Below are 52,499 nucleotides of genomic sequence, written 5' to 3'. Positions count from 1 at the left end.
GGCCGGGGATCTCCCGGCCCGCGGCCTCACGCTTGACCTCAAGCGCGCTTGAGGTTGCAGGCTCTGTCGTATGACGCCTCTGACGACACACTCCGTGGCGGGCACCCCGGCGGGGCCCGCTCCGCACGGCGACCGCATCGGTTTCACCGAACTGCCGGACCTGATGAGCCTGATGACGGGCGATGAGAAGCACGGCCCGGCCGCCACCTCCACGCTCGACGCCCTCTGGGTCCTCTACGACCGGGTGCTGCGGGTCTCCCCCGGCACCGTCACGGACCCGGGCCGGGACCGTTTTCTGCTCTCCAAGGGCCATGGCCCGATGGCCTACTACGCGGTGCTGGCCGCCAAGGGCTTCTTCCCCACCGAGTGGCTGCCGGGCTTCGGCTCGTACGACTCGCCGCTCGGCCACCACCCCGACCGGCTGCTGGTCCCCGGCGCCGAGATCGGCAGCGGTTCGCTGGGCCACGGGCTGCCGCTGGCCGTCGGCACCGCCCTGGGCCTGCGGGCACAGGGCAGGCCCGGACCGGCCGTATGGGTGCTGATCGGCGATGCCGAACTGGACGAGGGCAGCAATCACGAGGCCCTGGCCTACGCGGCCGCCGCGGGCCTGGACCGGCTGCACACCCTGGTCATCGACAACGCCTCCGCCACTCATGGCTGGCACGGCGGGATCGCCTCCCGCTTCGAGGCCGCGGGGTGGTCCGCGGCCACCGTGGACGGCCGCGACCACGAGGCGCTGTACGCGGCCTTCAGCGCGCCGCACCCGGGCCGTCCGCATGCGGTGATCGCCCGTGTCGAGCCCAAGGACGCCTGAGCGGCCGCCCCGTCTTCCCGTATACGACCAAGACTTCGAGAGGGTTTCAGTGATGGACACCATGCGTGAGCGCTTCGCCTCGGTCACCTCGCGGATGCTGGCGGAGGACCCGCGGCTGGCACTCGTCCTCGCCGACATCGGGGCGGCCGGCTTCACCGAAGCGGAACAACGGCACCCGGACCGGGTGGTGAACGTCGGCATCCGTGAGCAGTTGCTGATCGGTGTGGGCGGCGGGATGGCGCTCACCGGGCTCCGCCCGATCATGCACACCTTCGCCAGCTTTCTGGTGGAGCGCCCCTTCGAGCAGCTGAAGCTGGACCTCGGCCACCAGGGCGTGGGCGGCGTGCTGGTGAGCGCCGGGGCCTCCTACGACTGGCCGAGCGGCGGCTTCACCCATATGGCGCCCGGCGATGTCGCACTGCTGGACACGCTCGACGGCTGGACCGTGCACGTTCCCGGACACCCGGACGAGGCCGAGACGCTGCTGCGGCACGCCGCGGCGGCGGGTGACGACAAGGTCTATGTCCGGCTGTCCATGCAGACCAACGCCGCGCCCCGGGCGGTGGACGGGGCGCGCTTCCGGACCGTGCGGGAGGGGCCCGGCGGGGTGGTGATCGCCGTCGGCCCGATGCTGGACAGCGTGCTCGCCGCGACCGAGGGGCTGCCGTTGACCGTGCTCTACGCGACGACCGTGCGGCCCTTCGACGCCGCCACGCTGCGCGCCGCGGCCGGGGCCGCCGGCACCTCGGAGGTGGTGATCGTGGAGCCTTATCTCGCGGGGACCTCGACGCGGCCGGCGGCCGAGGCGCTGGAGGACCGGCCGCACCGGCTGCTGGGGCTGGGCGTCGGCCGTCAGGAGCTGCGCCGCTACGGACAGCCCGACGAGCACCTGGCGGCACACGGCCTCGATCCGCGCGGCCTGCGCGAGCGGATCACCGGGTTCCTGACAGGACGTGCCTGACCGGCCCGGAGGGCTTGGGGCGCGGGCCTACCGGCTCAGATGTGCTTGTCGAGCCAGGCCAGCAGGTCGTCCTGGACCTCCTCGCGGTTGGTCTCGTTGAGGATCTCGTGGCGGGCGTCCGGATAGGCCGTCCACGTCAGATCGCGGGTGCCCACATAGCGGAAGTCCTCCAGGAGTTCATGGACCAGGGTCATCCCCTGGTGGCAGGGGTCCAGCTCCCCCACGGCGACATGGACGGGCAGGCCGCGCGGCATCCGGGCGAGGTTCGCCGGATCGTTGATCTTGCGGATGGCGCGTACCCAGTCGGCGGCGAGACCGGCGGAGAAGGGGAAGCCGCAGTCCTCGTCGGCCACATAGGCATCCACCTCGGCGGCGTCGCGGGAGAGCCATTCGCAGCCGGTGCGGCGGGTGAAGGCGTCATTGAAGGAGCTGAAGGTGCGCGGAATGAAGGCGGAGAGCGCACCGCGGCCGCGCTCGGCGATCTCCTCCTCCAGCCCGGCCACGGCACCGTCGATGTCCAGTCCGGGCAGGGTACGGAAGGCGCCGGTGAGGATCAGCCCGGCGAGGTCGGCGCCGTACTCCTGGGCGTAGTCGCGGGCCAGCATCGCGCCCATGCTGTGGCCGAGCAGCACCAGCGGGAGGCCGGGGTGGGCGGCGGCCGCGTGATCGCCGATGCCCTTGAGGTCGCTGACGATCGCCCGCCAGGCGTCCTCGCCGACCACCCCGCGGCCGCCGGTGGAGGCGGCGGTGGCTCCGTGACCGCGGTGGTCGGAGGCGATGACGCCATAACCGTGGCCGGTGAGAAAGCGCGCGAAGCGGTCGTAGCGCCGGCCGTGTTCCGCGGCGCCGTGGGCGATCTGGACGAGGGCACGCGGGTGGCCGGCCTCCGGGAGCCAGGTGTAGGTGGCGATCCGGGCGCCGTCCGGGGCCTGGTGGAAGTCCTGCTGCATGGCCTGCATGCGTCGTCTCCTGACTGCCGGGGCGGTGGCTGACGAGTCGTCGCCGCCCACTCTTCCGCGCCGGGCGGCGGTGCGCCATGGGGCGCGCGTGGCGGAGGTGGCCCGGTGTTCGCCCGGCGTGGCACGATCGGGCGGTTCTTGCCCGGCACCTGTGCGGCAACTCCCTTTCGCAGGAGGATCGTTGGACACCACGGACCGTCCCGAGAATGCTCCCCGTCGCCCCTCGCCGCTGTCCCGCCGGAGATTCCTCCAGGGCACCGCCTCGGCCGCCGCCGCGGCCGGACTGGCCGGTGTCACCGCTCCCCCCGCCGGGGCACAGGCATCCGGCGACGCCCTGTCCTTCACCGCCGCCACCAACGGCGCGGCCTCCCTCGCCCCGGCCGGTGACCGCCTGGTCGCCGAGGTGCAGAACGTCCTGTGGTCGCTGCCCCGCACCGGTGGCGAGGCGGTGCCGCTGACCCCGCCCGACCTGGAACCCACCCGCCCGGTGCACTCCCCCGACGGCCGCCGGATCGCCGTCTGCGCCTACCGCGGCGGCAGCTTCCACCTGTGGACGCTCGGTACCGACGGCTCCGGTCTCCAGCAGCTGACCGACGGCCCGTGGGACGACCGGGGCCCCGCGTGGTCCCCCGACGGCACCCGGATCGCCTTCGCCTCCGAACGGGGCGGCGATGCGGTGACCGGCAGCCCGTACCGGATCTGGGTACTGGAGGTGGCGTCCCGGCGGCTGACCCGGGTGACCGGGCTGCCCGGCCAGGACGGCCCCCATCAGGACGGCGCCTGGGAGGACTTCGACCCCTGCTGGTCGCCGGACGGCTCGCGGATCGTGTTCGTACGGGGCCGGGTGACGGACGGCGCGCTGCTCTCCCGTACGGTCGCGTCCGTACCGGCGGACGGGGACGGCGCGGTACGCACCGAGCACACCGAGACGGCGGCCGCGCAGGTGATGGCGCCGGCCCTGTCCCCCGACGGGCGGCTCACCTACCTGCGGACCACGGACCATCCGGGACCCACCTGCACTCTGGTGGTGGACGGCGCACCGGTCGCGGTCGACGGTGATGTGGAGCCGGTGCCGCCGCGCTGGGTCTCGCGGGACGAGCTGCTGCTCACCGTCGGCGGGCAGTTCCGGATCGTCCCGGCCGGCACCCCGGGGCGGGCCGAGCAGATCCCGTTCAGCGCGCGGCTGCCGCTGGACCGCCCCCGCTACCGCGTCAAGGACTACGGCTTCGAGCGGACGGCGGCGGCCCCCGTACGCGGGGTGCATCTGCCCGCGCTGTCACCCGACGGCCGCAAGGTCGCCTTCGCCGCCCTCAACTCCCTCTGGATCGGCCCCACTTCGGGCGGCGGCGCGCCCCGCCGCATCGTCCGGGCCGGCGCCACCCGGTACGTCCTGGCGCCGAGCTGGTCCTGCGACGGGCGGGCGCTGCTCTATGCGGACGACCGGGACGGGCTGTTCGCGGTCCGCCGCCGCGATCTCGCCTCCGGCGAGGAGACGGTGCTGGCCACCGGCGGCCGGGTGCACCCCGCGCTGTCGCCGGACGGCGGGCGGCTGGCCGCACTGGACATGTCGGGGAACCTCGTCGTACGGACGCTGTCCGACGGCCGGGAACGGGTGCTGGCCGCGCCGCTGGGCGCGGGCGGGCTGCCCGGCCGCCCCAGCTGGTCGCCGGACGGCCGGTATCTGGCCTACTGCGACCGCAACCGGCTCAACCGCCGCTTCCGCGAGGGCTATCACCTCATCCGGGTCCTCGACACCGAGACCGGCAAGCACCGGCTGTACCCGCTCGCCGAGCATGTCTCGATCGCCGACCGCTATGACTCCGGCCCCGTGTGGTCGCCCGACGGGCGCTGGATGGCGGTGATCGCCGAGTCCGCGCTGTGGGTGCTGCCGGTGCGGCCCGACGGTACGCCGGACGGTGCGCCCCGGCGGCTGACGGACGAGAGCGCGGACCATCCGTCGTGGTCCGGGGACTCCGGCACGCTGTTGTACCTCTCGGCCGGGAAGCTGCGTCTGATCGGCGTGTCCGGCGGCGCGGCACGCACCGTTCCGCTGTCGCTGGAGCACCGCCCCGCCCGCGCCCGGGACACCGTCGTCCACGCCGGCCGGTTCTGGGACGGCACCGGTGACGAGGTACGGGAGGAGGTCGATGTGGTGGTGCGGGACGGGCGGATCACCGCCGTGGAACCGCACCGCCCGGCCCGGACCGGCGCGGCCCGGCGGATCGACGCCTCCGCGCGGACCGTATTGCCCGGCCTCTGGGACGCGCACACGCACCCCTGGCAGACGACCTACGGCGGCCGGCAGACCGCCCTCCAGCTCGCCTACGGCATCACCACCGCCGTCTCCTGTGGCGGCTTCTCCTACGAACAGGCCCGCATCCGGGAGGCCGTGGCGGCCGGGGTGCTCGCCGGGCCGCGGCTGCTGACCTGCGGGGAGCTGCTGGACGGCGGCCGGGTCGCCTACAGCATGGGGCGGGCGCACCGCACCCGCGAGGGACTGCGCCGCTCCCTGGAGCGCGGCGCGGCCCTGGACTGGGACTTCGTCAAGACCTATGTACGGGCGCCGGGCTGGGTGATGACAGAGGCGACGCGGTTTGCGCACCAGCGGCTCGGGGTCCGGGCCGGGAGCCATCTCCTCAGCCCGGGGGTACAGCTCGGCCAGGACCTGACCACCCACCTCCAGGCCACCCAGCGCATGGAGTTCGGCCACGCCGTATCCGGCTCCGGTCACGCCTACCAGGACGTCGAGGAGATCTACACCGGCACCGACTTCCACCTCCTCGCCACCCCCTTCTCGGCGGCCGCGCTGCTGGGCGAGGATCCGGCGCTGGCCGACGAGGCGCGGGTGGAACGGCTGATGCCGCCCTGGGACACCGCGTTCATCAAGGACCACGCGCGGCTCCGGCCCACCCCGGCCCAGCTCTCCGACATCGCGACCGAAGTCGGCTTCTACCGGCGGGTGCTGGACGGCGGCGGCCTGGTCGCCCTGGGTACCGACCAGCCGCTGGTGCCGGTGGGACTGGGCCTGCACCTGTGTCTGCGGGCGCTGCACCGCGGCGGCCTCAGCGTGAGCCGGACGCTGCGCACCGCGACCGCCCTGCCCGCCCGGGTCTTCGGCGCGGAGCGGGATCTGGGAACACTGGAGGTCGGCAAGCTCGGCGATATGACCCTGGTGGACGGCGACCCGTTCACGGACTTCGACACCCTGGTCCGCACCCCGGCGGTACTCCGCGGCGGCCGCCGCCTCTTCGCACAACAGACCCTCGTCGACTCCTTCCCGGCCCCCGCCGGCCCCGCCCTGCGAGCGGCCGCCACCGACTGGCTGGAGGTGGGCCGGCAGCAGCGCCGCGAGTCGTGCTGCGGGGAGGCGGACTGACGGAGGAGGCCCCCGGTCACAGCAGACCGGGGAGGCGTGGGGTGGCGCGGTTCCGGGGGCCTCGGGACCGCGCCACAGTCGTTGTGTCACAGGGGGTGGTGCGCCGGTGCCGCACGCATCAACTCTGCGTCCGAACACACCCAGTTGATGTTTCATGCGCCCCGCAGTAGGTATGCCAACGGGTATTGCACGGGGTAAGCGAAAGATCACTTTCCGGAACGTTCGCTGGAGACGGCACCGCCGGTGCCGTCCCAAGGCGGGGTGCGACCAGCGCGGGGAAGATCGCGAAGGAGGGACTCGTCTTGCATCGCTATTTCACGGACCAGAGACATGAGGCGCTCCGGCACCGGGTGCGGGACTTCGCCGAGCGCGAGGTCCGCCCCCGGATTGCCGAGATGGAGGCGAACCGTTCCGTTTGCCATGAGCTGTCTCGTCTGATCGCCCGTCAGGGGTGGATAGGCGCGACCGTGCACCGCGCCTACGGGGGGATGGGTGCCGGGCATGTCGCCAAGACCCTGATCATCGAGGAGCTCTCCCGGGTGAGCGCCGCGATGGGCGCCATGGTGCAGGCGTCGCAGCTGGGCGTCGCGAAGATCGTCCACTTCGGCAGCGAGGAGCAGAAGAAGACCTGGCTGCCGGCCATAGCCTCCGGCGACTGCCTGCCGACCATCGCGGTCACCGAACCGCAGTCCGGCGGCCATGTGCTGGGCATGTCCTCCACCGCGGTCCGCGACGGCGACGACTACGTCCTCAACGGCCGGAAGATCTACGTCGGCAACAGCCATGTCGGCGATCTGCACGGCGTCGTGGTCCGCACCGGTGAGGGCTCCAAGGGCCTCTCGGCGTTCCTCGTGGAGTCCGACACCCCCGGCTTCCGGGTCGGGCCCCAGCAGCCCGCGATGGGCCTGCACGGCTTCAGCTTCGGTGAGCTGTTCTTCGACGACTGCCGGGTCCCGGCGGCGAATCTGCTGGGCCGGGAGGGCGACGGGCTGTCCGTCGCGTACTCCTCCAGCGTGCTGTACGGACGCCCCAATCTGACCGCCGTGTCGCTGGGCATCCATCAGGCGGTGCTGGACGAGACGACGAGGTTCTGCACGGAGCGGCAGCGCTACGGCAAACCGCTGGCCGACCTCGGCAACATCAAGCTGAAGCTCGGGCGCATCCAGTCGCGGCTGCTGCTGGGCCGGCTGTCCGCGTACCACGCGGTGCATCTGCTGGACCAGGGGCTGCCGTGCGACGCGGAGCTGATGAACGCCAAACTGGTCAACGTGGAATCGGCGCTGGAGTCGGCGCGCGACGCGATGGACATCCACGCCGCGTGCGGGCTGTTCACCGACCGGCCGGTGGAACGTTTCCTGCGCGACGCCCACCACATCTTCGCGCCGGCCGGCACCTCCGACATCCAGCTGCTGCGCCTGGGCGAACTCGCCCTGGGCCGGGCGCAGGGCGACTGGTCCAGCCGGCTCGCGGATCTGCTGCGGCTGGAGCCCTCGGAGTGGCCCGAGGACGACGAGGCCGCCGACCAGGCCCCCACGAACCCGCCGGTCACGGTGCGGCCCGAGGACCCCACGCCCACGGTGCCGGGCCAGCGCACCGGACCGACGGGCCGGCACTCCTGGTTCGCCCGGCCGAGGTGAGCGGCCGGCCCTGACCCGGCGCCGCGGTGGCCCCGGGCCAGGGCCGATGGCCCGGGCCAGGGCCGATGCGGCGGCCCCGGGCCGGCCGTCCGGCGCAGAGGCCGTCCGCCGGGCACCGGGGCCGGGGCTGGAGCTGAGGCTGGGAGTCGGGACCGCGTCAGGGCGCGTCGATCTGCTGCTTCTCCATGCGGTGGATCTGCTCGACGAGTTCGGCGGCCATCGACTTGATGGTCTCCAGCCCCTCCCGCCCCCAGGGGCGCGGTTCGAGGTCCACGACACAGACGGTGCCCAGCGCCGTCCCCGTACGGTCGATGAGCGGCGCGCCGAGGTAGGAGCGGATGCCGATCTCATCGACGACGGGGTTGCCGGCGAACCGTGGATAGTCGCAGACGTCCTCCAGCACCAGGGCCTTGCGGCGGACGATGACATGCGGGCAGTAGCCGTGGTCCCGGTCCATCACCCGGCCCGGCTGGGCACTGGCGGGCGCCGGTCCCAGCTCGACGGCCTGGTCCTGGGAGGGCGTGTAGAGACCCGCGAAGTACTGCCGCCGCTCGTCGATGAAGTTGACCATCGAGTACGGCGCCCGGGTGGTCCGGGCGAGCTTGCGCGCGAACTCGTCGAACGCGGGCAGCGGGGACTCACCGATCCCCAGGGCGCGCAGCCGGGCGACGCGCGCCGGGGCCTCGTCGTCCTGTGGGGTCAGCAGCAGGTGGCGCGTCGGGTCGTAGGAGATGTACGGGACGCGGGAGGCGGGGTGGTTCATGGCAGCTCCGGGGTGGCGGCGAGGGCGGGGGTGAGCAGATGCTGGACGAGCGAGACCAGGACGTGGGTGGCCGAGCCGCCTTGGCGGGCGTCGCAGAGCACGACGGGAATGTCCGGGGAGACATCCATGGCGCTGCGGACTTCGTCCGGGTCGTAGCGGTAGGAGCCCTCGAACTCGTTGACGGCGACGATGAACTGGATGCCGCGCCGCTCGAAGAAGTCGACGGCGGCGAAGCACTGGTCCAGGCGCCGGGTGTCGGCGAGGATGACCGCGCCGAGCGCGCCGTTGGACAGCTCGTCCCACATGAACCAGAAGCGCTGCTGCCCCGGCGTCCCGAAGAGGTAGAGGATATGCGCGGGACTGAGGGTGATCCGGCCGAAGTCCATGGCGACGGTGGTGGTGCTCTTCTCCTCGACGCCGGCCAGATCGTCCGTCCCCACGCTGATCTGCGTGAGGAGTTCCTCCGTGCTGAGCGGCTCGATCTCGCTCACCGCACCCACGAAGGTCGTCTTGCCGACCCCGAACCCGCCCGCGACCAGGATCTTGAGCGCGGTGGGGAAGAGGTCGGTCGTGGGGTCCCCCTGAGTGCGGGGGTCACAGTCGTTTGCGAAGTCCATTCAGCACCGCCTCCAGCAGGGCACGGTCGGTACGGGACGCGGGCCCTGCCGAAACGGCTGCGGGGGCCCGCGCGGTGATCGCCCCGCAGTCGACGAGGTCGGCGAGGAGCACCTTGGTGACCACGGCGGGCAACCGTATGTGGGCGGCGATCTCGGCGACCGAGACCGGCCCGCCGCACAGCCCCAGCACCTGGGCGTAGTCGGGGCCCTGGCAGGAGACGGGCCGCCGGCCGGTGGCCATCACCATGGTCAGCAGGTCGAAGTGCGCCGTCGGACGGGTCCGGCCGTTGCTGATGGTGTACGGACGGACCAGCCGGCCGGCCGCGTCGTCGTACCACGGCTCCCCGCCCTGCCGCCGTAGGCGACGCACGGTCATGGTCAACGACCGCCCGCGGGCGCCTGCTGGCGTGCGGGGGTGGACAGATACGGCCGGACGCTCTTGACCAGCATCGACATCTCGTAGCCCAGCACCGCCACATCGGCCTCACGGCCGGCGAGCACGGCCAGGCAGGCGCCCGAACCGGCGGTGGAGACGAACAGGAAGGTGGACTCCAGCTCGACGACGACCTGGAGGACGTCATCGCCGTCCCCGAAGCGCACACCGGCGCTGCGGGCCAGGGAGTAGAGGCCGGAGGACAGCGCGGCCATGTGGTCGGCGCTGTCCGGGTCGAACCCATGGGCGGCCTTGACCAGGCCGTCCGACGACAACAGGAGCGCGCTCCGGGCGTGCGGCACCCGCTGTACGAGCCCGGTCAGCAGCCAGGACAGGTCGGTGTGCTGGCCGCCCTGCGGCTGCAAATGCGCCTGCGCACGCACATCACTCACCATGGTTACGGTCGTCTCCTCGGGGGCGGGCCATCGGGGCGTCGTGGTCACGGTCGTAGAGCAGGTCGTTGCCGGCCGGGCTGCTGGGGTCGCCGCCCTGGGCCGGGATGGTGGCGTTGCCGCCTGCGGTGTTCTCGGCGTAGCTGTCGTCGCCGAGGCTGAATCCGCGTCGGAAGGCGGCCATCAGCCCGGGGTCGTGCTCGGGTTCCGGGCCCGTACGGGGTGTCGTGGACGGCAGGATCGGATCGCCGCGCAGCTCGGGAACGAGGTGTGTCTGCTTGAGCCGCCGGGGCAGCCGCGGGCGGGCGGCGTTGTCCACGGCGGGCGGCGCGGGCGGCAGCACGACCGGGCCGGGCCGGTCGGCGGGCGCGGCGGGGCCGGGGGTCTCATGGGTGTGCGCGTCAGGCAGCTGGACGTCGGGGGTGTGGACGCCGGACGCGCGGACCAGCCGGCGCCGGGTGGCGACGGATTCGGGATCGGGGTCCGCGGGGGCCGGGTCCGGGCGGCCGTCGTAGCCGCGCGGTGACAGGTCGAGCGCGTGGTCGGGAGCGGGCCCGGGGGCGGGAATGGCGAGGGTGCGCGGGACCGCGGGGCCGGGGTCATGGCGGTCGTGCCGCTCCTGCCCGGCGTCGGCGGCGGGGGCGGGGGGCTGGCCGACGGGGTATCCGCTCTCGTACGTCCCCTCGTCGAGGGCGTCGTGCGCGGGTGCCGGGCCGGTCTCCGGCGATCCGGCGTGCGGCGCTCCGGTCTGCGGCGCTCCGGTCTGCGGTGCCGACGCCGCGTTCGCGTCGCCCCCGGCCGACTCCGCGCCGAGCAGCCCCTGGGGCACGATCAGCACGGCCTGCACACCGCCGTAGATATTGCTCTGGAGCCGGACCACGATGCCGTGCCGCCGGGCGAGCGAGGAGACCACGAAGAGCCCGATCCGGCCGTCGCTCAACAGCTCGGCGACATCGATGTGTTCGGGGTCCGCCAGCAGGCCGTTCATCCGCGACTGTTCGTCCGCGGACATCCCCAGCCCGCGGTCCTCGACCTCGACCGCGAGTCCGGCGGTGACGAGTTGGGCGCGCAGCAGGACCGGGGTCTGCGGGGCGGAGTAGATCGTGGCGTTCTCGACGAGTTCGGCGAGCAGGTGGATCACGTCGGCGACGGCATGGCCGCGCAGGGTGCCCTCGATCGGCGGCACCAGCTTGATCCTCGGGTACTGCTCGACCTCGGCGATCGAGGAGCGCAGCACCTCGGTCAGGGACACCGGGCGGCTCCACTGGCGGCGCGAGATGGCGCCGCCGAGGACGGCGAGGTTCTCGGCGTGCCGGCGGATGCGGGTGGCCAGGTGGTCGACGTGGAACAGGCCCTTGAGCAGGTCCGGGTCCTCGACCTGGTTCTCCAGCTCGTCCAGCAGCTCGATCTCGCGGTGCACCAGGGATTGCAGCCGGCGGGCGAGGTTCACGAAGACCTCGACCTTCTGTTCGCTGCCGCTGGCGTTGCTGCGGGCGATGGCGACCGCGTCGATGACGGCGGACTCGGCGGCCCGGCCCGCGGCGGCCACCTCATGGGCGAGCAGGTCGAGGGTGTCGCCGGTGGGCACCGGTCCCGGGTCGGGCTCGCGGCGCTGGATCCACTCGCCCTGCCGTACGCGGTCCAGGAGGTCGTACAGGTCGGACTGGCTGCGGGCACAGACCTGGCGCAGCCGGGCGTAGCGGGCGACGGTGGCCCGGGCCTCGGAGTTGGCCGCGGCGCCCGCGGTCAGCACGATGACGCAGACCAGGGCGAGCCCGCCGCACAGCACCACCCACTCGCGTCCGGTGATCCGGGCGCCCCCGGCCTGAACGACGAAGGCGGCGACGGCCGTGCAGAGGACGGCGACGAGGAGGCAGGGGACAGCGGCGAGCCGGACCAGACGGGACCGTATCGCCGAGTCGGCGGCCGACTCGGGGAACGCGGCACGGCCGTGTCGTCCGCCCTCCCGCTCCCGCCGCCGGGCGGCGGCGGGTACGGGGGCGGCCCCCGGGGAACCCTGGGACCCTGGGGATCTCTGAGCCTCCTGGGACAGCTGGGTCCCCTGGGGGAATGCGGTAGGCATCGGCGCCCTCCGGATCGGCCGTGGCAGTTCGCGGAGCACGCACGCTAGTTGTTGCCGGGGTGGGGTCCGGAGCCACTTCGGGGTTTCGCTACCCCTCGCCACCTCCCTGAGTGGACGCCACCGGCACATCAGTGCGAGTCGATCCGAACTTCCGTTCCCTCGCGGCGAGTTGAGGTCTCCGGCGGTGCCCCTTTCGATGGCTCGCGAACGGCGCTCGTGGGCGCGCCGCGCGCCGGGGACATCGGTTCGGACCCGGGGACGTCCGGGCGCCGAGGGGGCCCTTCGGCTGCCGCCCGCGGGGCGCTCAGCGGAAGGTGCGCCGGTAGGTCTGGGGGCTGACGCCGGTGGTGCGTTTGAAGCGGTCGCGGAAGGCTGTCGGTGAGCCGAAACCGACTTGTGTGCCGATGCGTTCGACGGAGTGCGTGGTGGTTTCCAGCAGGTGCTGGGCCTGGCGCACCCGGGCGCGGTGCAGCCACTGGAGCGGAGTGGTACCGGTCTGTTCGCGGAAGCGGCGGATCAGGGTCCGGGTGCTCATACCGGCCCGGGCGGCGATTTCGGCCAGCGCGAGATCGCGGCCCAAGTTGTCCTGAAGCCAGCCGAGCAGCGGTTCGAGGGCGGAGCCGCGGGGGGTGGACGGATAGGGCTGGACGATGAACTGCGCCTGGCCGCCCTCCCGTTCGAGCGGCATGACGGACAGCCGGGCGGCGTCGGCGGCGACCGCGGAGCCGTAGTCGCGGCGGATCAGATGCAGACACAGGTCCAGTCCGGCGGCGGCTCCGGCGGAGGTGAGGAGCTGTCCGTTGTCGACGTAGAGGACGTCCGGGTCGACCTCGATGGCCGGGTGGGCGGCGGCCAGCGCGTCGGCCGCGATCCAGTGGGTGGTGGCGCGCAGCCCGTCGAGCAGGCCGGCCGCGGCCAGAGCGAAGGTGCCCGTGCAGATGGAGGCGATACGGGTGCCGTTGGCGGCGGCCGCGTTCAGTGCGTCGTGGACGGCGGGTGGGAGGGGCGCGGCCGGGTCGGCGGTCCCGGGGACGATGACGGTGTCCGCGTCCGCCAGCCCGTCCAGCCCCCATGGCGCCCGCAGCCGGAACGAGCCGGCGTCGACCTCTGGCCGCTCGGCGCATACGCGGACCTGGTAGCCGGGGCGGCCGTCCGGAAGGCGGGTGCGGGCGAATGCCTCGATCGGGGTGGCGAGATCGAAAGGGATCACCTGGTCGAGAGCGAGGACGGCGACGGTGTGCATGGCCATAAATTACCTGCCCCTCGGAATCCCGCCAGGGGGCCGGAGGTGGTCATCTGGGCCGGACTCCGGCCGAATTCACCTGGTCATCCGCCCCGATGAGCACCTGGCATTATTCCGTTGGGAGTTGTCGATCGTGCCACTGGGGCAGGAGGGCACGGCGGGCTAACTTCGCTGCTGATCCCGGCACCGGGCCGGGTCGCGCTCCCCGAAGGACTGCCCATGCACGCTCAGATCGTCCTGTTCGACGGCTTCGATTTGCTCGATGTCATCGCGCCTTACGAGGTGCTGTACGCCGGGGGTGCCGCCTCGGCCGGGGCGGTGGAGGTGGAGCTGGTGTCCGCCGAGGGGCGGCGCGAAGTGGCCAGCGGCACCGGCGGCGTGACGCTGTGGGCCACGGCCGCCCTCGACCCGGAACGGGCCGGCCTCGTCGTGGTGCCCGGTGCGGCCGGTCGCGTCGGCGCACCCGGTGACGCGCCGGACGAGGACGCCGGCGCCCGGACGCCGGACGAGTTCATCTCCGTCCTGCTGGGCCGCGCCGCGCAGACCGGTCTGCCGTCCCTGCTGAAGGCGGCCATGGACCGCCCCGGGCTGACGGTCGCCACGGTGTGCGGCGGCTCGCTCCTCCTCGGCCTCGCCGGTCTTCTGGAGGGACGCCGGGCCACGAGCCACCACCTGGCACTGGAGACACTGGCGGAGACCGGTGCGCAGGTGGTGCGGGCCCGGCTGGTCGACGACGGCGACCTGATCACCGGGGGCGGTGTCACCTCCGGCCTGGACCTGGGGCTCTATCTGCTGGAGCGGGAGGTGGGGCCCAAGATCGCCCGTGCCGTCGAGGAGTTGTTCGCCCACGAGCGGCGGGGCGTCGTCTGGCGCGACCAGGGGCCGGCACCGGCCGCTCCGTGAACCGGCTCACCGCACCCGCCGCCCGCACCGCACCGCACCGCACCGCACCGCACCGCACTCAAGGTTGAGGCCCCCTTCCGTGACAAAGCTCTTTCTCGCCCTGCACGTTCTGGCCGCCATCCTGGCCGTGGGACCGGTCACCGTCGCCGCCGGTATGTTCCCCAGGGCGCTGCGCCGCGCCCAGGCCGGTCCGCCGGACCTCGCCGCCCGCGCGTCCCTGCGCGCCCTGCACCGCATCTGCCGCGTCTACGCCGCCGTCGGGCTCGCCGTGCCCGTGCTGGGGTTCGCCACCGCCGGCAGCCTCGGTGTGCTGGGGAGCGGCTGGCTGATCACGTCCATCGTCCTCACGGCGGGCGCCGCCGCGATTCTGGCGCTGCTGGTGCTGCCTGGCCAGGAGGCCGCGGTCGGCGCGGTCGAGGCCGCGGCGGACGGTTCCCGGGCCCCGGTGCCCGATCAACGGACCGCCCGCCGGCTGACGATGCTCACCGGCCTGTTCAATCTGCTGTGGGCGACCGTCACCGTCCTGATGATCATCAGGCCCGGCTCCACCACGGGGGCCTGACCATGCGCCGGAGGTCCCTACGGGTGGCCGCGCGGGTGGAACTCGTTTCGCTGATCGTGATGCTGGCCAACCTCGCCACCGCCCACCTCAAGCCGCTCAGTTCCCTGTTGGGCCCGCTCCACGGCTGTGCCTACCTGTTCGTGGTGATCGCGGTGTGGCGTCTGGACCGTATCGACACCGCCGCCAGGGCGCTGGCCGTCCTTCCCGGTGTCGGCGGGCTCCTCGCCCTGCGCCGGATCGGCCGCCAGGACATGCCGGCCCGCCCGGCGCCTCAGGACCGTGGCGTCTGACCCACGCCCGGTCACCGGCTGCGATACGCGGCGGCGCCCCGCCGGTACTGGGCCTGCCCCTCGGGGCGGGACAGGGCGTGCAAGTCGTCGAGGAGTCCGGCTTCCCGGGCTCAACGATCCGCGGCGAGGCCCACGTCGGTGGGGGACACCGCCGACGGCCAGGCGGGCCAGCCATGGACGGGCGGTACCGCGATCGCCCGCCACCACGGATAGACGGCCGCCGGGGCGGCGGGCTCGAAGGGCTCGCCGGGTCTGGGGTGGGCCGTGTCGACCCCGGACTCACGGCCGGCGGCCAGGGTGCGTTCGGCGGGCTCCGCCCAGGGGTGCGGTGCGAGGTTGAACGTGCCCCAATGGATCGGCAGCAGCACCCCGCGCGGCTCGCCGCCGTGGAGATCGAGGTGGGACCGGATGCCCTCTTCGGGGGTCATGTGGATGTCCGGCCAGAAGTCGCTGTACGCGCCGATCTGGATCATCGTGGCGTCGAACGGGCCGTGTGCCGCGCCGATCTCCGCGAAGCCGGAGAAGTAGCCGGTGTCGCCGCTGTGGAAGATCCGGTGCTCGGGGCCCGCGACCACCCAGGACGCCCACAGGGTGTGCTGCGGTCCGCGCAGCCCGCGGCCGCAGAAGTGCTGGGCGGGGGTGGCCGTGAGGGTCAGGCCGCCGACGCGGGTGGACTCGTGCCAGTCGAGCTCGGTGATCCGCTCCGCGGGCACGCCCCAGAATTCCAGGTCGGCGCCGATGCCGAGCGGTACGACGAAGGCCGCGCCGGTGCCGGCCAGGCCCTGGACCGTCGTCATGTCGAGATGGTCGTAGTGGTCGTGCGAGATCACCACGGCGTCGACCGGGTCCAGCTCGTCCAGGGCGAGCGGCACCGGGTGCAGCCGCTGGGGGCCGGCCCAGGTGAACGGCGAACAGCGCTCGCCCCAGACCGGGTCGAAGAGCACCCGCTGCCCGTCCATCTCGGCCAGCACGCTCGAATGGCCCATCCAGGTGAGCCGCAGCCCGGACGCCGCCGGCCGGCCCCAGTCCGCGGCGGTCGGACGGTACACCGGAATCCGGCCGACCGGCGCCCGGCGCAGCCGGCCCTCCCGGCTCAGCTGGGTACGCGCCATCGGCAGCGCGGAGCCGTGCAGCAGCTGCCTGGTCGGCACGGGATTGCGGAACTGGCCGTCCACGAACTGGGGCGACCTGCGCATCCTGGCCAGCCGCTCCCCGGTGGGTGCGATTCCGAAGCTCGCGGGCCGCAGCGCGGAAAGTCGCGTGCGGCGGGGTCGGGAACCGGTCACGGCACCTCCATGGTCAGGGCGGTCGCGAAGTGAACGGGCCGCATGAGCGGTGGGTTCCGGCACACCGCGCCACTCGGCACCGTCGTACGGTTTCCGCACCACGACACCCGGACTCAACACCATCACCCGCAGACGCAAACCGCGCGACCGGCCGTCGCATTCCTGGCGGACGGTGTGACCTTTCCCGGGCCTGCCGGGGGTGTCTTTCGGCGCGGCCACCGGGAGGCGTCCATTGCGGTGACGGGGGTCGGCGGGACGGCGGCCGGGGCCACGGCGGCGGGACGAAAGGCCGGAGCGCCGGGGCCACGGGGGTCCCCGCGGCGGATCAGACCCCTTCGATGACCGCGGGCGGGCCGGGCAGCCCGGGGCGGCGGGGGAGGAAGACGGTGCGCAGGAAGATCTGCGGGGCGACGAGGCGGGTGGGGGGCGCGGTGAGGCAGAAGACGTCCCGGAAGGCCGCGCCGACGACCGGGTCGATGGCGGCGCGGGCGAACAGCCGGTCGATGTACCAGGTGGACAGCCGCTCCCCGACGCCCGCCTTGGCGTCGGCGGGGCTCGCGTACGGGCGGTCCGCGCCGACCGCGGCGACCCAGGCGGGCTCCACGGCGCGGGCCACCGCCCGCTGCGCCTCGGCGGTGCTGCCGGGGCGCGGACCGCCGCCGTTCGCGAGCGTCCTGCGCACGGCCAGCGCGCCGAGGGCGGCGACCGACATGCCCTGCCCGTACACGGGGTTGAAGGTGCAGGCGGCGCCCCCCAGGACGAGGAGCCCCTCGGGCAGCGCGCCGGGCCGTTCGAAGTGCCGGCGGCGGTTGCAGGTGTCGCGGAAGCCGTGCACCGGCGACAGCGGCTCGGCCTGCGCGAGCAGTTCATGGACGTACGGGTCGCCGATGGTGGCGCTGAAGGCGGTGAACTCCGCCGCGTCCGTGGGCGGGTGGTGCCCGCGCACACCGGACAGCGTCAGCAGCCACTTGCCGTCCTCCACGGGCACGTACGCCGCGCCCCGCGGGCACTCGGGCCAGCCCGGCACATTGACGCCCGCGTCCGGCGCCGTGGCCGGGTCCTTGGGGCGGTACATCCGGGTGGCGTAGGCGAGCCCCGCGTCCACGGTCTCCTCCTGCGGCGCGGACCGGCCCAGATCGGCGAGCCACCGCGGGGTACGGGAGCCGCGGCCCGAGGCGTCCACGACGAGCCCGGCCGGCAGCTCCCGCCCGGACCGCGGCGCACCGTCCCGGGACCGCACCCGGACCCCGGTCACCCGGCCGGCGTCCCCCGTCAGCCCGGTGGCCTCGGTCGCCTCCAGGACCTCGACCCGGGTGGCCGACTCGGCCGCCGCCCGCAGCACCCGCTCCCGTACTACCGAGTCCAGCACCGGCCGGGTGACGCTCAGGGTGCGATGCCGGCGCTCGTCGAAGCGGCGCTGCCAGCCGGTGGGGGTACGGGTGAGCAGATCGCGGGACAGATACAGGCTGCGGGCGCCCGCTTCGCCGAGCGCGTCGATGGTGCCGGGCAGCAGCTCCTCCAGCGCGCGGCTGCCGCCGCTGAGGAGGATGTGCAGATGGCGGGCCTGCGGGACGCCCTTACGGAAGCCGCGCCCCTCCGGATAGCGGTCCCGCTCGACGACCGTGACCGTCTCGACCTGTCCGAGCAGCGCGGTGACGGCCAGCATCCCGGCGAGCCCGCCGCCGATCACGATCGCGGTGCGCCCGCCATTGGAGTGCTCTGTCACCGTTTTCCTCGCTCCCCCGACGGCGTGGTCCGACCACCGTACGGCCCGTTCGTTCCTGTCCCCGGCCCACTCGCCCGACCGGCACCTGCGCACCGCCCGCGGAAACCGATCACCGTCGGCCCCACACTTCAATGTGCTCGGCAGGGGTGTCAACGGCCCTTGCCATCAACCGGTTCACGGTGTCCCGACCGCTCCCGCGGTCCTCCGCCGTCGCCCGTTCACCCTTGGCCACTGATCAGGGCCCGGCTACTTGTGCGTCCCTTCCTCCCCCGTGTCACCGGATTCTCTGACATCCCGTCACGGGGCGAGCCTGCGTCTAGACTCCCGGCAGCGGATGCACCTCGTCCGCAAACGGTCTCACCAGCAAGGGATTCGTCTCACCAGCAAGGGATTCAGGGACGCTTGTGACATTCCAGCAGGTTTCTGAGCCGTATGACGCCTATGACGTCCTCGTCGTCGGCGGGTCGGGCGTGGACACCGTCGTGTCGGTCGGCGCGCTGCCGGTGCCACTCGCCGATTCGTACGCGGTCCCGCCGCTGTACGAAGGGGCGGGGCACACCGGCACCGGCGTCGCGCTCGGCTGCGCGGCGCTCGGGCTCACCACCGGGTTCGTGGACTTCATCGGCGACGACCATCCGGGCACTCTGGTCCGCGAGCGGATGGCCGGCAGCGGCGTCGACTTCCGGCCGCTGATCTCTCCGCACGGCACCCGGCGTGCGGTCAACCTCGTCGCTCCCGACGGCCGCCGGATGTCGTTCTACGACGCCCGTGAGCCAGCCGAGCTGCGGATGCCGCCGGAGCACTATCTGCCGCCGCTGCGCCGCGCCCGCCACGTCCATCTGTCGATCATGAACTTCGCCCGTTTTCTGTACGACGACATCGAGGAGCTGGGCCTCCCCGTCTCCACGGATCTCCAGGACTGGGACGGGCTGACGGACCATCACCGGGAGTTCGCGCTCCGCTCCGACCTGGTGTTCCTCAGTACGGCCGGAGCGGGTGAACGGATCGCGTCGGTGATGCGGGAGATCCTGCACGAGGGGCGCGCCGAGGCGGTGATCGCCACGGCCGGTGCGGGCGGCGCCTACCTCCTCAGCGCCGACGACCGCACCCCACGCCCGGTGCCGGCCGCAGTCCCGCCCGGCCCCGTCGTGGACAGCAATGGCGCGGGCGACGCCTTCACCAGCGGCTTCCTCTACGGCAGGCTCGCGGGCCGGAGCCTGGAGGAGTGTGCGCGCCTGGGCGCCGTCGCGGGGGCGTACGCCTGTACCTCCCGGGGCACCCACACCGCCCTCGTCGGGCGGGAGGAGCTGCACGCGGCCCTCCGCGGCAAGCCGACGGCCCCGGTCACGGCGGCGCCGGGCGGTGACGGGCACCGGATCCCGGGCCCGCCGGATGCCCAGGTGTCGCCCACGGGGGCGTAGCGGCCGACGGAGCACGGACCGGCCGGGTCGCCCCGGCCGGTCAGCCCTTGCGGCCCACTCCGCCGTAGAAAATGGTGTCGTTGAGCTCCTTCGCGCCGGGCACCGGGCCGTCCGGCCGCCACAGCGGCACCCGTACGACGCCCGGCTCCAGCAGGGCGAACGGCCCGAAGAGCGGCTCGACCTCGGCCTTCGACCGCAGATTGAGGGTGGCGGTGGCGCTCTTGTAGACGTTCACCACGCCGTCCCGCGCCCGCTCGTCGGTGCGGCCCGCCGCGTAGTCCTCATAGGGCTCACCGGTCGCATGGGTCAGGACGAGATGGCTGCCCGCGGGGAGCGCCTCGGCAAGGGTGGCGATGAGCGCGGCGGGGTCCTCGTCGTCCCGGATGAAGTGCAGTACGGCCACCAGCAGCAGCGCCACCGGCCGGTCGAAGTCGATCAGCTCCCGGACGGTGGGGTGGTCCAGCAGCGCCTTGGGGTCGCGGACATCGCCGAGCACGAAGCCGGTGCCTTCGGTGTTGGTCAGCCGGGCCCCGGCGTGGGTGGCGACGATCGGGTCGTTGTCGACGTAGACCACGCGGGTGTCGGGAGCGGTCTCGCGGGCCACCTCATGGGTGTTGGGCGAGGTGGGGATGCCGGTGCCGATGTCGATGATCTGGCGGATGCCGCCGGCGACCAGCTCGCGCACCGCCCGTCGCAGGAACGCGCGGTTGGCGCGGGCGCTGAGCCGGACCTGGGGGTGGACCTCGATGACCCGCTCCGCGGCCACCCGGTCGACCTCGTAGTTGTCCCAGCCGCCGAGGTAGTAGTCGTACATCCGGGCGGGGTGCGGCCGGCTGGTGTCGATCTCCGCGGCCGAGAAGCCCGAGTGCTCCGGCCCCTGGACGTACGGCCCCATCTCCGGGAGCTCACCGTCCGGCTCCGCCTGGGGTATGCCCGGCTCGCTCATGCCGTCCTCCGTTCGGTGCGCCGGCCCGGCGCCGCCGCGAGCAGGAAGTCGGCGTGGCCGGCCTTCGCGCCCTCGATGAAACTCACCATTTCGTGGTGGGTGTAGATCAGGGCCGGGCCGTCCGGGTCGGTCGACTGCCGCAGCGCTATCCGGCCGTCCCCCAGCCGCATGGCCTCGACGCACTCGCCCCCGTTTCCGCCGCTCCACGGCTTGTGCCAGCCCTCGGTGCCCAGTTCTTTGGCGGGCATGCCGTTGTAGATGCGTATGCGATCCATGGTTCAGATCTCCTTGCGAAAGCCACCCAGAATGGCCTTGGTGGTGTGTGCCGGCGCGGCCTGCGCACACATCCGGTCCAGGGCCTCCAGGAACTGCGAGACGTCGTTGCGCTGGTCGAAGTACACGGCTCCGACGAGGCTTTCCGCGTATGCGATGTCCGGGAGTTCCGGGATCGGGAAGCGGAAGATGTGAAACGGGCCGTACATGGCGGGGTGCGGGCCCGCGGCGAAGGGCATGATCTGGAGCCGGACGTTCGGCAGCGCGGTGGCTTCCATGAGCCGGGTGACCTGGTCGCGCATCACCTTCGGCCCGCCGATCGGGCGCCGCAGCACGGTCTCGTCCATGACCACCCACAGCATCGGGGCGTGGTCACGGGTCAGCAGGGACTGGCGCTCCATGCGCAGCGCGACGATACGGTCGATATCCATCGCGGAGGCATGCGGCATCCCGGCCTTCAGGACGGCGGCGGCATAGTCCTCGGTCTGCAACAGCCCGGGGATGTAGTGCGGTTGGTAGGCCCGGATGAGGTTGGCTTCGCTCTCCAGGCTGACGAACGCACTGAACCACTCGGGCAGGACATCGCGGAACCGGTGCCACCAGCCGGGCTTGTTGGCCTCGCGGGCGAGGGTGACGAAGCCCTCGATCTCCTTCTCGTCGGTGACGCCGTAGGTCGCCAGCAGCTTCTCGACGTAGGGGAGCTTGAGTCCGACCTCGGCCTTTTCCATCCGCCGTATGGTGGCGTGGGTCACATCGAGGGCCGCGGCGGCCTGCTCGAAGGAGAGGCCCGCTTTCTCACGCAGGTCCTGTAGCCGCTTGCCGAGCACCACCCGCAGGACGGTGGGTGCCCCTGCCGACCGTGGGTCCGCCACGTTCGATCGCCTCCAACTGACTTCAACGGTCAGCAGTGTGTCATGCCGTCAGCATCAACGAACAGACTGCACTTCCGATTCTGCAAATTACAGACTGATCCTTGCCATTGGTGACCGACATCGCACATAGTTACGGCGTGGCTTCCTCCAACAACGCTCCTTCGTTAGGGCGCTGTGGCGGCTTTGTCGCCCAGTACCCGCAGGACGCGTTCCACTTGCCGGCGCGACGCACGTCCGTTCCCGAGGCGCGCAGACGCGTCAGTGCGCTGCTGTGCGAGTGGGGCGCGGATCAACAAGTCCGCGACGACGTGGAGTTGGTGGTCTCCGAGCTGTTCACCAACGCGGTACGGCACACCGACAGCGAGAAGGTCGGCTGCGAGCTCGCGCTCTTCGGCGCGCACATACGCATAGAGATCACGGACCAGGGCGGCCCCCAGGACTCGGCGCCGCACATCCAGCCCGGCAGCGTGGACCAGGAGTGCGGACGAGGGCTGTTCCTCGTCGGCGCACTGTCCGAGAGCTGGGGATCACGGCCCACCGACAGCGGTCAGGGCCGGGTCGTCTGGGCCGACCTGCCGTACTCCTCCCTCGCCCACTGAGGCCCCGCTCCGCATCCACGGAATCGGGGCCTCAGTCATGCCACGGGCCCTTCCCGGCCCGCGGCCGCCCTACAGCGGCAGCAGATCGGGCCGCTTGGGCTCGACATGATCACCGGAGGACTCCCCGCGCAGCCGGCGTCCGATCCACGGCACGAGATGCTCCCGCGCCCAGTGGATGTTGTCCCGCCGCGCGTCGGCGGCCGAGCGCTCCGCCTCCGGGGGCCAGGGCTGGTCCGGATCGGCCGGCACCCGCAGCCCGAGCACCTGCGCCGCGCGCAGCGCCACCCGGGTGTGCCCATCGGCGGACAGATGCAGCCGGTCATCGCTCCACGCCCGCCGGTCCTGCACCGACTTGAGCGACCACAGGTCCAGGACCGGGCAGTCGTGCCGGTCCGCGATGGCCCGGACATGCGCCGTATACGTCGCGATCTTGCCGCGCAGATGCTTGAGGACGGGGACTCCGCGGGTGTCGAAACCGGTGCAGAGCAGGACCGTGCCGACCGCCTCCCGCAGATCGGCGACCGCCGCCTCATAGCGCTCGGCGACCGCGTCCGGGTCCGAGCCCGGCCGCAGGATGTCATTGCCGCCGGCACAGAACGTCACCAGTGCGGGGGCGAGGGTTTTCGCCCGGGGCACCTGCTCCTCCACGATCTGGTCCAGGAGCCGGCCCCTGACCGCGAGATTCGCATAGCGGAAGTCGCCCTCCGCCTGTTGGTCCGAGAGCAGGACCGCGAGCCGGTCCGCCCAACCGATGTACGCCCCGTCAGGGCCGGGATCCCCGACCCCCTCTGTGAAGCTGTCCCCGACGGCTGCGTACGACCCGATGGCGCCGAGGGCGCCGTTGCTGAAGTACTTCGAATCGTCTGCCACGTCAGGACATACTTCACCTCAAGAAGTGACTTACGCCACCGTAACCAGGGGTTGACGAGGGGTGATTAATGCCACCAGGTCAAATTCTGCTCAAGTCGGAATAATGGTCGGTCGCACCTTGCTCTCCGGGCGCTCCATGGCGCGTCAGAACGTCACCGCAATGACCTGATTGCCTATTGCATCAATGTCGTATCGTCGGAGGTGCCCCGCCTCGTCGACGAGCAGCGTCGGCGGCCGAACCCGAGGAGCGCGCCCGTGACGCAGCAGACGCCGCAGGTCCCACAGGCCCAGCCCGAGCTCACGGAGGTCCGCAACTTCCGCGATGTGGGCGGTCTGCCGACCGTGGACGGGCGTCACGTACGGGAGGGCAGGCTGTTCCGCAGTGGCCACCTCGCCCATGCGACCGAGACCGACGCCGCTTTTCTGGCCGGTCTCGGGCTGCACACCATCTTCGATTTCCGCAATTCCTCGGACATCAAGCTGGAAGGCCCCGATGTCACGCTGCCCGGCGTGCGCAATGTGAACATTCCGCTCACCGACCCGGCCGACGGCGCGGAATTCTGGGCGATGGTGCGCGACGGCGAACTGGAGCAGCTGCGCTCCGCGCTCGGCGACGGCAAGGCCGCGGCCCGTATGGCCGCGACGTACCGCCACATCATCACCACCCGCACCGAAGACCACAGCCGGGTGCTGCATGCGCTCGCCGAGGACAGCGTTCCGGCGCTGATGCACTGCGCGGCCGGCAAGGACCGGGCGGGGCTGTCCGTCGCGGTGACCCTGCTCGCGGTGGGGGTGGAGCGGGACGCGATCGAGGCGGACTACCTCAAGTCCAACGACCCCCACCGCCGCTACAAGATCCGCCGCTCCGACAACTCCGCGGTCGGGATGTCGCAGGAGGTCATGGAGCTGCTCTCGCCGCTGTTCGGCGCGCACACCGACTACCTCACGGCCGCCTACGACGCGATCCACCGGACCTGGGGCTCAACGGAGAAGTACCTCACCGACGGTCTGAAGCTGACGCCCGCCGTCCGCGAGCGGCTGCGGGACCGGCTGCTGACGGACTGACGGGGCGGCGCCCGCTCACGGCGTGGCCACCCACCCCGCGACCAGCACCAGACCCGAGGCCCGGTGCACCCCGAGGAAGCCGAACGGCCGGTCGTAGCGGGCCGAGATCCGCTGGGCCCGGTACGGCGGTTCCATGGGCGCGCCGGCCGCGGCGGCCGGCAGGACCGTGACCGCGGCCGCCCGGAAACCCAGCGGACCGAAGGTCGCGGTCGCCGCCTGCCGGGCGGCCGACACCGCGAGCGGCTGGTCGCTGACGCCGGGGAAGTGTCCGCGCGAGGTGTCGGTGGCGGAGGTGAGCCCGAAGAGGTCCGCCCGCTCCAGCAGATCGTGCTCGGCGCCGACGGTGCACCCGGTGGTGGTGAGGTGCAGGCTCGGGGCCGTGTCGTAGCTCGGCACGGTCGTCACCCGCAGCCCCGGGCCGGCGCCGTCGGTCAGCGCCGTACCGGACACCGTCGGACAGCCGCCGCCGAGCGCCGCGACACCGTGGTGCAGCACCTCACCGCCCGGCATGTCCGGCCCGCCGAGCAGCAGATGGACATCGAGTCCGTTGTCGCCCGCGACCCGTACGTCCGTCAGCGGACCGGCCGGGGTGTCGTGCACCCGCACCTGCTCCATGTCCCGCCCGGAACGGCTCAGCGCCGTCAACTCCCGCCCCGCCCACGGCCCTTCGGACGGCCGGGCGGGGAACTCGTCGAACGGCTCGGTCCAGGTCGTGCGCACCAGCAGCGCACTGGCCAGGACCAGCAGGGTGTCGAGGGCGAGCCGGGCCGGCATCCGCTCGATCAGGCCGTCGGTGTGCTGCCTCGCCCAGGCGTCCAGCGCGCTCTGGTCCGCGGCGAGGTCGCCGGTGAGCTCCCCGTGTGCGGTGGGCGGCAGGCCGGCCAGCCACTCCGGGTGCAGGGTCAGCGTGCGGCGGGCCCACAGGCCCACCGCGGCATCGACGCCGTCCGCCGCCGTCAGTGCGTCGAGCAGCTCCCGGCCTTCGCGGACGGCGTGCTCCGCCTCGGTGCCGAGCGCTTCGGCCAGTTCCTTGCGGGCCGGACCCTCGGCCGGCCCGGCGAGCAGGGCCAGCAGCGGCCAGACGCCGGCCGCGGTCAGGACGGAGTTCCGCTCCCCCACCGCCTCGCGCGCCCAGCGCGCCGTCATGTCGTTGACGGCCCGCGCCGTCGCCTCGGCCACCATGTGCGATCCCCCATCGGCGTGGTCAGCGGTTGGCGACCGCCTGTTTGACCAGCGTCCGCCCGAAGTCCCACATCAGGCCGCCGCCCCCGTGGGCGTCGTCCATGACGGCCGTGAACGCCTCGACGAAACGGTCCACTTCCCGCTCGCCGATGATCAGCGGCGGAATCAGCTTAATGACCTCCAGATGGTCACCGGAGACCTGGGTCAGAATGCGGTGGCGCTGGAGCAGCGGCACCACGACCATCTGCGCGAACAGCCCCTTGCGGGCCGTCTGGAGCATCGTCCAGCGGCTGCGCAGCCCGAGGGACTTGGGGCGGCCGAACTCGATGCCGATCATCAGGCCGCGGCCCCGCACCTCGTGCAGCAGCTCATAGCGGGGGATCAGCTCCGCCAGCCGGGAGCGCAGCAGGTCGCCGGTGCGCCGGGCGCCGGCCACCAGCTGCTCGTCCTCCAGCACCGTGAGCACCGCCAGGCCGGCGGCCATCGCCTGGGCGTTGGCTCCGAAGCTGGCGGAGTGCACCAGCACCCGGTCCATGGACGAGTAGACCTTCTTGAAGATCCAGTCCTTGCCGAGCGTCGCCCCGACCGGCACATAGCCGCCGGACAGCGCCTTGGCCACACACACCAGGTCCGGCTCGACACCGTCCTCGTGCTGGTAGGCGAAGAAGTCACCGGTGCGGCCCAGGCCGGTCTGCACCTCGTCGGCGATCAGCAGGGCCTTGTGCCGGTGCAGCAGTTCCTGGGCGGCGCGCAGAAAGCCGGGCGGGGCCGCGTGGACACCCTTGCCCTGGATCGGCTCGACCACGAAGCCCGCCACGTCGCCGCGCTTCAACTCCCGTTCCAGCGCGGCCAGATCACCCAGCTCGACGGCGGTGTCCGGCAGCAGCGGGGCGAAGCCGTCCCGGAAGCCGTCCTCACCGTTGACGGAGAGCGAGCCGGTGGTCAGGCCGTGGAAGGCATGGGTGCAGTAGAGGACGCGGGGACGGCCGGTGGCGTAGCGGGCGAACTTCAGCGCGGTCTCGACGGCTTCGGTGCCGCTGTTGCCGAAGAAGACCCGGTCGAGATGGGGTGCGTGGCTCAGCAGTTTCTCGGCGAGCAGGCCGGGCAGCGGCTGGCAGTCGAAGCGGGTGAGATCGGCCAGTTGGGCGTCCAGGACGTCGTGCAGCGCCTGCCGGACGACGGGGTGGTGCCGGCCGAGGCCCATCACCCCGAAGCCCGCGAGCATGTCCAGGTAGTCCTGGCCGTCGGCGTCCCAGAAGTAGGCGCCCTCGGCCCGCTCGTAGACCTTGTCGAAGCCGATGGTGTGCAGCATCCGCGGCAGTTGGTGGTTGAGATGGCGGGTGTGCAGGTCGTAGCGCTCGTCGCCGCGCTCGGCGAGCAGCTTGGTCAGGTCGAATCCGGTCACGACTGCTTCTCCTCACGGGTCCGGTCCGGCCCGGCTCATCCGCCGCACGACGGGTGAGCCGGGCCGGACCGGTGCGCCGGGGAGCCGTGACGAGGGGCTCCCCCTGCTCGACGGGTCAACTGCGGTTTCCCGCGACGGCCTCCCTGGCCGCCCGGAGGGACTCCTTCAGCGAGCCCATGGTGGCGAGGACGGCGGTCGGCTCGTAGCCGCAGTGCGCCATGCAGTTGGCGCAGCGCGGGTCCTTGCCGCGGCCGTACTTGTCCCAGTCGGTCTCGTCGATGAGCTCCCGGTACGTCGGGACGTAGCCGTCGCTCATCAGGTAGCAGGGGCGCTGCCAGCCGAACAGCGAGTAGTTGGGGATCGCCCAGGCCGTGCACGGGAAGTCCGCCTTGCCCTCCAGGAAGTCCAGGAAGAGCGGACTGTGGTTGAGCCGCCAGCGGCGCCGGTTGCCGCCGGCGAAGGCTTTCTTGAACAGCTCCCGGGTCTGGTCGACGCCGAGGAAGTGCTCCTGGTCGGGGGCCTTCTCGTAGGCGTAGGCGGGCGACAGCATCATCTCGTCGACCTGGAGGTCGTCATTGAGGAAGTTGAGGACCTCGATGATGGTCTGCGGGGTGTCGGTGTTGAAGAAGGTGGAGTTGGTGGTGACCCGGAAGCCGCGCTGCTTGGCTTCCTTGATCGCCGCCACCGCCTCGTCGAAAACTCCTTCCTTGGCGACGGATTCATCGTGGCGTTCCCGCATGCCGTCGATGTGCACCGCGAACGCGAAATACGGCGAGGGGGTGAACTTCTCCAGCTTCTTGCGCAACAGCATGGCGTTGGTGCACAGGAACACGTATTTCCGCTTCGCCACCAACTGCCGTACGATCTCGTCGATCTGCGGGTGCATCAAGGGCTCACCACCGGCGATGGAGACCATCGGCGCGCCCGACTCCAGCACCGCCCCGACCGCCTGCGCCACCGGCATCCGCTGCTTGAGCACACCCGCCGGATGCTGGATCTTCCCGCAGCCCTCGCATTTGAGATTGCAGGCGAAGAGCGGTTCCAGCTCGACAATGAGCGGGAATTTCTCCCGCCGCCGGATCACCTTCTGTTCAAAGAGATAGGTACCGACCCGGATGGACTGACGGAGCGGCATGGCCATCTGGCTCACCTCCAGGGGAGCAGCAAAGAACGGTGCCATTCGTGGAAAACGGGAAGTACGGAGCGCAGCACTCGGAAGGCCGATATTCCACCGCGCACGGTGCCGATGCGTACGAGTTCATGTTCTGGAGCGTCCACGACCACCCGGACGGCCGCAACCGGACGGCGGCCGGCGGCCCGGGCGGCACGGAGGGTCGCGGCGGACTCCATGTCCACCGCGACCGCCCCGGCGGCATGCAGCTCGGCCCGCTCCGCACCCCGTACGACGTGGTCGGAGCCGCACAGCAGCCCGCTGTGCACGGTCAGACCGCGCTCCCGCAGAGCCCGGAGCAGCGGGCCGTTGTCCCGGCAGGGCGTCTCCGGCGCGGCGGCGTGGTGCCCGCGGGTGGCCTCGGCGACGACCACGTCCCCGGGGCGCATCCCGGGGGCGAGGCCGGCACAGAAGCCGCTGGCGACGACGGGGGAACGTTCGGTGACCGACCCTGCACGCAGCGCTTCGGTGAGGGCGCGCTCGGCCGCCTGGGGGCCCATGCCGGTGCGGAGCGTGACCACGCGCGGGCCGGCCTCCCCCGCCGCTCCCCCGCGGCGCAGCGCGAACCGCTCGATGCCGAGCGCACAGGCGATCAGCAGCGGCGGCTCCGCGTCCGTCGGGGGCCGGCCGGTCATCAGGACTCCACCGGCGCGCCGGCCGGTCCCCCGCCGAGGTAGCGGCCCAGGGCCGTCAGCGGGAAGACCTGGCGGTACAGGTGATAGTTGATGGAGAAGTCCCAGGGGAAGCCCGTGCCGGTGAAGTACGGCTCGTCCCAGGACCCGTCCGCACGCTGCGTCGCGGTCAGCCAGTGCACCCCGCGCCGTACCGTCTCGCTGTCCCGCTCCCCGGCCGCGAGCAGCGCCATCAGCGCCCAGGCGGTCTGCGAGGCGGTCGAGGCGCCGCGCCCCGCCCACCGCTCCTTGTCCTGGTAGGACCGCTGGTCCTCGCCCCATCCGCCGTCGTCGTTCTGCACCCGCTCCAGCCAGCGCACGGCCCGGCGGACCGCGGGGTGCGAGGCGGGGACGCCGGCCGCGGCCAGCGCGGGGAGCACCGATCCGGTGCCGTAGAGGTAGTTGGTGCCCCAGCGGCCGAACCAGGAGCCGTCGGGCTCCTGTTCCGCCAGCAGCCAGGCGAGCCCGCGGCGGGTGCGCGGATCGTGGGTACGGCCGACGTCGGCGAGCATCTCGACGACATGGGCGGTGACATCGGCCGACGGCGGGTCGATGACCTCCCCGAAGTCACAGAACGGCAGCCGGTTGGGGAACGGGCTGGTGTTGTCGACGTCGAAGGCGCCCCAGGCCCCGTTCCTGGACTGCATACCGAGGTTCCAGCGCACCGCCCGCCGGACCGCGGCCTCGACCCGCGGCGGATCGGGGTGCTGGACCCGGCGCAGCGCGAGCACCACCTCCGCGGTGTCGTCGATGTCCGGGTAGTTGTCGTTCTCGAACTCGAAACCCCAGCCCCCGGACGGGAGTTGGGGCCGCTTGACGCTCCAGTCACCGGGCCGGTCGATCTGCTCGGCGAGCATCCACTCGGCGGCCTTGACCAGCTGCGGGTGGTCGGCGGGCACTCCGGCGTCGGCCAGCGCGATGGTCGCCAGACAGGTGTCCCAGACCGGGGACTGGCATGCCTCGATCATGCGGGTGGGCCCCCCACCCGTGCCGTCGGGCCCAGGGGGACCGTCCTCGCGCCATACGGCGAACCGGTCGAGGGAGTCCAGACCGGCGCGCAGCACGGGGTGGTCGAGGTCGTAGCCGCAGAGGTGCAGGGCGATGACGGAGTAGACGGCGGGGGGCTGGATGCCGCCCCAGCAGCCGTCGTTCTCCTGCCGTTCGATGATCCAGCGGGCGGCGGAGCGCATCGCGGCACGGCGCAGCGTGCGCAGGGCGACCTTGTGGTAGAGGTGCAGCGCCTTGTCGAGGCGCTGGAACACCCCGTCCCAGCTGGTGGCGGGGGCGAGCGGCCGCGGTGGGTTGGGACGGCGCGGATCGGTGTGCAGCTCGTCGAGGGCGAACGGCGCCGGGCGGACCGGGCGCTTGGCCGAGACGATGGTCAGCGGCACGATGGTCTGGCGCGCCCAGCACCCGAAGTCATAGATGTTGAGCGGGAACCACTTGGGGAAGTAGAGGAGCTCCGGGGGGAGTTCGGGCAGGTCGTCCCACTTCCACCAGCCGAAGAGCGCCAGCCAGATGCGGGTGAAGACCCGCGCCGCGGCGATCCCGCCCTCCGCGCGGATCCAGGCGGCGGCCCGGGCCATGTGCGGTGCGTCCGGGGCGTCCCCGGCGAGCCGCAGGGCGACATAGGCTTCGATGGTGGTGGAGAGTTCACCGGGCCCGCCGTAGAAGGTGGCCCAGGTGCCGTCCGCGCCCTGCTCTCCACGGATGTGGCGGGCGGCGGCTTCGGTGAGCTTCGGGTCCTGGATTCCGAGGAACTGACGGAGCAGCAGGTCTTCGGCGTCCATCGTGACGTTGGTCTCGAGGTCGCCCTTCCACCATCCGGCGGGGTCCTGGACGGACAGCAGATAGTCGGTGGCGCGTGCGGTCGCGCGCCGGGCGGCGTCCACCGTGTCCTGCCGTACGGCGGTGCGCGGGTGCGCTTGGGTGGCGGTCTTCTCAGCGGTGGCATCGCTGGCCGAGGGGGCCCGGGGCGGCAGTGCCCCGGTGCTTCCGTCGGTCGTCGCTGTCATGGCTTCCCCTTCGGCAGTGAACTGTGAAAAGCGTGCTCAGGGATTCCGTCGGCCGGCGCCCGTCCCCCACTGTCCTAAAGGCGTGGGTGGGGGCACCGCCCAGCGGTAGCTGGGGGAGTGCCCCCAGCACCGGCCGGCGACTGCGAACTATTCGGTGTCGATACTGCTCATCTCTGTCGTACGACGACGAAGTCCGCGAGCGCGACGAGCTGGGCACGGACCTGCTCCGGCATGGTGATCTCGTCCAGTGCGGCGATGGCGGTGGCGTGCTGGCGGCGGGCCTCCTGGGAGGTCCACTCGCGGCCGCCGGCCTCCTCGATGAGGGCCGCGCGGGAGGCGAACTCTTCCTCGGTGAAGTCGGCAATCTCGGTCTCGCTCTTCTTCGCGTCGGCCGCCAGGATCTCGGCGAGACGCTCGGAGGCCGGGCCACCGGCCGCCAGCGCGGCGACGACCGGCAGCGACTTCTTGCGCTGACGCAGATCGCTCCAGGTCTTCTTGCCGGTGGCGTCCGGGTCGCCCCAGATACCGAGCAGGTCGTCGACGGCCTGGAAGGCGAGGCCGAGGTGGTAGCCGTACTTCTCCAGGGTGTCGGCGGTGCGGTCGTCGGCGCCCCCCAGGACCGCGCCGATGGAGACGGCACAGGCCAGCAGCGCACCGGTCTTGTTGCCCTCCATCTCCAGGCACTCCTCGACGGTGACCCGCTCGCGGTGCTCGTAGGAGATGTCCTGGGCCTGACCGTCGATCAGCTTACGGGTGGCCAGGGTGAGCCGGCGGGTGGCGCGGCCGGCGTCGACCGTGCCGAGCTCCAGCAGTATTTCGTTGGCAAGCGCGAACAGCGCGTCACCGACGAGGATGGCCTGCGCGGGGCCGTGCACCTTCCAGACCGTGTCGCGGTGCCGGCGCTGCTCGTCGCCGTCCATGAGGTCGTCGTGCAGCAGCGAGAAGTTGTGCACCAGCTCGACGGCGACCGCCCCGGGGATACCGACCTCGGGGGCCGCACCGGCGGCCTCGGCCGACAGCAGCGCGAGCGCGGGCCGCACCGCCTTGCCGCTGTCACCCGCGGTGGGGTGGCCCTCGGCGTCGATCCAGCCGAAGTGGTAGGCGGCGACGGTGTCCATGGGAGGAGCGAGCCGGTCCACGGCCGCACGCAGCACGGGGGTGGCGAGTGTCCGCCCGCGCTCCAGCAGAGCGGTGACGCTCTCGGTGTCGATAGCTGGGGAAGCCGGGTTCACGGTTTCTCCTCTGTTTCCGACGCTCGTGCTCGTGCGAGCGCTCGTACTCGTAGTCATGCCGCCTCCTGAGGCAACTGGCCCTGGGGGAAGCCGAGTTCGTTGAGTGCCTCGCGAGCGGCGGCAGTGCCGCTGCGAACAGCGCTTTCCATGGTCGCGGGCCACCCGGTGGCGGTCCACGCACCGGCCAGGAACAGGCCGGGAGCTTGAGTGCGGGCGGCGGGGCGGAGCCTGCCGACGCCCGGGGCGGGCGCGAAGGTCGCGGTGCGCTCGCGGGTGACGAAGAAGTCGCGGATCCTGGCGCCCCGGGCGGCGGGCAGCAGCCGCTCCAGCTCGGGCAGGTAGCGGGCGCGGAGCTTGGCGACCGGCTGGTCGATCTCCTCCTGCGCGGCGGACTGCGAGACCGCCAGATACTGGCAGCGCTCGTTCCCGGCGATCCGCGTCAGCCCCGAGGCGTCGGTGCGGTCGAAGACCCACTGGACCGGCGAGCCGACCGCCGCGAAGAAGGGGCGGCGCAGCACCTTGCGGTCGTAGACGACATGGAGGTTGAGGATCGGAGCGGTGCCGATGTCCAGCAGCCGGTCCTTGCCGTCCAGCGCCCCGTCGGGCAGCAGGCCGTGCGCCTCGCGCTGGGGTACGGCGAGGACGACGGTGTCCGCGGTGAGCTGCTCGGTGCCGTGCGGGCCGTTCTCCACCGACACCTGCCAGCCGCCGTCCCGCCGCGCGAGCGCCCCGGCGCGGGTGCGCAGGGCGATACGGACCCCGGCCTTCTCCAGGGCCGTACGGGCGAGGGTGTCGTGGACGTCGCCGAGCGGGACGCGGGACCAGCCGATGTCGGCGGCGCCGGGGGCGGACAGCAGCCCGGTCTTGAAGACCTTGGCGGCCAGGCCCAGCGAGGCGTCACCGGCCCGGGCGTTGAGGGTCGCGATGCCGACCAGGTCCCACAGCGCCTCGATCGCCCGGGCCGACTGGCCGTACCGGCGCAGCCAGCTGCCGAAGTCCAGACCGTCCAGCGCGGGGTCGGCCGGGTCGAGGCCCTTGAGCGCGAGGGTGGCGCGGACGACCCCGGCCCGCTCGGCGGGGGACAGATGCGGGTAGCCGGCGAGGCTCCGGGCGAGGTGCAGCGGGACCGGCAGCGCGGTGCGGCGCAGCCGGCCGAGCCGCATCCGGTCGGCGTCCAGGACCGGGACGTCCATCCGCTCCTGGAGGGGCACCAGATGTGCGGCGCCGGTCCGCTCCAGCAACCGGCTGTAGGCGGTGCAGCAGCGCAGATAGACATGCTGGCCGTTGTCGACGGACAGTTCGCCGGCGGAGGAGTCGCGGCGGAAGGAGAAGACCAGTCCGCCGAGCCGGGGCCGGCCCTCGACCAGGGTGACCCGCAGCCCGGCGTCGGCCAGTGCGAGCGCCGCGGTCGTGCCGGCCAGACCGCCCCCGATGACCACCGCAGCCGCCCCTTCGGGACGGCCGGGCGGCAGCTCGCGGTGCCGGTCGGTTCGGGTCGCTCCCGATGTCATGTGATCTCCCCCTGTACTGCTGTCTCGGACGCAGCCGGCCTGGGGAGGGTTGCCCGCCGCGCTGACGCGGGGTCACCGCTGTCGTTCGCCGCCCGGCACCTCATCCGCGCCTCCGGACGGCCTGCCGCCGGCCGATCGCCCGCGCGTCGAGCCCGGACAGCCCGCGCACCGCGACGAATGCCTTCTCCCGGCCGGGCAGGGAGACCCGGCCGCGCAGCACCGCCTCGGGGTCGGCGGCGATCCGCGTCAGCAGACGGTGGTAGATGCCGGCCATCGCTGCCACACAGGCGCCGCTGCGCCGGTCGAGCATCGGCAGCAGCCGGAAGCCGTCGGCGAACAGCGCACGGGCCCGCTTCACCTCGAAGTGCACCAGACCGGTGAAGTCGGAGCCGGGCGGCGGCACGGCACGCTCGAAGCCGGCCGCGCAGCCGAACTTGGCGAGGTCCTCGGCGGGCAGGTAGGTACGCCCGTTGCCGGCGTCCTCGCGAACGTCCCTGAGAATGTTGGTCAGTTGGAGGGCCAGGCCGAGGGTGTCGGCGTACTCGGCGGCGCGCTCGGCGTCCGGCGCGCCCGGCACCGTGCCGAACACTCCCAGCGAGAGCCGGCCGATGGCGCCGGCCACGCAGCGGCAGTAGACCTTCAGCTCGTCCCAGGTCTCATAGGTCGCGCCGCGCACATCCATCAGCACGCCGTCGATCAGCTCGTCGAGCCCCTCCAGCGGCAGCGGGAAGCGGCGGGCGGCGTCGGACAGCGCGACGGCCACCGGATCGGTGTCGTCCTCGTCGATCCGGCCGTCCTTGATACGGGCCAGCAGCGCCCGGGTGTCCTCCAGGCGCAGCTGCTTGGCGGCGGGCTCCAGGGTGCCGTCGCCGATGTCGTCGATCCGGCGGGAGAAGGCGTAGAGCGCCGACATGGCCTGCCGCTTGTCGGCCGGCAGCAGCCGGATGCCGTAGGCGAAGTTGCGTGCCTGCTGCCCGGTGATGGCCTCGCAGTAGCGATACGCAGCGAGCACCGGCGCGGACGTGTGTGCGGATGCCTCCACGGTCCGACTCACCCCTCTCTTCGCAATGTCGCCCTTACCTCGCGCAGCAGGCTGAGCTTGGTCGGCTTGGGCGGTCCAGGGAGTACGTCGTGATCGGCGGCCGCGACCGCCTGGAGTGCAGCGCGTCCGCCGGCCACGAATCCGGCCAGCAGCAGCTTGAGTCTGCCGTGGACGCTACCCACCAGCGGGGTGCCTTCACTCAGCAGGTCACGGGCGCGTTCCGCCTCGTAGGCGATCAGCGCGCGCACCGATGCGCCCCCGCTCGGCGCGGCCAGATCCGCCTCGGTGACACCAAACCGTTTCATGTCCTCGGCGGGGAGGTAGATACGGTCGCGCCCGAGGTCCTCGGCCACGTCCTGGACGTGCTCGACGATCTGGAGGGCGGTGCAGACCGCGTCCGAGCGGCGGATGCGTTCGGGGCTCGCGGTGCCGGTGATGCCGAGGACGAGGCGGCCGACGGGGTTGGCGGACAGCTCGCAGTAGGCGGCGAGGTCGTCATAGGTGCCGTAGCGGCTCACCCGCTGGTCCTGCCGGTTGGCCTCGATCAGCCTGAGGAACGGCTCGGGGGTCAGCGCACAGCGGCGGACGGTCGGGCCGAGCCGGCGCAGCAGCGGATGCCGGGGGCCGGGGGCCCGGTCGCTGAAGACGCGGTGGAGGTCGGCTTCGAGGGCGTCCAGCAGCGCGGGCCGGTCGTCGTGCTGCCCGCGCTCCAGCCCCAGGAGTACGGCATCGCCGCCGCCGGGTGCGAGATCGCCGTCGCCGATGTCGTCGACGAGCCGGGCGAAGCCGTAGACGGCCATCAGATCGGTCCGCCAGGCGCGGGGCAGGAAGAACGGTGCGACCGGGAAATTCTCGTGTGCGGCCTGATCGAGCACGGTGCGCGTCTGCTCCCGCTCGTCACCCGCCGCCCCCCTTCGGAGGAAGGCGCGACGCGCCTGCTCGTTGTCTCGGCTCACCGGGGGCTGCCCGGCGCATTTCGGTGCCGGAGCGAACCAGTAGCCATTGCCGTCACGTCTCCCGTTCTACACCGCCAAGCTAAAACATCCTATTTCGGACACGCCGCAGCGGGCGGCGCGCCTCGATCGAGCCCACCTCGCCCACCTGGGTGAGGGTTGCCCGACATATACCACTTGTGCTGTTCGGCACCCGTACAGCTTACGTCGTACGTCTCACCCACGTACGAGCGGGTCCCGAAGCGTGAGACGACGATCAAGCCAACGTCCCCTGCGTCCGAACTGATCCCGGGACCGCCGGAGTTGACCTGTCCGCACGCTGGAAGGCCCCCACGAGGCGGACTCGCGGGGGCCTTCGCGTGCGGAGCGGACTACTTGCCCGTCTCCTTCTCGTACGCCTTGATGACCTCGTCCGTCGGGCCGTCCATCAGCAGCTCGCCACGCTCCAGCCACAGCACGCGGTCGCAGGTGTCGCGGATGGACTTGTTGTTGTGGCTGACGAGGAAGACCGTGCCGGCCTCCTTGCGCAGCTCACGGATGCGGGCCTCGGAGCGCTTCTGGAAGCTGCGGTCACCGGTGGCCAGCGCCTCATCGATCATCAGCACGTCGTGGTCCTTGGCCGCGGCGATGGAGAACCGCAGCCGGGCCGCCATACCGGACGAGTAGGTGCGCATCGGCAGCGAGATGAAGTCGCCCTTCTCGTTGATCCCGGAGAAGTCGACGATGCCCTCGTAGCGCTCACGCACCTGCTCACGGGACATGCCCATCGCCAGCCCGCCGAGAAGGACGTTCTTCTCGCCGGTCAGATCGTTCATCAGGGCCGCGTTGACGCCCAGCAGCGAGGGCTGGCCGTGCGTGTAGACCTTGCCGCGCTCCGCGGGCAGCAGCCCCGCCACCGCCTTGAGCAGCGTCGACTTGCCCGAGCCGTTGGAACCGATCAGCCCGATCGACTCCCCCCGGTACGCGGTGAAGGAGACACCCTTGACCGCGTGCACCTCGCGCACGCCCGAGGAGGGCTTGCGGCGCACGATGCGGTTGAGGGCCGCGGTGGCGCTGCCCTTGCCCGCGCCGGTGCCGTAGACGCGGTAGACGATGTGCAGATCGTCCGCGATCACCGTCGGGATCCGCTCCGCGGCCGCCTCGGTCGGCTGGACGCCGTTCTTCTGCTCAGCCACGTCCGTACCGCTCCTCAGCCTTCCAGAAGTACACAAAGCCCACGACGCCCATCACCAGCGCCCACCCCCCGGCGAACGCCCACACATGCGGCGGCAGCTGATTCGCGGTGAAGCTGTCGATCAGCGCGAACCGCATCAGGTCGATGTAGATCGCGGCCGGGTTGGCGTTGAGCAGCACCTCCACGAACGCGGGGACGTGCTTGCCCTTGAGGATCAGGTCGATGCTGAACATCACGCCGGAGGCATACATCCACGTCCGCATGATGAACGGCATCAGCTGCGCCAGGTCCGGGGTCTTCGAACCCAGCCGCGCCATCACCATCGCCAGCCCCGTGTTGAACACGAACTGGAGCACCAGCGCCGGCACGACCAGCAGCCACGACCACGTCGGCAACTGCCCGAAGCCGAGCAGAATGAGGACCAGCACGCCCATGGAGAAGAACAGCTGCTGGAGCTGCATCAGGCAGAACGAGATCGGCAGACAGGCCCGCGGGAAGTGCAGCGCCCGCACCAGGCCGAGGTTGCCGGAGATCGCCCGCGTACCGGCCATCACCGAGCTCTGCGTGAAGGTGAAGATGAAGACACCGGTCACCAGGAACGGGACGAAGTCGGGGACGCCCTTCCTCGTGCCGATCAGCAGGCCGAAGATCAAGTAGTACACGAGCGCGTTCAGCAGCGGCGTCGCCACCTGCCAGACCTGTCCCAGCTTGGCCTGGCTGTACTGCGCCGTCAGCTTGGCACTGGCGAAGGCGGAGATGAAATGCCGCCGGTCCCAGAGCTGCCGGACGTACTCCGGAAGACCGGGACGCGCGCCGCTCTGCGAGAGCCCGTACTTCTGGGCCCGCTGGGCAGCCGTGAGGCCCTCGTCGGAAGATGGCGGGGCACTCATGGCGACCGCACTGTCGTGCGTGGTCTCGCTCACAGTTGACACTTTCGTCCTCAAGGTGCGCTGCCGGGGCCACGCCCCGGTTCGCGCCTGATGCTCTCAGATACGAGCTTGTCAGATGACGGGAGGGCGGCCCAGTCGGGTCAATCGCCAAACGGTAGCCCACTTCATGGGGCGCCTGGGACCGCACGGCGTGACGCAGCCCTCCTTGAAGCCGCCCAGCCAGGCCCGCAGCGCCGGTCGCGACGGCCGCCGGGCGAGGGTGAGCAGGAACCAGACACCGAGATAGACCGGAACCAGGAGCGCGGGGAGGTTGCGGCGGGCCAGCCACACACGGTTACGGGCCACCATCCGGTGGTAGACCGCGTGCCGGGCCGGTGCCGTCGTCGGGTGGAAGAGGACCATGTCCGACCGGTAGTCGATCTGCCAGCCCGCGTCCAGCGCCCGCCAGGCCAGATCGGTCTCCTCATGGGCGTAGAAGAAGTCGTCGGGCAGCCCGCCGACCTCTTCAAAGACATGCGTCCGGACCGCGTTCGCGCCACCGAGGAAGGTGGTGACCCGCGACGACCGCATCGGGTCCGAGGCGCGCAGCCGCGGCACGTGCCGGCGCTGGGTCTCGCCGGTGTCCGGGTCGGCGATCCGGAAGCTGATGATGCCGAGCTCCGGGTCCGCGGCGAACGCCTCGCGGCACAGTTCGGCGGTGTCCTCCCTGGCCAGCAGCCCGTCGTCGTCGAGGAAGAGCAGCACATCGACGTCGCTGCCGCCGGGGCCGAACGCCTCGATGCCGACGTTGCGGCCGGCCGGGATACCGACGTTCTCCGGCAGCTCGACGGTCCGTACGCCCTCGGGGAGCTCGGGCAGCGGCGAACCGTTGCCCACGACGACGGTCTCGATCGGGTCGCCGTGCTGCTTGGTGACCGAGTCGAGCAGCGCGCGCAGCTCCTCGGGGCGGTTGCCCATCGTCAGGACAACCGCACCGATCCGCATTCGGGACGCCCCCGTCACTTGAGCCTGCTGGAGGCGAGGATGGACACGAGGTGGAGCAGCGTCTGGAGGATCGCGATACCGGCGAGCACGGCGACGCCGAGGCGGGAGAAGAACAGGTCGCCCCGGATCGAGTCCAGGATCGCCAGGACCAGGATCAGCAGGGACGCCTCGATCCCGAGGACCAGCCGGTGGAACTTCAGCGCCGCGGCGGCCTTACGGGCCAGCGCCATACCGGACGAGCGCGGCTCGGACGCCGCCTCCTTGACCGGCGGCAGCCCGCCCTGGTGCCGGGCGACGCCGACGAGGTCGGTCTCGGCCTTGATCAGGATCGCGCCGAGGGCCGCGAGGGTGCCGAGGAAGGCCCACAGCCAGTCGATCCGGCCGGAGCCCCACAGGTCGGCGGCGCGCAGGCCGAAGCCGACCAGGACCGCGGCGTCGCACAGGTAGGCGCCGACCCGGTCCAGGTACACCCCGCCCAGCGAGAACTGCTTCTTCCAGCGGGCGACCTCGCCGTCGACACAGTCGAGCAGCAGGTACAGCTGGACCATCAGCACACCGAGCACGGCGCCCGCGATCCCCGGCACCAGCAGTGCCGGGGCGGCGAGGACGCCGAAAACGGTCATCAGGTAGGTCAGCTGATTGGGCGTGACCTTCGTGTTCACCAGGTGCCGGTCGATGCGCAAGGAGATCTCGCGCATATAGAGGCGACCGCCCCAGTGCTCACCGCTGCGCCGGTCCTTGACACCCTCGGGGTGCACGACCGGGCGGAGTTCAGCTACTGACGGCTTCTGCATAGTCGGCGTATGCGTCCCTGATCTGGTCGGCGGACAGGTCGAGGTGCTCAAGGATGGTGTAGCGCCCGGGGCGGGTCTTGGGCGCGTACGCGACGGCCTGGACGAACTCCTCGTCGGTGAAGCCGATCTCGCCGGGCGTGACCGGCAGACCGTGCCGGCGCAGCACCTCGACCATCAGGTCCCGGGTCTCCTTGTCCCCGCGCAGATGCGTGGCGAAGGCGGCGCCGAGGCCGCACTGCTCGCCATGGCTCGCCGCGCGCTTGGGGTAGAGGATGTCCAGGGCGTGGTTGATCTCGTGGCAGGCACCGGACGCCGGGCGGCTGTCGCCGGCCACCGACATCGAGATACCGGTGAGGACCAGGCCCTCGGCCAGCACCTGGAGGAAGTTGTCGTCACCGACGCCACCGGGGTGGCGCAGCACGGCCTCGCCGGCCTGGCGCGCCATGGCGGCCGCCAGTCCGTCGATGTCCTCACCGGTCTCGCGGTGCGAGAGCTCCCAGTCCGCGACCGCGGAGATGTTGGAGATCGCGTCGCCGATGCCGGAGCGGACGAACCGGACCGGGGCCTCACGGATGATGTCGAGGTCGATCACCACGGCGATCGGGTTCGGCACACCGTAGGAGCCGCGGCCCGCGTCGTTGTCCAGCGTGGCCACCGGCGAGCACAGACCGTCGTGCGACAGGTTCGTCGCGACGGCGACCAGCGGCAGACCGATGCGCGCCGCGGCGAACTTGGCACAGTCGATGATCTTGCCGCCGCCGAGGCCCACGACCGCGTCGTAGTGCCCCTTCTTCATGGCGTCGGCGAGCTTGATCGCGTCGTCCAGGGTGCCGCCGCCGACCTCGTACCACTCGGCGCCCGGCAGCGCGGGGGACAGCCGCTCGCGCAGCCGTGCCCCCGAGCCGCCGCTGATCGCGATGGCGAGCTTGCCGGACGCGGAGATGCGCTGATCGGCCAGCAGGCCCGCCAGGTCGTCCAGGGCGCCGGCGTTGATGTCAACGACGACCGGGGACGGGATGAGGCGGGTCAGTACTGGCATGCGATGTCACGGCCCTTCGCCAGGTCGTCGTGGTTGTCGATCTCGACCCACTTGACGTCGCCGATCGGGGCCACGTCCACCTTGAAGCCGCGGTTGACGAGCTCCTGGTAGCCGTCCTCGTAGTAGAGGTCGGGGTCCCGCTCGAAGGTGGTCTTCAGGGCGTCGGCCAGCTCCTCGGCGGCCTCGCCCTCGATGAGGGTGACACCGATGTACTCGCCGGTCGCCTCGGCCGGGTCCATCAGCTTGGTGATCTTCTGGACGCCCTTGGCGGGGTCCACGACGACCTTCATCTCCTCGTCGGCCAGCTGCTTGACCGTGTCGAGGGCGAGGATGATCTTCTGGCCGTTGCCGCGCGCGGCGAGCAGGGTCTTCTCGACGGAGACCGGGTGCACGGTGTCGCCGTTGGCGAGGATCACCGTGTGCTTGATGGAGTCACGGCCGCACCACAGGGAGTAGGCGTTGTTCCACTCCTCGGCCTTGTCGTTGTCGATGAGGGTGAGCTTGAGGCCGTACTTCTGCTCCAGGGCCTCCTTGCGCTCGTAGACGGCTTCCTTGCGGTAGCCGACGATGATCGCGACCTCAGTCAGGCCGATCTCGGCGAAGTTGCCGAGGGTCAGGTCGAGGATGGTCGTGTCCCCGTCGACCGGCACCAGAGCCTTGGGCAGGGTGTCGGTGTAGGGGCGCAGACGCCGTCCGGCGCCGGCAGCCAGCACGAGGCCGATCATGCGGGTTCTCCTTCATCGTGTACGGCGGGTGCTTGGGAGGACACCCAGAAGCGGATGCTCTCGATGAGCACCAGTAGCGCCAGGGCCACAGCAAGGGCCGTCAGCGCGATTGTGAAACCTGAGGGGGACAGCGCGGCGGCGAGGACGGTGATCACGAGGATCCGTCCCTCATGTCCGCCGGTCGCCCGGACCAGCCACCGCGGCGGTGCTCCGGTGCCACCACGGATGCGGTAGACCGTGTCGTAGTGATGGTAGGCGACCGCCGCGACCAGCCCGTACGCCGCGGGCAGCGCTCCGGGGACGTCCGCGCGGGCGGCCAGCACCAGGATCGTGACGTACTCACCGGCCCGGAAGAAGGGCGGCACGAGCCAGTCGAGGGCGCCCTTGAGCGGCCGGGACACCGCCGCACCGGCCAGCAGCGCGGAGCAGCCGGCGACGCCGACGGTGAGCCACGAGGTGGGGTCGTCCTGGAAGATCACCCAGACCAGCAGCACGGCGGCTGAGAGAAATGCCATGACGGGGGCCAGGAAGGAACCGGTCCGGCCGCGGCCCCGGGCGCTGCGGGCGATCAGCTCGGCGAGCGGCCCGGAGTCGGCGAGGTCGGCCAGCGCCTGGGCGGCGCGGTCGGTGCGCCGGGCCCGGCGGGTGAGCGAGCGCAGCACCCGGCCGGCCGTGGTGTAGCAGGCGGCCAGCGCACAGCCGATGAGCAGGGCGTAGAAGACGATGCGGGGCGTGGTGAGCGCGGTGAGCACCGCGATCATCGCCCAGCGCTCCCCGATCGGCAGCACGATCATCCGGCGCACCCAGACCGTCCAGCCGACGCTGTCGAGCTTGCCGGAGAGCGCGGCGGTGGGGCTGGTGTTGGCGGTGGCGTCGTGGTTCGCCTCGTTGAAGGCGAAGTCGACGACATGGCGGCAGGTCATCAGGACCATCGCGCCGAGCGCCAGCGCCCAGACATCATCCCCGCCACGGGCCGCCCCGAGGGCGAGGCCCGCGTAGTACGCGTACTCCTTGGCCCGGTCGAAGGTGGCGTCCAGCCAGGCGCCCATCGTCGAGTACTGGAGGGAGTAACGGGCGAGCTGCCCGTCGGTGCAGTCCAGGACGAAGGAGAAGAGCAGCAGGAAGCCGGCGGCGATGAAGCCGCCGCGGGTTCCGGTCGCCGCGCAGCCGGCCGCGATCAGCGCGGTGAGCAGCGAGGCGGTGGTGACCTGGTTGGGGGTGAGCCCGCGCCGCGCGCACCAGCGGGCGAGGTAGCGGGAGTACGGGCTGATGGCGAAGGTGGTGAAGAACCCGTCGCGGGACTTCACGGCGGTACGCAGCCGGACGGCCTCGTCGTCGACGGCGGCGACGGCCTCCCGGGCGTCCTCGCGCTGCGCCGGGGTGAGCGCGACGGTGGCGACCAGGCTGCCCAGCTCGACGCGGTGCAGACCGGCCTCGTCGCGGTCGAGGGACTCGGTGAGGGTGTCGGTGAGGACATCCGTGAGGTGGGCGGTGCCGGCGCCGACCGGGATCCGGCCGACCGCGCGGGTCAGCGCGGCGCGGGCCGCGGGCTGCGCGGTGAGCGCGCCGGGCACGGCCGCGGCCGGGAAGCGGGGGTCGGTCAGTGCCAGCCGCAGGGCGTGCAGATGGCCGACGAAGCGGGGGTCGACGACGGCGACCCGCTCGCCCGCGGGCACCGCGTTGATCAGCTCGGCGGCGGCCGTGGGATCGTTCGCCGTACGGACGTCAAAACCCAGCGTGCGCAGGTCGGCTTCGAGCGGCGACCCGGCGACCGGCGGACCGGTGAGGATGGCGGTCGACAGACGAACTCACTCCTTGGATGCTGACAAGGCAGCGCCGGTCGGTCCGCATTCGATACGAACTACCCGGGCAGCGGGCGTGGCACACCTCGCCCCTGGGAGGGCCGGGTGGCACGTCGGCAGAGGCTATCGGATCGCCGGATGCGGCCGTTCACCGCGCATTCACCGCACGATCGAGTGACCGACGGCTGCGCCTGCCGCGATCATCATGGTGGATCGGGTGGCGCATGAACAACTGGCCCGCAGGCCCGGGCCCCGATCCGGTGCCGGTTATGAGAGGGCTGGTCACGGGGCGGGCGGGTTGTGCCGGGGGCGGTGTGGTGAGAGCCATCCCAGGTCCGGGGCGCGCGCCGGCCGCCGGTGGCGCCACGGCCGCCGGCCGGTGTCCACCGCGCCGGGAGCCGCGCGGCCCACCGCGGGTGTGGACCATCTCACGGCGGGCGCACCGGGTGACCGGTACGCGGGCTTGTTGCGCCGCGCACCCGCTGTGCCGGTGATGCGGACCCGGCTAGGGCAGACTTGGCGTCGAAGACCGACGACAAGGATGGGCATGCCGATCACACCTGCCAACGGACAGACCGCCGCGGACCCGGCGGTGAGCACACCGGGCGGCACCGCCGAACCGATCATGCTGGAGCTGGTCGACGAGGACGGTACGACGATCGGCACCGCGGAGAAGCTCGCCGCCCACCAGCCCCCCGGGCAGCTGCACCGGGCCTTCTCGGTCTTCCTCTTCGACGAGAAGGGCCGGCTGCTGCTCCAGCGCCGGGCGCTGGGGAAGTACCACTCCCCCGGTGTGTGGTCCAACACCTGCTGCGGGCATCCGTACCCGGGCGAGGCGCCGTTCGCGGCCGCCGCCCGCCGGACCGCGGAGGAGCTGGGCCTGGCGCCCTCCCTGCTGGCCGAGGCCGGCACGGTCCGCTACAACCATCCCGACCCGGACTCCGGCCTCGTGGAGCAGGAGTACAACCACCTGTTCGTCGGGCTGGTGCGGGCCCAGCCGGCGCCCGACCCCGAGGAGATCGGCGAGATCGCGTTCGTGACGCCGGAGGAGCTGGCCGAGCGGCATGCGGAGGCGCCGTTCTCCGCGTGGTTCATGACCGTGCTGGACGCGGCGCGGCCGGCGGTGCGCGAGCTCACAGGAGGAGCGGCGGGCTGGTAGCCGGCGGGGTGAGCGGAAGCTCGGCCCAGATGGCCTTGCCGCCGTTCCTCGTGTGCTCCACACCGCATTTGCCGCCCACCTCCGCGGTGAGCGTCTTGACCAGCCACAGTCCGCGGCCGCCGAGATCACCCTGGCCCGCCTCCAGCGCCTTGGGGCGGTAGGGGTGATCGTCCTCGACCGCGACCCGTAGCCAGTTCGCCCCGAGGGTGACCTGTACGGCGATCTGGGGCGAGAGCAGGGCGGCGTGCCGGACGGCGTTGGTGACGAGTTCGGAGACGATGAGCAGCAGGCCGTCCATGATCGCGGCGGCGACGGGTACGCACTGTTCGGCGAGCAGATCCCGGACCGCGTGCCGGGCCTGCGGCACCGAGGTCTCCAGTGCCGGGGCGGTGAACCGCCAGACACCTTCGTACGCGAGCGGGGAGGTCAGCTCTTCGGGGGGTTCTGCGGGGGGTCCGGAAGGCATCCTCACAGGAAGAGTGTTGGGAATGCATTGGTCCGGACCGGCCTGCTGACCACAAGTCAGCATCTATCGACGGCTTCTGGCCGAATCCGAGTGGTTGGCCCGGCCCGGGGACCGGACCTGTTCCCTTTGTGCGGCGTTCCCGGACCGCCGCGCCCTGGATCACGAAGAACAGCAGGCCCGGTGCCTGAGCACCGGACCTGCTGTTCTGTCTTCAGTAGCGGGGACAGGATTTGAACCTGCGACCTCTGGGTTATGAGCCCAGCGAGCTACCGAGCTGCTCCACCCCGCGTCGGTGAACACCACAGTACGGGTCGGCGGCCTCAGGGCCAAATCGATAATCACCACGGGTGCCGCGGGCCGCCGCTCCCGGGGTCCTCACACCGCCCGGTCGGTGATCCGTCCGCCGTCGACCTGGATACGGCGGGTGGTGTGCACCGCTTCGAGCATCCGGCGGTCGTGCGTGACCAGCAGCAGGGTGCCCGGGTAGGAGGCGAGCGCGGACTCCAGCTGTTCGATGGCGGGCAGGTCGAGATGGTTGGTCGGCTCGTCCAGGACGAGGAGGTTGACCCCGCGGCCCTGGAGGAGGGCCAGCGCGGCCCGGGTCCGCTCCCCCGGCGAGAGGGTGCGCGCCGGGCGCAGCACATGTGCCGCCTTGAGCCCGAACTTCGCGAGCAGGGTGCGTACATCGGCGGGCGACAGATCCGGTACGGAGGCCCGGAAGGCGTCCATCAGCGGATCGTCGCCGAAGAACAGCCCGCGCGCCTGGTCGACCTCGCCGACCACCACGCCGGGGCCGAGCGACGCCTGCCCGGCGTCCAGGGGGAGCCGGCCGAGGAGGGCGGCGAGCAGGGTGGACTTGCCGGAGCCGTTGGGGCCCGTGATGGCGACCCGGTCCGCCCAGTCGATCTGGAGGTCCACCGGGCCGAAGCGGAAGTCGCCGCGCCGGACCCCGGCACCGCGCAGGGTGGCCACCACCGCGCCGGCCCGGGGTGCGGCGGCGATCTCCATCCGCAGCTCCCACTCCTTGCGCGGCTCCTCGACGACGTCGAGCCGCTCGATCAGGCGCTGGGTCTGCTTGGCCTTGGCGGCCTGCTTCTCGGTGGCCTCCACCCGGCCCTTGCGGGCGATCTTGTCGTTGTCGGTGGCCTTGCGGCGGGCGTTCCTGACGCCCTTCTCCATCCAGTTGCGCTGGGTGTGCGCGCGGGTCTCCAGCGCGGCCTTGGTGTCGGCGTACTCGTCGTACTGCTCGCGCGCATGGCGCCGGGCCCGCTCGCGCTCCTCCAGGTAGGAGGTGTAGCCGCCGCCGTAGGTGTTGACCTGCTGCTGGGCCAGGTCGAGTTCGACGACGCGGTTGACCGTACGGGTCAGGAACTCGCGGTCGTGGCTGACCAGGACGGTGCCGGCGCGCAGCCCGGTGACGAAGTCCTCCAGCTGTCCGAGGCCGTCCAGATCGAGGTCGTTGGTCGGCTCGTCGAGCAGGAAGACGTCGTAGCGGGAGAGCAGCAGGGAGGCGAGCGAGGCCCGGGCGGCCTGGCCGCCGGAGAGCGTGGTCATCGGCTGGTCGAGGCCGATGGTCAGGCCGAGCCGGCCGGCGATCTCCTCGGCGCGCTCGTCGAGGTCGGCGGCGCCCAGGGCCAGCCAGCGCTCCAGCGCGGTGGCGTAGGCGTCGTCCGCGCCGGGGCGTTCCTCGACCAGCGCCTGGGTGGCGGTGTCCAGCGCCAGCTGGGCGCCGGCGACGCCGGTACGGCGGGCGAGGAAGGCCCGTACGGTCTCTCCCGGACGGCGGTCGGGCTCCTGGGGGAGATGGCCGACGGTGGCGGTGGGCGGGCCGAGCGCGAGCGTGCCGTCCTCCGGGGTGTCCAGCCCGGCCAGCAGGCGCAGCAGCGTGGACTTGCCCGCCCCGTTGGCACCGACGAGGCCGATCACATCCCCGGGGGCGACGACCAGATCGAGACCGGAGAACAGGACGCGCTCGCCATGGCCGGCGGCGAGGTCTTTGGCGACGAGAGTTGCTGACATCAGGCCGCCGATCGTATCGGGCCGGGAACCGGTCGGCGCTCTAATATCCGGGGCATGGAATCCGGTCTGAAGACGCATGTCAGCGACGGCACCGCGACCGTCACCATCAGCAACACCGGCAAGCGGAATGCGATGACGGTGCAGATGTGGCGGGAGCTGCCGCCGTTGCTGGAGCGGCTGGCGGGCGATCGGTCCGTCCGGTCGCTGGTGCTGACCGGCGAGGGCGGGACGTTCTGCGCGGGGGCGGACATCGGCGCGCTGCGGGACGGGGCGGGTGAGTCGCAGGGCCTGGCGGTGGCGGCCGAGGAGGCGCTGGCTGCGTTTCCCGGGCCGACGCTGGCGGCGATACGTGGCTACTGCGTGGGGGGCGGCGCGCAGTTGGCGGCCGCGTGTGATCTGCGGTTCGCGGAGGAGGGCGCGCTGTTCGGGGTGACGCCGGCCAAGCTCGGCGTGGCCTATCCGGCGTCCGCCACCCGGCGGCTGGTCCGCCTGGTCGGGCTCTCCGCCGCCAAGTACCTGTTGTTCTCCGGGGAGTTGATCGACTGCGCGCGGGCGCTGCGGACGGGCCTGGTGGACGAGGTGCTGGCCGAGGGCGAGCTGGGCAAGCGGGTGGCGGAGTTCTCGGCCGTCCTCGCGAGCCGGTCGCTGCTGACCCAGACCGCGGCGAAGGAGCTGGCCAACGGGACCTGGGACGTACCGCCCGCCGAGGCCGAGGCACGCGGCGCGTACTGGGCCGCGCAGGCGCGCGCGAGCGGCGACACCGCGGAGGGTGCCGCCGCCTTCCTGGAGCGCCGGGCGCCGCGCTTCACCTGGCCCACGGGCTGAGGTCGCGGTTCAGAGGGGGCGGCCGGCCCGCCCCTACTTCTCGCCGGTCAGGACGAACCGGCTGAGCCCCCGCAGCGCCGCGATGACCTCGGCCGGGGCCTTGTCCGGGGAGCCCGCGTCGTAGGGCGGTTGGGGGTCGTACTCGATGCCGAGCTGGATCGTCTGCGCCGCGGTGTCCCCGGCGATCCGGCCGGCCAGCGTCAGTCCCATGTCGATGCCGGCCGAGACGCCGGCCGCCGTGACGTACTTGCCGTCGAAGACCACCCGCTCCCCGGTCGGCTCGGCGCCGAAAGCGGGCAGCTGGTCGAGTGCCAGCCAGTGGGAGGTGGCCCGGCGTCCCCGGAGCAGACCGGCGGCGGCGAGGATCAGCGAGCCGGTGCACACCGAGGTGGTCCAAGTGGTGTGGGCGTCCACGGCGCGGATCCACTCGTGGAGCGGGCCGTCGGTCATGTGGGCCAGCTGTCCCGGGCCGCCGGGCACGACGAGGAGGTCCGGCGCGGTGACCTCGTCCAGCGTGGCGTCGGCGACCAGTCCGAGCGATCCGAGGTCGCTGCGGTACGGGCCGGTGCGCTCGCCGACGAACACCGTCTCCGTGTCCGGCAGCCGGCTGAGGGTTTCGTAGGGGCCGACGGCGTCCAGCGTGGTGAAGTGGTCGTAGAGAAGGATCGCGAGCTGCATCTTCGGTTCCTGTCGTCGGTGGATGGTGCCGGCGCGGTGGGTTCGTGGCACCGGCATGGATTCAGGCAGTGGGGACGGGCGGTCCGGCCGGCCGGAAGCGGCGGCGGTACTCGGCCGGGGAGGCGCCCAGGACGCGGAGGAAGGCGCGGCGCATCGCCTCGGGGGTGCCGTAGCCGCAGCGGCGCGCCACTTGCCCGATGCCGTCGGCGGTGTCCTCCAGGCACCGCCGGGCGGCCTCCAGCCGCACCCGGTCGACATAGCGGCCCGGGGTCATGCCGGTCTCCTCGCGGAACGCCCGCGCGAAGTGCCGCGGGGAGAGCCGCGCGCGGGCGGCGAGGGCGTCGACCGAGAGGTCCGCCTCCGGGTTCTCGGTGATCCACTGCTGGACGTCACGCAGCGGCCGGCGCTGCGCCGTCTGGGCCGCCAGCTGGGCGCTGAACTGGGTCTGGTTGCCCGGCCGCCGCAGGAAGACGACCAGATGCCGGGCGATGGTCAGCGCGAGATCCCGGCCGAGATCCTCCTCCACCAGGGCCAGCGCGAGATCGATACCGGCGGTCACCCCCGCGGAGGTGGCCAGGTCACCGTCCCGTACATAGATCGGCTCGGGTTCGACGTGCACCGCCGGGAAGCGCTCGGCGAACGTGCCGCAGAGCATCCAGTGGGTCGTCGCCCGGCGCCCGTCCAGCAGCCCGGCCTCGGCCAGCAGCAGCGCTCCGCTGCACACCGAGACCTTCCGCCGGGCGCGGGGAGCGTGCGTCCGCAGCCAGTCGATCAGCCGCGGATCAGGGTGGCAGGTGCCTTCGCCGCCGGGCACCAGGAGGGTGTGCGGCGGTGCGGTGTCGGCGAGCGCGAGGTCCGGGGTGAGCGCCAGACCGCTGGAGGTACGGACCGGGCCGCCGTCCAGGCTCGCGGTGCGGATCCGGTAGGCGCCCGGGACGCCGTGGTTCGCACCGGCGAAGACTTCGACCGGTCCGGTCAGATCGAGGCTCTGGAGGCCGTCGAAGAGGACGACCAGCACATCGCGCTGTTCCATGCCCTCCATCCTGAAGAGCCGGACGAATGGCGGCAATGACGAATAGCCCACCTTTACTGCCATCGACCGAGGTCGTCCGACTCAGACCGCCCGCCCCACCGGAGGCACCCTCCCCCTAGCCTCATACCGAGCGGTCGGTAACCTGCTGCCATGACTGCTACGAGTGCACTGCCCGAGAAGGCCGGCCGCACCTGCCACAACGTCGTCAACCCGTTCCACTCCACGCACTACTTCGCGCCGGAGCTGTCCGAGGAGATGGCGAAGCTCGGCCTCGACAACCGCAGCGCCGCCTACTTCGCCTGTCGTGGCGCGGCCATGGGTGCCGTGGGCCCCGGCACGATCACGGCCACCTTCTACAACTTCAACCACGAGCTCGTCACCCAGCACGTCCCGCACATCTGGTCCGTCACCACGCCGCAGCAGGTGCTCGACGCCCGGCTGCGCGCCGTGGACGCCACGCTGCGCCGGCTGCTCGGCACCGAGGCCGTCGAGTCGCCGGAGATGGCGGAGGCCGCGAAGCTGGCGCTGCACGCCGCCGAGGCATGCGCCCGCCGCGCCCGGCCGCTGTACGCCGCGCACGCCGATCTGCCGGTACCCGAGGCCCCGCACCTGGCCTACTGGCACGCCGCGACGCTGCTGCGCGAACACCGCGGCGACGGCCATCTGATAGCGCTGCTGGACGCCGAACTCGACGGCCTGGAGGCGCTGGTCACCCACACCGCCACCGGCCGCGGTATGAGCCACCGGGGCATCATGGCGACCCGTGGCTGGACGGAGGAGGACTGGCAGGCCGCGCAGGAGCGGCTGCGGTCGCGGGGGCTCCTGGACGACGGGGGCGAGCTGACCGAGGCCGGAGTCCTGCTGCGCAAGGAGCTGGAGCGGACCACCGACCGGCTGGACCGGGCCCCGTACGAGCACCTGGGCGCCGAGGGCGTGGCCCGGCTCACCGAGCTGGCGACAGGCTTCACCACCACCGCCATGAACGCCGGGGCCTTCCCCGCGGTGCTGTTCGGCAAGTGATGCGGAAGATACCGGCACGTTCCGGTGGGTAACGCACCTTCAGGAGCGGTGCCCCGCGGTCGCCGGGGTGTGCGAGGTCTTCGCGCACCCCGGCACCGGGGTGTCAGCACGTCCCTCCCGGATTGCGGGCGGACGAGGTGACGCCACGGACACCCCCGGCGGCTGGGCGGCGCGACAGTCCGGCCCGCCACCCGGCACAATGCAGGCTCAAGCAAGCGCTGGAAGGCGGGTCTGGATCAACGTGACGGCATCCACTGAGCCCATCGGGGCCCTCGGGTCCATCGAATCGAGGATCGCCGGGGAGCTCGGCGTCAAGGAGCGGCAGGTGAAGGCCGCGGTCGAATTGCTCGACGGCGGCTCGACCGTCCCGTTCATCGCGCGCTACCGCAAGGAAGCCACCGAGATGCTCGACGATGCGCAGCTGCGCTCGCTCGAGGAACGGCTGCGCTATCTGCGGGAGCTGGAGGAGCGGCGGACCGCGATCCTGGAGTCCGTACGGTCCCAGGGCAAGCTGGACGCCGCCCTGGAGGCGCAGATCCGCGGCGCCGACTCCAAGGCACGGCTGGAGGACATCTACCTCCCGTTCAAGCCCAAGCGCCGTACCAAGGCACAGATCGCGCGGGAGGCGGGCCTGGAGCCACTCGCCGACGGGCTGCTGAGCGATCCTTCGGTGGAACCGGCCGCGGCGGCCGCGGCGTTCGTGGACGACGGCAAGGGTGTCGCCGATCCGGCCGCCGCCCTGGAGGGCGCGCGGGCCATCCTGACCGAGCGGTTCGGCGAGGACGCGGATCTCATCGGTGAGCTGCGCGAACGGATGTGGTCGCGCGGGCGGGTGGCGGCGAAGGTACGCGAGGGCAAGGAGGAGGCCGGCGCGAAGTTCGCCGACTACTTCGACTTCGCCGAGCCGTTCACCGAGCTGCCCTCGCACCGGGTGCTGGCGATGTTCCGCGGCGAGAAGGAGGAGATCCTCGATCTCAACCTGGAGCCGGAGGACCCGTCGGCGGCCACCGAGGGGCCGAGCGCCTACGAGCAGTCCATCGCGCACCGCTTCGGGATCGCCGACCGGGGCCGGCCGGGCGACAAGTGGCTTCAGGACACCGTCCGCTGGGCCTGGCGCACCCGGATCCAGGTGCACCTCGGGATCGATCTGCGGCTGCGGCTGCGGCAGGCCGCCGAGGACGAGGCGGTCCGGGTCTTCGCGTCGAATCTGCGCGATCTGCTGCTGGCGGCGCCCGCCGGTACGCGCGCCACGATGGGCCTGGACCCCGGTTTCCGTACGGGCGTGAAGGTCGCCGTCGTGGACGCCACCGGCAAGGTGGCCGCCACGGAGACCATCTACCCCCATGTGCCGCAGCAGAAGTGGGACGCCTCGCTGGCCACGCTGGCGAAGCTGGCCCGTGAGCACGACGTCGAGCTGATCGCGATCGGCAACGGCACCGCGTCCCGCGAGACCGACAAGCTGGCGGCCGATCTGATCGCCGCCCAGCCGGAGCTGAAGCTGACGAAGGTGATGGTGTCCGAGGCCGGTGCCTCGGTGTACTCCGCCTCCGCGTTCGCCTCGCAGGAGCTGCCCGAGCTGGATGTGTCGCTGCGGGGCGCGGTGTCCATCGCCCGCCGGCTCCAGGACCCGCTGGCCGAGCTGGTCAAGATCGACCCGAAGTCGATCGGGGTGGGCCAGTACCAGCACGATCTGTCCGAGGTGAAGCTGTCGCGTTCGCTGGACGCGGTGGTCGAGGACTGTGTGAACGGGGTCGGGGTGGACGTCAACACCGCGTCCGCGCCGCTGCTTTCGCGGGTCTCGGGCATCGGCTCCGGCCTCGCCGAGAACATCGTGGCCCACCGGGACAGCAACGGCCCGTTCCGCTCCCGCAAGGCCCTCAAGGACGTGTCGCGGCTCGGCCCGAAGGCGTACGAGCAGTGCGCGGGCTTCCTGCGGATCCGGGGCGGCGAGGACCCGCTGGACGCCTCCAGCGTGCACCCCGAGGCGTACCCGGTGGTGCGCCGGATGGTGAAGTCGGCGGATACCGAGGTTGGTTCGCTGATCGGCAACACGGCGGTGCTGCGCTCCCTGAAGGCCGCGGACTTCGTCGATGACTCCTTCGGACTGCCGACGGTGAGCGACATCCTTCAGGAGCTGGAGAAGCCGGGCCGTGACCCGCGCCCGGTCTTCAAGACCGCGACCTTCAAGGAAGGCGTGGAGAAGATCGGCGACCTGGCGCCGGGGATGCTCCTGGAGGGCGTGGTGACCAATGTCGCCGCCTTCGGGGCGTTCGTGGACGTGGGCGTGCATCAGGACGGTCTGGTGCATGTCTCGGCGATGTCGAAGAGCTTCGTCAAGGACCCGCGGGACGTGGTGAAGCCGGGCGACATCGTGCGGGTGAAGGTGCTCGATGTCGACATTCCGCGTAAGCGGATCTCGCTGACGCTGCGGCTGGACGACGAGCACGGCAAGGGTGCTTCGGCGGGCGGCGGCGAGCGGCGCGGTGGTGGCGAGCGCCGGGGCGGCAACGGCGGCGGAGCGCGCGAGGGCGGCCGGGGCGGTGCGCGAACAGCGACGTACAGGGCTCACGACGTTGGACGGTACCGCACTCTTGAGCGGGCCGCGACGACTCTCCTCC

At 72.0% G+C, this 52,499-nt stretch carries 47 protein-coding genes and 1 tRNA gene; 14 read left to right on the top strand and 34 right to left on the bottom strand.

Annotated elements, in window-relative coordinates; genetic code table 11:
• The first annotated feature begins 70 nt into the window (after nucleotides 1–70).
• Nucleotides 71–814, top strand: a complete 744-nt coding sequence (locus tag ACFWJW_RS30665) for a transketolase (protein WP_387247428.1) — start codon at nucleotides 71–73, stop codon at nucleotides 812–814.
• A gap of 52 nt (nucleotides 815–866) precedes the next feature.
• On the top strand, nucleotides 867–1,775 hold the full coding sequence (locus ACFWJW_RS30660; RefSeq protein ID WP_387247427.1) for a transketolase family protein: 909 nt from the start codon (nucleotides 867–869) through the stop codon (nucleotides 1,773–1,775).
• Nucleotides 1,776–1,810: 35 nt separating this feature from the next.
• On the opposite strand, the gene ACFWJW_RS30655 is transcribed toward ACFWJW_RS30660, so the two are convergent.
• Entirely contained in the window at nucleotides 1,811–2,734 is a 924-nt protein-coding gene (locus ACFWJW_RS30655) for an alpha/beta fold hydrolase (RefSeq protein ID WP_387247426.1), read from the bottom strand.
• 181 nt (nucleotides 2,735–2,915) lie between these two features.
• On the opposite strand from ACFWJW_RS30655, the gene ACFWJW_RS30650 reads away from it, so the two are divergent.
• The gene (locus ACFWJW_RS30650; protein WP_387247425.1) at nucleotides 2,916–6,110 is read left to right on the top strand and encodes an amidohydrolase family protein; all 3,195 of its coding nucleotides are present in this window, start codon (nucleotides 2,916–2,918) and stop codon (nucleotides 6,108–6,110) included.
• 302 nt (nucleotides 6,111–6,412) lie between these two features.
• On the top strand, nucleotides 6,413–7,747 hold the full coding sequence (locus ACFWJW_RS30645; RefSeq protein ID WP_387247424.1) for an acyl-CoA dehydrogenase family protein: 1,335 nt from the start codon (nucleotides 6,413–6,415) through the stop codon (nucleotides 7,745–7,747).
• A gap of 157 nt (nucleotides 7,748–7,904) precedes the next feature.
• On the opposite strand, the gene ACFWJW_RS30640 is transcribed toward ACFWJW_RS30645, so the two are convergent.
• From ACFWJW_RS30640 to ACFWJW_RS30615, 6 genes are all read right to left on the bottom strand, one after another.
• Nucleotides 7,905–8,510, bottom strand: coding sequence for a GAF domain-containing protein (locus ACFWJW_RS30640; RefSeq protein WP_387247423.1), 606 nt, complete (start codon nucleotides 8,508–8,510; stop codon nucleotides 7,905–7,907).
• Complete coding sequence (locus ACFWJW_RS30635) at nucleotides 8,507–9,127, bottom strand: ATP/GTP-binding protein (protein WP_387247422.1); 621 nt, start codon at nucleotides 9,125–9,127, stop codon at nucleotides 8,507–8,509. The genes ACFWJW_RS30640 and ACFWJW_RS30635 overlap by 4 nt, the downstream gene beginning before the upstream one ends.
• A complete protein-coding gene (locus tag ACFWJW_RS30630; protein ID WP_042160962.1) occupies nucleotides 9,105–9,503 on the bottom strand; it encodes a DUF742 domain-containing protein in 399 nt (132 codons plus the stop codon). Before ACFWJW_RS30630 ends, ACFWJW_RS30635 begins: the two co-directional genes overlap by 23 nt.
• A gap of 2 nt (nucleotides 9,504–9,505) precedes the next feature.
• A complete protein-coding gene (locus tag ACFWJW_RS30625) occupies nucleotides 9,506–9,955 on the bottom strand; it encodes a roadblock/LC7 domain-containing protein (RefSeq protein WP_387247421.1) in 450 nt (149 codons plus the stop codon).
• Entirely contained in the window at nucleotides 9,945–12,035 is a 2,091-nt protein-coding gene (locus ACFWJW_RS30620) for an ATP-binding protein (RefSeq protein ID WP_387247420.1), read from the bottom strand. Before ACFWJW_RS30620 ends, ACFWJW_RS30625 begins: the two co-directional genes overlap by 11 nt.
• A 304-nt stretch (nucleotides 12,036–12,339) precedes the next feature.
• Nucleotides 12,340–13,278: a GlxA family transcriptional regulator gene (locus ACFWJW_RS30615; protein WP_387247432.1), complete on the bottom strand. Its 939-nt coding sequence runs from the start codon at nucleotides 13,276–13,278 to the stop codon at nucleotides 12,340–12,342.
• A gap of 219 nt (nucleotides 13,279–13,497) precedes the next feature.
• Between ACFWJW_RS30615 and ACFWJW_RS30610 the strand changes: the two genes are divergently transcribed.
• The 3 genes from ACFWJW_RS30610 (at nucleotide 13,498) to ACFWJW_RS30600 (ending at nucleotide 15,033) form a co-directional block, all read left to right on the top strand.
• Nucleotides 13,498–14,181, top strand: coding sequence for a DJ-1/PfpI family protein (locus tag ACFWJW_RS30610; RefSeq protein ID WP_387247419.1), 684 nt, complete (start codon nucleotides 13,498–13,500; stop codon nucleotides 14,179–14,181).
• A gap of 79 nt (nucleotides 14,182–14,260) precedes the next feature.
• Nucleotides 14,261–14,743, top strand: coding sequence for a DUF2269 family protein (locus ACFWJW_RS30605; RefSeq protein ID WP_387247418.1), 483 nt, complete (start codon nucleotides 14,261–14,263; stop codon nucleotides 14,741–14,743).
• A gap of 2 nt (nucleotides 14,744–14,745) precedes the next feature.
• Complete coding sequence (locus ACFWJW_RS30600; RefSeq protein WP_387247417.1) at nucleotides 14,746–15,033, top strand: DUF3817 domain-containing protein; 288 nt, start codon at nucleotides 14,746–14,748, stop codon at nucleotides 15,031–15,033.
• Between the two features lie 110 nt (nucleotides 15,034–15,143).
• On the opposite strand, the gene ACFWJW_RS30595 is transcribed toward ACFWJW_RS30600, so the two are convergent.
• Together ACFWJW_RS30595 and ACFWJW_RS30590 are read right to left on the bottom strand one after the other, a co-directional pair.
• A complete protein-coding gene (locus tag ACFWJW_RS30595; protein ID WP_387247416.1) occupies nucleotides 15,144–16,319 on the bottom strand; it encodes an MBL fold metallo-hydrolase in 1,176 nt (391 codons plus the stop codon).
• A gap of 325 nt (nucleotides 16,320–16,644) precedes the next feature.
• On the bottom strand, nucleotides 16,645–18,045 hold the full coding sequence (locus tag ACFWJW_RS30590; RefSeq protein WP_387247415.1) for an NAD(P)/FAD-dependent oxidoreductase: 1,401 nt from the start codon (nucleotides 18,043–18,045) through the stop codon (nucleotides 16,645–16,647).
• Nucleotides 18,046–18,449: 404 nt separating this feature from the next.
• On the opposite strand from ACFWJW_RS30590, the gene ACFWJW_RS30585 reads away from it, so the two are divergent.
• Complete coding sequence (locus tag ACFWJW_RS30585; RefSeq protein ID WP_387247414.1) at nucleotides 18,450–19,466, top strand: carbohydrate kinase family protein; 1,017 nt, start codon at nucleotides 18,450–18,452, stop codon at nucleotides 19,464–19,466.
• 40 nt (nucleotides 19,467–19,506) lie between these two features.
• Here ACFWJW_RS30585 and ACFWJW_RS30580 read toward each other — a convergent pair whose 3' ends face one another.
• From ACFWJW_RS30580 to ACFWJW_RS30570, 3 genes are read right to left on the bottom strand one after another with little or no spacing between them, the layout of a single operon-like run.
• Nucleotides 19,507–20,361, bottom strand: coding sequence for an SAM-dependent methyltransferase (locus ACFWJW_RS30580; protein WP_387247431.1), 855 nt, complete (start codon nucleotides 20,359–20,361; stop codon nucleotides 19,507–19,509).
• A gap of 47 nt (nucleotides 20,362–20,408) precedes the next feature.
• Nucleotides 20,409–20,687 carry a DUF397 domain-containing protein gene (locus ACFWJW_RS30575; protein WP_086718198.1) on the bottom strand — a complete coding sequence of 93 codons (279 nt, stop codon included), beginning with the start codon at nucleotides 20,685–20,687 and terminating at the stop codon, nucleotides 20,409–20,411.
• 3 nt (nucleotides 20,688–20,690) lie between these two features.
• Nucleotides 20,691–21,557, bottom strand: coding sequence for a helix-turn-helix domain-containing protein (locus ACFWJW_RS30570; protein WP_387247413.1), 867 nt, complete (start codon nucleotides 21,555–21,557; stop codon nucleotides 20,691–20,693).
• A 137-nt stretch (nucleotides 21,558–21,694) separates the two neighbouring features.
• Between ACFWJW_RS30570 and ACFWJW_RS30565 the strand changes: the two genes are divergently transcribed.
• Nucleotides 21,695–22,156 carry an ATP-binding protein gene (locus tag ACFWJW_RS30565; protein WP_387247412.1) on the top strand — a complete coding sequence of 154 codons (462 nt, stop codon included), beginning with the start codon at nucleotides 21,695–21,697 and terminating at the stop codon, nucleotides 22,154–22,156.
• Nucleotides 22,157–22,225: 69 nt separating this feature from the next.
• On the opposite strand, the gene ACFWJW_RS30560 is transcribed toward ACFWJW_RS30565, so the two are convergent.
• Entirely contained in the window at nucleotides 22,226–23,026 is an 801-nt protein-coding gene (locus tag ACFWJW_RS30560; RefSeq protein WP_042160982.1) for an SGNH/GDSL hydrolase family protein, read from the bottom strand.
• A gap of 255 nt (nucleotides 23,027–23,281) precedes the next feature.
• On the opposite strand from ACFWJW_RS30560, the gene ACFWJW_RS30555 reads away from it, so the two are divergent.
• Complete coding sequence (locus ACFWJW_RS30555) at nucleotides 23,282–24,091, top strand: tyrosine-protein phosphatase (protein WP_387247411.1); 810 nt, start codon at nucleotides 23,282–23,284, stop codon at nucleotides 24,089–24,091.
• Between the two features lie 15 nt (nucleotides 24,092–24,106).
• On the opposite strand, the gene ACFWJW_RS30550 is transcribed toward ACFWJW_RS30555, so the two are convergent.
• The 16 genes from ACFWJW_RS30550 to ACFWJW_RS30475 all read right to left on the bottom strand — a co-directional run bounded on the left by ACFWJW_RS30550 (nucleotide 24,107) and on the right by ACFWJW_RS30475 (nucleotide 42,681).
• A complete protein-coding gene (locus tag ACFWJW_RS30550; RefSeq protein ID WP_387247410.1) occupies nucleotides 24,107–25,273 on the bottom strand; it encodes a serpin family protein in 1,167 nt (388 codons plus the stop codon).
• 22 nt (nucleotides 25,274–25,295) lie between these two features.
• On the bottom strand, nucleotides 25,296–26,678 hold the full coding sequence (locus tag ACFWJW_RS30545) for an aspartate aminotransferase family protein (protein WP_387247409.1): 1,383 nt from the start codon (nucleotides 26,676–26,678) through the stop codon (nucleotides 25,296–25,298).
• Nucleotides 26,679–26,793: 115 nt separating this feature from the next.
• Nucleotides 26,794–27,819 (bottom strand): adenosyl-hopene transferase HpnH, encoded by a 1,026-nt coding sequence (gene hpnH, locus ACFWJW_RS30540; protein WP_387247408.1) that lies wholly within the window; start codon nucleotides 27,817–27,819, stop codon nucleotides 26,794–26,796.
• Between the two features lie 5 nt (nucleotides 27,820–27,824).
• The gene (locus ACFWJW_RS30535; protein ID WP_387247407.1) at nucleotides 27,825–28,484 is read right to left on the bottom strand and encodes a 1-hydroxy-2-methyl-2-butenyl 4-diphosphate reductase; all 660 of its coding nucleotides are present in this window, start codon (nucleotides 28,482–28,484) and stop codon (nucleotides 27,825–27,827) included.
• Nucleotides 28,484–30,535, bottom strand: coding sequence for a squalene--hopene cyclase (gene shc / locus ACFWJW_RS30530; RefSeq protein WP_387247406.1), 2,052 nt, complete (start codon nucleotides 30,533–30,535; stop codon nucleotides 28,484–28,486). Before shc ends, ACFWJW_RS30535 begins: the two co-directional genes overlap by 1 nt.
• A 167-nt stretch (nucleotides 30,536–30,702) precedes the next feature.
• Nucleotides 30,703–31,824: a polyprenyl synthetase family protein gene (locus tag ACFWJW_RS30525; protein ID WP_387247405.1), complete on the bottom strand. Its 1,122-nt coding sequence runs from the start codon at nucleotides 31,822–31,824 to the stop codon at nucleotides 30,703–30,705.
• Nucleotides 31,821–33,278, bottom strand: a complete 1,458-nt coding sequence (gene hpnE, locus ACFWJW_RS30520; protein WP_387247404.1) for a hydroxysqualene dehydroxylase HpnE — start codon at nucleotides 33,276–33,278, stop codon at nucleotides 31,821–31,823. Before hpnE ends, ACFWJW_RS30525 begins: the two co-directional genes overlap by 4 nt.
• Before the next feature lie 100 nt (nucleotides 33,279–33,378).
• The gene (gene hpnD / locus ACFWJW_RS30515; RefSeq protein ID WP_387247403.1) at nucleotides 33,379–34,332 is read right to left on the bottom strand and encodes a presqualene diphosphate synthase HpnD; all 954 of its coding nucleotides are present in this window, start codon (nucleotides 34,330–34,332) and stop codon (nucleotides 33,379–33,381) included.
• Nucleotides 34,329–35,195, bottom strand: coding sequence for a squalene synthase HpnC (gene hpnC, locus ACFWJW_RS30510; RefSeq protein ID WP_387247430.1), 867 nt, complete (start codon nucleotides 35,193–35,195; stop codon nucleotides 34,329–34,331). Before hpnC ends, hpnD begins: the two co-directional genes overlap by 4 nt.
• Nucleotides 35,196–35,644: 449 nt before the next feature.
• Nucleotides 35,645–36,448, bottom strand: a complete 804-nt coding sequence (locus ACFWJW_RS30505) for an ABC transporter ATP-binding protein (RefSeq protein ID WP_387247402.1) — start codon at nucleotides 36,446–36,448, stop codon at nucleotides 35,645–35,647.
• The gene (locus ACFWJW_RS30500; RefSeq protein WP_387247401.1) at nucleotides 36,441–37,370 is read right to left on the bottom strand and encodes an ABC transporter permease; all 930 of its coding nucleotides are present in this window, start codon (nucleotides 37,368–37,370) and stop codon (nucleotides 36,441–36,443) included. The genes ACFWJW_RS30505 and ACFWJW_RS30500 overlap by 8 nt, the downstream gene beginning before the upstream one ends.
• Before the next feature lie 78 nt (nucleotides 37,371–37,448).
• Complete coding sequence (locus ACFWJW_RS30495) at nucleotides 37,449–38,321, bottom strand: glycosyltransferase family 2 protein (RefSeq protein WP_387247400.1); 873 nt, start codon at nucleotides 38,319–38,321, stop codon at nucleotides 37,449–37,451.
• Nucleotides 38,322–38,335: 14 nt separating this feature from the next.
• On the bottom strand, nucleotides 38,336–39,115 hold the full coding sequence (locus ACFWJW_RS30490; protein ID WP_327223672.1) for a CDP-alcohol phosphatidyltransferase family protein: 780 nt from the start codon (nucleotides 39,113–39,115) through the stop codon (nucleotides 38,336–38,338).
• Nucleotides 39,093–40,154 carry an iron-containing alcohol dehydrogenase family protein gene (locus tag ACFWJW_RS30485; protein WP_387247399.1) on the bottom strand — a complete coding sequence of 354 codons (1,062 nt, stop codon included), beginning with the start codon at nucleotides 40,152–40,154 and terminating at the stop codon, nucleotides 39,093–39,095. Before ACFWJW_RS30485 ends, ACFWJW_RS30490 begins: the two co-directional genes overlap by 23 nt.
• A complete protein-coding gene (locus tag ACFWJW_RS30480; protein ID WP_086720811.1) occupies nucleotides 40,142–40,879 on the bottom strand; it encodes a sugar phosphate nucleotidyltransferase in 738 nt (245 codons plus the stop codon). The genes ACFWJW_RS30485 and ACFWJW_RS30480 overlap by 13 nt, the downstream gene beginning before the upstream one ends.
• On the bottom strand, nucleotides 40,876–42,681 hold the full coding sequence (locus ACFWJW_RS30475) for a DUF5941 domain-containing protein (protein WP_387247429.1): 1,806 nt from the start codon (nucleotides 42,679–42,681) through the stop codon (nucleotides 40,876–40,878). The genes ACFWJW_RS30480 and ACFWJW_RS30475 overlap by 4 nt, the downstream gene beginning before the upstream one ends.
• A gap of 547 nt (nucleotides 42,682–43,228) precedes the next feature.
• Between ACFWJW_RS30475 and idi the strand changes: the two genes are divergently transcribed.
• A complete protein-coding gene (gene idi / locus ACFWJW_RS30470; protein ID WP_387247398.1) occupies nucleotides 43,229–43,840 on the top strand; it encodes an isopentenyl-diphosphate Delta-isomerase in 612 nt (203 codons plus the stop codon).
• Here idi and ACFWJW_RS30465 read toward each other — a convergent pair.
• The 3 genes from ACFWJW_RS30465 to ACFWJW_RS30455 all read right to left on the bottom strand — a co-directional run bounded on the left by ACFWJW_RS30465 (nucleotide 43,815) and on the right by ACFWJW_RS30455 (nucleotide 46,325).
• Entirely contained in the window at nucleotides 43,815–44,306 is a 492-nt protein-coding gene (locus ACFWJW_RS30465) for an ATP-binding protein (protein WP_387247397.1), read from the bottom strand. The genes idi and ACFWJW_RS30465 overlap by 26 nt on opposite strands.
• 215 nt (nucleotides 44,307–44,521) lie before the next feature.
• Nucleotides 44,522–44,595 (bottom strand) — tRNA-Met (locus ACFWJW_RS30460).
• A gap of 86 nt (nucleotides 44,596–44,681) precedes the next feature.
• A complete protein-coding gene (locus tag ACFWJW_RS30455) occupies nucleotides 44,682–46,325 on the bottom strand; it encodes an ABC-F family ATP-binding cassette domain-containing protein (RefSeq protein ID WP_387247396.1) in 1,644 nt (547 codons plus the stop codon).
• A 54-nt stretch (nucleotides 46,326–46,379) separates the two neighbouring features.
• On the opposite strand from ACFWJW_RS30455, the gene ACFWJW_RS30450 reads away from it, so the two are divergent.
• The gene (locus ACFWJW_RS30450; protein WP_387247395.1) at nucleotides 46,380–47,150 is read left to right on the top strand and encodes an enoyl-CoA hydratase/isomerase family protein; all 771 of its coding nucleotides are present in this window, start codon (nucleotides 46,380–46,382) and stop codon (nucleotides 47,148–47,150) included.
• A 33-nt stretch (nucleotides 47,151–47,183) separates the two neighbouring features.
• Here ACFWJW_RS30450 and ACFWJW_RS30445 read toward each other — a convergent pair whose 3' ends face one another.
• Together ACFWJW_RS30445 and ACFWJW_RS30440 are read right to left on the bottom strand one after the other, a co-directional pair.
• On the bottom strand, nucleotides 47,184–47,828 hold the full coding sequence (locus ACFWJW_RS30445; protein WP_387247394.1) for a DJ-1/PfpI family protein: 645 nt from the start codon (nucleotides 47,826–47,828) through the stop codon (nucleotides 47,184–47,186).
• Between the two features lie 61 nt (nucleotides 47,829–47,889).
• Nucleotides 47,890–48,861, bottom strand: coding sequence for a GlxA family transcriptional regulator (locus tag ACFWJW_RS30440; RefSeq protein ID WP_387247393.1), 972 nt, complete (start codon nucleotides 48,859–48,861; stop codon nucleotides 47,890–47,892).
• Nucleotides 48,862–49,011: 150 nt separating this feature from the next.
• Here ACFWJW_RS30440 and ACFWJW_RS30435 point away from each other — a divergent pair, with 150 nt between their 5' ends.
• Together ACFWJW_RS30435 and ACFWJW_RS30430 are read left to right on the top strand one after the other, a co-directional pair.
• Nucleotides 49,012–49,881: a hypothetical protein gene (locus ACFWJW_RS30435; RefSeq protein ID WP_387247392.1), complete on the top strand. Its 870-nt coding sequence runs from the start codon at nucleotides 49,012–49,014 to the stop codon at nucleotides 49,879–49,881.
• 241 nt (nucleotides 49,882–50,122) lie between these two features.
• The coding region (locus ACFWJW_RS30430) for a Tex family protein (RefSeq protein WP_387247391.1) at nucleotides 50,123–52,499 on the top strand (2,377 nt) is incomplete at its 3' end.

This window comes from Streptomyces sp. NPDC127097 (assembly GCF_042724075.1).
Classification (GTDB): Bacteria; Actinomycetota; Actinomycetes; order Streptomycetales; family Streptomycetaceae; genus Streptomyces.
This window is presented reverse-complemented; position numbering and strand designations above follow the sequence as displayed.

Excerpts from the sequence above, each read along its gene's own strand:
- ACFWJW_RS30665 (WP_387247428.1), top strand. The coding sequence starts at position 71 with ATGACGCCTCTGACGACACACTCCGTGGCGGGCACCCCGGCGGGGCCC.
- ACFWJW_RS30660 (WP_387247427.1), top strand. The coding sequence starts at position 867 with ATGGACACCATGCGTGAGCGCTTCGCCTCGGTCACCTCGCGGATGCTG.
- ACFWJW_RS30655 (WP_387247426.1), bottom strand. The coding sequence starts at position 2,734 with ATGCAGGCCATGCAGCAGGACTTCCACCAGGCCCCGGACGGCGCCCGG.
- ACFWJW_RS30640 (WP_387247423.1), bottom strand. The coding sequence starts at position 8,510 with ATGAACCACCCCGCCTCCCGCGTCCCGTACATCTCCTACGACCCGACG.
- ACFWJW_RS30635 (WP_387247422.1), bottom strand. The coding sequence starts at position 9,127 with ATGGACTTCGCAAACGACTGTGACCCCCGCACTCAGGGGGACCCCACG.
- ACFWJW_RS30630 (WP_042160962.1), bottom strand. The coding sequence starts at position 9,503 with ATGACCGTGCGTCGCCTACGGCGGCAGGGCGGGGAGCCGTGGTACGAC.
- ACFWJW_RS30625 (WP_387247421.1), bottom strand. The coding sequence starts at position 9,955 with ATGGTGAGTGATGTGCGTGCGCAGGCGCATTTGCAGCCGCAGGGCGGC.
- ACFWJW_RS30620 (WP_387247420.1), bottom strand. The coding sequence starts at position 12,035 with ATGCCTACCGCATTCCCCCAGGGGACCCAGCTGTCCCAGGAGGCTCAG.
- ACFWJW_RS30615 (WP_387247432.1), bottom strand. The coding sequence starts at position 13,278 with ATGCACACCGTCGCCGTCCTCGCTCTCGACCAGGTGATCCCTTTCGAT.
- ACFWJW_RS30610 (WP_387247419.1), top strand. The coding sequence starts at position 13,498 with ATGCACGCTCAGATCGTCCTGTTCGACGGCTTCGATTTGCTCGATGTC.
- ACFWJW_RS30600 (WP_387247417.1), top strand. The coding sequence starts at position 14,746 with ATGCGCCGGAGGTCCCTACGGGTGGCCGCGCGGGTGGAACTCGTTTCG.
- ACFWJW_RS30580 (WP_387247431.1), bottom strand. The coding sequence starts at position 20,361 with ATGGGGCCGTACGTCCAGGGGCCGGAGCACTCGGGCTTCTCGGCCGCG.
- ACFWJW_RS30575 (WP_086718198.1), bottom strand. The coding sequence starts at position 20,687 with ATGGATCGCATACGCATCTACAACGGCATGCCCGCCAAAGAACTGGGC.
- ACFWJW_RS30550 (WP_387247410.1), bottom strand. The coding sequence starts at position 25,273 with ATGGTGGCCGAGGCGACGGCGCGGGCCGTCAACGACATGACGGCGCGC.
- hpnH (WP_387247408.1), bottom strand. The coding sequence starts at position 27,819 with ATGGCCATGCCGCTCCGTCAGTCCATCCGGGTCGGTACCTATCTCTTT.
- ACFWJW_RS30535 (WP_387247407.1), bottom strand. The coding sequence starts at position 28,484 with ATGACCGGCCGGCCCCCGACGGACGCGGAGCCGCCGCTGCTGATCGCC.
- shc (WP_387247406.1), bottom strand. The coding sequence starts at position 30,535 with ATGACAGCGACGACCGACGGAAGCACCGGGGCACTGCCGCCCCGGGCC.
- ACFWJW_RS30525 (WP_387247405.1), bottom strand. The coding sequence starts at position 31,824 with ATGACTACGAGTACGAGCGCTCGCACGAGCACGAGCGTCGGAAACAGA.
- hpnE (WP_387247404.1), bottom strand. The coding sequence starts at position 33,278 with ATGACATCGGGAGCGACCCGAACCGACCGGCACCGCGAGCTGCCGCCC.
- ACFWJW_RS30495 (WP_387247400.1), bottom strand. The coding sequence starts at position 38,321 with ATGCGGATCGGTGCGGTTGTCCTGACGATGGGCAACCGCCCCGAGGAG.
- ACFWJW_RS30490 (WP_327223672.1), bottom strand. The coding sequence starts at position 39,115 with ATGCAGAAGCCGTCAGTAGCTGAACTCCGCCCGGTCGTGCACCCCGAG.
- ACFWJW_RS30485 (WP_387247399.1), bottom strand. The coding sequence starts at position 40,154 with ATGCCAGTACTGACCCGCCTCATCCCGTCCCCGGTCGTCGTTGACATC.
- ACFWJW_RS30480 (WP_086720811.1), bottom strand. The coding sequence starts at position 40,879 with ATGATCGGCCTCGTGCTGGCTGCCGGCGCCGGACGGCGTCTGCGCCCC.
- idi (WP_387247398.1), top strand. The coding sequence starts at position 43,229 with ATGCCGATCACACCTGCCAACGGACAGACCGCCGCGGACCCGGCGGTG.
- ACFWJW_RS30465 (WP_387247397.1), bottom strand. The coding sequence starts at position 44,306 with ATGCCTTCCGGACCCCCCGCAGAACCCCCCGAAGAGCTGACCTCCCCG.
- ACFWJW_RS30455 (WP_387247396.1), bottom strand. The coding sequence starts at position 46,325 with ATGTCAGCAACTCTCGTCGCCAAAGACCTCGCCGCCGGCCATGGCGAG.
- ACFWJW_RS30450 (WP_387247395.1), top strand. The coding sequence starts at position 46,380 with ATGGAATCCGGTCTGAAGACGCATGTCAGCGACGGCACCGCGACCGTC.
- ACFWJW_RS30445 (WP_387247394.1), bottom strand. The coding sequence starts at position 47,828 with ATGCAGCTCGCGATCCTTCTCTACGACCACTTCACCACGCTGGACGCC.
- ACFWJW_RS30440 (WP_387247393.1), bottom strand. The coding sequence starts at position 48,861 with ATGGAACAGCGCGATGTGCTGGTCGTCCTCTTCGACGGCCTCCAGAGC.
- ACFWJW_RS30435 (WP_387247392.1), top strand. The coding sequence starts at position 49,012 with ATGACTGCTACGAGTGCACTGCCCGAGAAGGCCGGCCGCACCTGCCAC.